Raw genomic sequence first — 47506 nt, forward strand, 5'->3', positions numbered from 1 at the left:
CCTTATTTAGGACGGCACAGACCAAAAAAAGAAAAAGCTGGCTAAATGCCAGCTTTTTTATTGCTTTGGGTTACCTATGATCTTTTTGCTTTTTAAGCTTTTGACCACCCATGATCTTATTGCTGTGCGACCTTCTTTGTCTGGTCCATAAGACCCAGAGCACCAAAGCCAGTAATCACATCTAGGTTTGTTTTCAAGCCCGTTTCGTCACTTCCACCAATGTAATTTTGTGGCATCTGAACTTAGAAGTTTTGCAAATTGTTGTACAGCGAGTTCGCTACGTCTCGATTCAATTCTGCCAAGTAAACTTCACGGTTTGCTCCTAACGCCGCATACTTACCTTTTAGGACTTCAGATTCTGCGCGACCTTTCGCTAATATCGCTTTCGCTTCAAACTCAGCAGAAAGTGCGTTCGCTTTTTGAATCGCTAAGTTAGCCTCTGCGATAGCTAGCTCTTTCTCCTTCTCGACTTCAGCAAGTCGTTTGGTTTTTTCCACTTCAACGATTTCACGCTCTGCAATCTGACGCGCCACTTCCACTTCTTTTTGTTGAGCAATAATTGCGAGTTCTTTACCACGCTGGGCGTCTTGCACCTCACGTGTTCGTTGAATCTCTTTGCGTAACTGCTCGGTCTCTGCCTGTGCTTTCGACGTTTCTTGTTCCTGAATCGCGCGAATACGATCCGCCACTAAACGCTTTTTATCTGCCAATAGCTGATCTAATTGCTTTTCTGGTTGCGGGTCACCAATGGTCACCTGCGTCACTTGAATACCGTATTGTTGTAACGGATTGTCTTGACGAATTGGTTGCCCGGTTTTGTCTACGACTGGCACAGTTTTCCATACCAGTTGATTGGTGCGCTGTAATTGGTTCGGATTAGCTTGATTCGCCCCAACAGGCGCAAGATCCAACTCTTCCACTTCAACCTGACGTCGCTCTGTTAGATAAATCCCCTCTCGTAACTGATCGCCAAGTTTCGATTTGAACTGGTTCAAACCACCTTGGAAAAACTCTTCACCCGTGTATTGGGTTGCGGTAATCACCGTTACGTTACGTGCGTTCTTTACAAGCAGCGCATCGATCAAGTTACTGTTGTTGCGGAACTCTTTATGCATCTTCTTCACCGCTTCAGGGTCATTACTGAGCTTAAAGCGGAATGTTACGGGGATCTGACCAATATAGGTGTCGGCAAATCGAACCTGAATCGCATCAAGACGTTGATAAAAATCTTCGCCCTTGCTGTTACCGAATGACACGGTGATCACTTGGTCATACTTGGTGATTTTGGACAGAAATGGCATACGAAAATGAATGCCAGGTTCAGTAAACACATCCAACTCACCAGTAATATTATTCTGATGCACGTAGCTGTAACCCGCATCGGTCATCAGCACCGAGCTATTAATCGTTAAGCCTATTGCCAACAGCGGTACGCCAAATACGGCTGCTTTTAATCCTTTATGTAGTAACTGACGTCTTTCTTCCACCTTTAAACCCCTTCCTAAACCTCTGCTTTCCATTTTGTTCTCCTTTTTGGATTGTTACTGAGTTAAATCGATAAAAATCAGATTGCTATGCAACTCAGCGACAAGTACTAATGTATCAAAATGTTACATTAAGGAATAATCGACAGATTCATGGAATAAATAAGATTTTTACGAATAATACAAAATCATCAAAAATTTGCGGAGGATATCGATGTTTTACGCAGAGGGATTAAAAGAGAAGAATCACAGGCAATAAAAAAGGCCGCCGAAGCGACCTTTCTAACAATCATATAAAGTGCTTACTTCACACGACCTACGTATTCAGCAGTACGAGTATCTACGCGAATCACTTCACCAATTGAGATGAACAGAGGAACACGAACAACAGCGCCAGTTGATAGCGTCGCTGGTTTACCGCCAGTACCTTGAGTATCACCTTTCAGGCCTGGGTCTGTGTCTACAACTTCTAGCTCAACGAAGTTTGGTGGAGTAACAGTAATTGGGTTACCGTTCCAAAGAGTGATCATACAAGTGTTGTTTTCTACCAACCACTTAGCGTTTTCACCTACCGCTTTTGCATCCGCTGCGATCTGTTCAAACGTTTCACTGTTCATAAAGTGGTAGAATTCGCCGTCTGAATATAGATAATCTAGGTCGATATCCATTACGTCTGCCACTTCACAAGTGTCACCAGACTTGAATGTTTTCTCTAGCACTTTACCAGAAAGAAGTTTACGAATTTTAACACGGTTGAACGCTTGGCCTTTACCTGGTTTAACGTATTCGTTTTCCAGAATTACACAAGGCTCGTTATCAAGCATTAACTTAAGACCGCCTTTAAATTCATTGGTGCTAACTGTAGCCATTTTTTCCTCTTACATTCTTAGAGCTAAATTCAATGCCGCACATAATAACCCGAAAAGTCGAATCTGTTGAGCAAAACTGGCTCAAACAGTTGGCGAATGGGATCTCTGATCCTGCAAAATTGCTCGAAATACTGGAAATTGATCCTTCACCGTGGCAAGACGGGTTTGCCGCGCGCAAGCTGTTTGCACAGCGTGTACCGCAAAGTTTTGTCGATAGGATGGAGAAAGGCAACCCTAAAGACCCTCTTTTACGTCAGGTTTTACCACTGAGCGACGAATTTGAGGTGCATCCGGGTTACTCCAATGATCCATTGGAAGAGCAGGACAATGAAGTCCCTGGCCTGCTACACAAGTATCGCAACCGCGCCCTGATGATTGTCAAAGGTGGCTGCGCGGTAAATTGCCGTTACTGTTTTCGTCGTCACTTCCCTTATCAAGAGAACAAAAGCGGGAAACAAGCCTGGACCAAGTGCTTAGAGTACATGGCACAACAACCAGAGTTGAACGAAGTCATCTTCTCAGGTGGTGATCCATTAATGGCAAAAGACGATGAGATTCATTGGCTTTTAGAGCACATTGCTCATATTCCTCACATCAAACGTCTGCGTATTCATAGCCGTTTACCTGTGGTGATTCCAGCTCGAGTCACTGATGAACTATGCCAACTTCTGCAAGCATCAAGGTTACAAATCATCCTCGTCACTCACATCAACCATGCCAACGAAATCAATGACGAATTTGCTGAACAGATGTTCAAGCTCAAAAGAGCGGGCGTTACGCTTCTAAACCAAGGCGTTCTGCTGAAAGGCGTGAATGATTCGGTAGAAGCTCAAGTGACGTTAAGTGAGGCCTTATTTGACGCGGGTATCTTGCCTTATTACCTCCACGTTCTTGATAAGGTGCAAGGCGCAGCGCACTACTTTATTTCGGACGAAGAAGCGAAAGCTATTATGCGCGGACTCATCACGCGTGTATCGGGTTATCTGGTACCAAAACTCACACGAGAAATTGGTGGCAGGCCAAGTAAAACGCCTTTGGATTTGCATTTAGAATAAGCTCTGACACTCAATTAAATTTGTCGTCTAGATTGATTATTTTTGTTCGCTTTGCACGGTAAGTCTATGCATACTCCGCACTTTTGGAGGTCAAGATGCATACAGCATTCGAACAAATTTTCGATCTTGGCCCATTCAGTTGGCCTGCCCTACTATGCTGCGCCATTAATGGGCTCATGATCGGTATAGAGCGCCAAACTCGTGGTAAACCGGTTGGCATTCGCACAGCAATATTAATTATTTCAGGCACCTACCTGTTTATGTCGATGGCAGTGTCGTTATCGCCAAATACACTTGATCAAGCACGAGTGCTTGGTCAGATCATTACTGGCGTCGGCTTCTTAGGCGCTGGCGTTATGATGACACTTGATGGAAAAATCCATGGCGTAACATCCGCGGCTGTAATATGGGTGCTAGCAGGTTTAGGTTTGATGATAGGTTTGGGTTATTTAACGCAGTCGGTGGTTATTACTCTCCTGACATTAACCGTGTTGTTAGGTGTGGATAAAGCAGAAAACCACATCAAAGCATTACGCCGCGGTGTTCATCAAAGAATTCAACAACGCAAAACTTCATCACGATTAATTAAATAGTTAACGATCCGAGAAACTCGCTTCATCCCATCTGTAATTAAAAAGCCCTCGACGAACATCGAGGGCTTTCTGTATATAAAGATTCTGACTTTCTCAGGGATTACTTAGCAAAGTTGATGAGTGGGAAACACTTGAAGAAACCGTTATCCGCACAGTTCAAAAGACCAATTTGCACGCCATCGATTTGATCGGTCATGTTGAAGAAACCAAACTGGAAATTAGACTTCTTAGAGATACTCGCTAAGCCCACATCCGCCATGGTGTAGCCTTCAGAATAGTTCACCGCGCTCCAGTTCAAGCCTTTTACGTTGTTCGTAATGTTAACAGCACCCAAGTTAACACCCGTCGTCTGACCTTGGTTCCAGTTAACTAAGCCTAAAGACGCGCCTTTCATTTCTTGATTTACTTTTGCTGCGCCAAAAAACAGACCGAAGTTCACACCTGTCGTACGATCCGTTTCTGACATACCAAGCAGTGAAAAGTCGACACCTTTAACCTCATTTACCTGCCCATGCAGCACAGCTAAACGAACACCACCTACTGAAGAATTAGAGGGTGCGTTTGTGTTATCGATAGTAGAGAACATCACAGGTGTACTGTCGGCAAAAGCAACAGGTGATGCGATAGCGGCTGCAACCGCCAATGACGTCATAAGCTTTTTCATTTTCATCTCCATGATGGGAAGCAACAATTTACAACATAGTGTAATGTTCAGATTTTGCTCTGTCCCCGTTCAAAAAGTGTTAGCAATAGGTCAGATTTAACCATCTGACTCAAAAGAAAAAATATTTCTCTTCGATTTTTTGCTTCTGAAATGGCGCTTTTTACGCTCAAAAATCTCATGATAAGCCACTCCAGAACGTCATGTTTCTCAGGTGACACGCATAAAAAAAGTCGAGGCATCTGCCTCGACTTTTAAAGGTTTGGTCGGTTATCTTTCCGCTATAAGGGCTCCCTTAGAGCGATGAGATAAGCTGGCTTACATCATGCCGCCCATACCGCCCATGCCACCCATGCCGCCCATGTCAGGCATCGCTGGCGCGTCTTTTTGCGGTAGGTCAGTAACCATCGCTTCAGTTGTGATCATCAGACCTGCAACCGATGCTGCGAATTGTAGTGCAGAACGAGTAACTTTAGTTGGATCTAGGATACCCATTTCTAGCATGTCGCCGTATTCGCCTGTTGCCGCGTTGTAGCCGTAGCTACCTTCACCCGCTTTCACGTTGTTCGCAACAACTGAGTCTTCCTCACCTGCGTTCTTCGTGATTTGACGGATTGGCGCTTCCATTGCACGTAGTGCAACGCGGATACCAACGTTTTGTTCTTCGTTGTCACCCGTTAGGTGAGCAATCTTAGATGCCGCGCGGATAAGTGCAACACCACCACCAGCAACAACACCTTCTTCAACCGCTGCGCGAGTTGCGGCTAGCGCATCTTCTACACGGTCTTTCTTCTCTTTCATTTCAACTTCAGTCGCAGCACCAACTTTGATTACTGCAACACCGCCAGCCAGTTTAGCTACGCGCTCTTGTAGTTTCTCTTTGTCGTAGTCTGAAGTTGCGTCTTCGATTTGTTGACGAATCTGAGCAACACGGCCAGATATCATCTCTTCTTCACCGATACCATCGATGATAGTCGTGTTTTCTTTCGTGATAGAAACACGCTTCGCTTGACCTAGATCTTCTAGTGCAACTTTTTCTAGCTCTAGACCGATCTCTTCAGAAATCACAGTACCGCCAGTTAGGATAGCGATGTCTTGTAGCATTGCTTTACGACGGTCACCGAAGCCAGGTGCTTTCACAGCTGCAACTTTTACGATGCCACGCATGTTGTTCACAACCAATGTTGCTAGCGCTTCGCCTTCTACATCTTCTGCAATGATAAGCAGTGGACGAGATGCTTTCGCGACAGCTTCTAGCGTTGGAAGAAGCTCACGAATGTTTGAGATCTTCTTGTCTACTAGAAGAATGAATGGGTTTTCTAGATCAACACTGCCTGATTCTTGGTTGTTGATGAAGTAAGGAGACAGGTAACCGCGGTCGAACTGCATACCTTCTACTACGTCTAACTCGTCTTGTAGCGCCTGACCTTCTTCAACCGTGATAACGCCATCACGACCCACACGCTCCATTGCTTCTGCAATGATATTACCTACGCTTGCGTCTGAGTTTGCAGAGATAGTACCAACCTGCGCGATCGCTTTTGTGTCGTTACATTCAACAGAAAGCTCTTTTAGTTGCTCAACTGCCGCGGCAACAGCTTTGTCGATACCACGCTTAAGATCCATTGGGTTCATGCCCGCTGCGACTGCTTTTAGACCTTCGTTAACGATAGATTGTGCTAGTACCGTTGCTGTTGTTGTACCGTCACCCGCTGCGTCGTTTGCTTTAGACGCAACTTCTTTAACCATTTGTGCGCCCATGTTCTGGAATTTATCTTCCAGCTCGATTTCACGCGCTACTGATACACCATCTTTAGTGATAGTCGGTGCACCAAAAGATTTGTCTAGAACGACATTACGTCCTTTAGGACCCAGTGTTACTTTTACTGCGTCAGCCAGAACGTTTACACCTTCCAGCATTTTAACTCGTGCGTCATTACCAAATTTAACGTCTTTAGCAGCCATCTTTGATTTCCTTTCTAAAATTCTTTGTGTGTAATTTCGTAATTGAATCTGAGCAAAAAATTACTCAATGATTGCTATTATTCAACGATCGCCATGATGTCGTTTTCAGACATGACAAGCACTTCTTTACCGTCGATTTTTTCAGTTTTTGTACCGTAACCTTCAGCGAAGATAACGGTATCACCGACTTTAACGTCTAGTGGCAGTACGGTGCCGTTTTCTAGGATGCGGCCTTTACCCACAGCTAGAACAACACCGCGAGTCGATTTTTCTGCAGCAGAACCAGTCAGAACGATGCCACCAGCAGACTTAGATTCAACTTCTTTACGTTCAACGATAACTCGGTCATGTAATGGACGAATGTTCATCGGTCGTCTCTCCTGAAAATTTCCATGTTTATTTGATAATTGTCCTTAGGGACTGTAGCCCCAGACACGTGATCCCTATATAAGGGGTCGAAGCAGCGATCCCAAGGGGGTGGCACAAAATTTTTGTGACTTAGTTAAAATAACGAACAACTAGGCAACGGTTTGCGTTAGAAATGCTCACTCGCTCGGCATCTCGCTTTCTTGTATCCTTGCAGTTTGCTCACCAGATAGTTGTCACACATGCAGGAAAATAACAAGCTGGAACCCCAAGCAACCGATAAGCATGGTTTGTTGACCGCACCCATTCCTGAAACGCTGCGGAAAATGACCGTACCCATGACCATGGGCATGATCGCAATTTTGATGTTTAACTTGGTGGACACGTTTTTTATCTCGTTGCTTGGCACTCAAGCGCTAGCAGCTATCAGCTATACCTTCCCTGTAACCTTTGCGGTTAACTGCATTACGATGGGGATTGGGATGGGACTAGCGACCAATATTGGTCGCTTGCTTGGGCAAGGTCATGCACCACAAGCTGCTCGGTTCACCACTCACGGTTTGTTGTTAGCCGTGTTACTTGTGGCTATCGCGTCTTCTATTGGCTTTACCACCATTGCGCCATTGTTTCGTTTTCTTGGTGCGTCTGATGATCTCATCCCTCTTATTGAGCAATATATGCAGGTCTGGTATCTCACCATTCCTCTGCTAGTGATCCCAATGGCGGGCAACAGTGCTATCCGAGCTACTGGCGACACAAAAACACCAGCAAAAGTCATGATGTTGGCTGGTTTGATTAATGGCATGCTCGATCCATTGTTGATTTTCGGTTATGGCCCTTTTCCGGAACTTGGCATTCAAGGCGCAGCCATAGCAAGTGCCTTTAGCTGGTTAGGTGCTTTGTGTGGCTCATTCTATGTGCTAATTAAACGGGAAAAATTGCTTGCTCAACCCCAATGGGCTTTGCTGAAACAAGACTGGCAACAGACACTAAAAATTGGTACCCCTGCAGCGCTATCAAACGCGATGAATCCGTTGTCCGGTGCCATTCTGATGATGCTGTTATCCAACCACGGTACAGCGGCGGTTGCTGCTTACGGCGCAGCGCAGCGTATTGAGTCTATATTGATTTTAGTATTGATGTCGCTGACCTCTGCCCTCACACCGTTTATGGCACAAAATTTAGGAGCCAAACAACCGCAACGAGCCTTTTCCGGTTTATTTATTAGCATGCGTTTTGCAGTGGTATTCCAAGGGTTTATCTTCTTGATGATGGTGCCACTGAGCATTCCTCTGGCTGCGCTGTTTTCTCAGGAAGATGCGGTGAAAAACCTGCTTTGGCATTATTTACTGGTGGTGCCATTTAGTTATGGCTTCCAAGGCATCGTAATGATGTTAGTCAGTGGTTTGAATGCGATGCACAAGCCATTGCGTGCATTCCAGTGGAGCTTTATGCGGCTGTTCATTTTTACCTTGCCATCGGCGTGGGTCGGGAGCCAAATCTACAGCATTGAAGGCTTGTTTATCGGTATCGCGGTTGGGAATACGTTGGGTGGGCTACTGGGCTACTTGTTTGCGCTGCGCGAGCGAAAATTAACGCTCATAGAGCAGAGCAGCGTGTCTTAACACTCGTCTATCGCTAGTTTCTTTTTGTTGATTCTCAAATACAAAAAAAACCGCGGAAAGCCGCGGTTTTGTTTATCTATTTCAAGCTTGCTTAGAACAACTCTTCAGCAACTTTGTATAGATCGTTGCGTACTGGACGCTTCATGTTTTCGATTGCGTCGATGATATCGTGGTGAACAAGTTGCTCTTTCACGATACCTACACAACGACCACCATGACCTTCGATCAATAGGTGAACAGCGTAGTTACCCATACGAGATGCTAGTACGCGGTCAAATGCAGTTGGACGACCACCACGTTGGATGTGACCAAGTACTGTTGCACGAGTTTCACGACCTGTCGCGGCTTCGATGTCACGTGCTAGTTCATTAGCATCCATCATTAGCTCAGTAAGCGCGATGATCGCGTGTTTCTTACCTTTAGCGATACCATCTTGGATGTTGCTGATCAGCTTGTCTTTGTCTAGACCAGTTTCCGGAGTGATGATGTATTCACAACCGCCCGCAATTGCAGACATCAGAGTCAAATCACCACAGTGACGGCCCATGATTTCTACAATTGAAATGCGTTGGTGAGATGAAGAAGTATCACGTAGACGGTCGATTGCATCGATAACGGTGTTTAGTGCACTTAGGTAGCCCACAGTGTAATCCGTACCTGCGATATCGTTGTCGATTGTGCCCGGAAGACCGATACATGGGTAACCCATTTCAGTCAGTTTCTTCGCACCCATGTACGAACCATCACCACCGATTACCACTAGTGCATCGATACCATGTTTTTTCAGGTTCTCAATCGCTTTTTCACGAACTTCCACTTGTTTAAATTCAGGGAAACGTGCAGAACCTAGGAACGTACCACCTTTGTTGATCACATCTGAAACGCTAGAACGATCTAGCTTCTCGATGCGGCCTTCGTATAGGCCTAGGTAGCCGTCGTACACACCGAATACTTCCAATCCTTCGGATAGTGCTGTACGTACTACGCCGCGTATCGCAGCGTTCATACCAGGTGCGTCACCGCCACTTGTTAAAACACCGATCTTCTTAATCATGCTCACCCTCGATCTTTGGCAATCAATTATTTAATTTTCTTTTAGGCCCCTTGTTACCAAGCAACCTGCATAATCCAGAACTGTGCGTTATGTTACATTTCCTCTACAGGATTACCAATGAAAACGCACTTTTTTATGTAACTTTTCTACTTATGTAAGAGTATTACAGTTTCTCTATGAAACTTTGTTGATTCATATCAGGATCACGAATCTTAATAAGTATTGATGGAAAGATAGTCAATAAGTACCTGTTTGTCGTCGGGCACTGATGGATTTTTCAAGCCGACCAATCTTGTGCTTTCTGCTCTTTCTCTGGTCCGAAAACGACAGACAATGGATCTTGATGGATCAATACGTCCGCATCAGGAAAAAGAGCCAATAAATTATCTTCCACTTTATCAGCGATGTAATGCGCCTCAATTAATCGTAAGTTATCGTCTAGCTCTAAATGCAACTGTATAAAGCGCGTCGGTCCGGACATTCGCGTGCGTAACTGATGCACGCCCAATACCCCTTTTACGCTCAAACAAGCTTGGTTAATTTGCTCAAGTTCTTCATCGGGCAACTTTCTATCAAGTAAGGTTTGAATCGCTTCGCTGACCATTTTGAAAGCGCTATAAAGAATGAAGACACCAATACCAATCGCAAACACAGCATCCGCTTGAGTCACTCCAAAATAACTGAGCCCCAGAGCAACCATGATCGCAGCATTCATATACAAGTCAGTCTGATAATGCAGAGAATCCGCCGCTATTGCTTGGCTCCCCGTCACGCGAACCACATGTTTTTGGAACATCACCAAGCCAAGTGTGACCACAATCGCAAACAGCGATACATACACACCTAACTCCGGTGCGTGTAAAGCATGTGGGCGGAAAAATCGGTCAATCCCGTTAAGAATCAAAAATACTGCCGAGCCCGAAATAAACATTGCTTGGGCTAGGGCCGCTAAGGACTCAGCTTTACCATGTCCAAACGTATGTTCGCGGTCTGCCGGTTGTAAGGCGTAACGAACCACCACAAGATTCACAACCGAAGCCGCGATATCTAACATGGAGTCAATCAATGACGCCAATAAGCTCACTGAGCCGGTTACCCACCACGTGATGACTTTTACTATCAGAAGAAGCGTCGCCACAATGGTTGCAGTCCAAGCGGCGGTCGTAACTAAACGTGCGTATTGCTGTTTCATAATCAAAGAGTTAACTAAAACCATACGTTGAGTATATTGAATGACCATGAAATAACCAGATCAAAAAGAGGCAACCAATGGCTGCCTCTTTATATAACATCAATTCATGACTTAATTATTGCGCGACTTTTCCATGCGCTTGTGCATTCTGTCGCCACACTCTTGCATACGTTCATTTTGTAGCTCAACAAATTTCGCTTTCTGCTCAGGTGTTAATACGCTAAGCATTTGGTGCTTTCTTTCTAGCATTTGCACGCGACGTTCCGTTTGGCGCTCAACCATCTCTTTTGCTAATTCGCTAGCTTGAGCTTCATCAAAGTTATCCGCCAGCAAAAGCGATTGTACTTTTGCGTGATGCGCTTGACGCTCAGCCATACGTGCTTCTTTGCCATCAGCGAATTTTGCTTTCATTTCTGCTTTGTTTGCTTCACGCATTTCTTTTAGCTGATCTTTTTGTGCATCAGTCAGGTCTAGTTGACGCATGACACCTCGGTCCATACCCATGCCGCATTCGTCACGAGGACCTTTATGATGGTTTTTACCACCGTAAGCGAATGCGCTTGCGGCGCCAAGAGTAAGAGGTAGAACAACAGCAGCTAACACAAGTTTTTTTGCAGACTTCATAATACGATTCCTTACACAGGTGAGTGGTTCTTCTGAGCTGTTCTCACAGCGCTTGAGTATAGAATACGACCCGCTAGGTAAAGCGACGTATAGGGAGCGTAAAGAATCGTAAAGAGTGATTTTTCTCCTCTTCGTTGCGCATCATTCCAATGTAATATTAGGCTATCGGTAACTTACTATAGGTGCCCCCATGGCAAACATTCTTTTAATCGATGACGATATCGAGCTAACTAGCTTATTAAAAGAAGTACTCAGTTTCGAAGGGTTTGACGTCAGCGAAGCAAATGACGGTGAAGCCGGCTTAGCCGCGATCAATGATAAGATTGATTTGATTTTGTTGGATGTCATGATGCCAAAACTCAATGGCATGGAAACGCTGAAACGCTTACGTGAAAATTGGGAAACTCCCGTCTTGATGCTGACCGCTAAAGGGGAAGAAATTGATCGCGTGATCGGCTTGGAACTGGGCGCGGATGATTATTTACCAAAACCTTTTAGTGACCGAGAGCTGTTAGCGCGAATCCGCGCGATTTTACGCCGCACTAGCAGCACACAAAAAAATACCAAAAACAGCGATTGCATTGAGTATCAAGAAATCCGCCTCTATCCCGGTAAGCAAGAAGCGTATTGTGAGCAACAGTTACTCGATCTCACAGCAACCGAGTTTGCGCTACTCACCCACTTCGTACAAAACCCAGGACAAGTGCTGACCAAAGAGACACTGAGCTTAGATGTGCTTGGTAAACGACTCGCTGCTTTTGATCGCGCTATCGATATGCATGTCTCGAACTTACGTAAAAAATTACCAGATCAAAGCAATGGCAAGCCGCGAATTAAAACCCTGCGTGGTCGTGGCTACATGCTGCTTGAGGAGGATTAATGCGCCTATCACGCATCAAACTGCCAAACATCAATAGCCTGTATGGACGCATCTTTGCCATTTTTTGGTTCACCATGTTATTAGTATTGATAGCCGTGCTATCACTGCCACATTTGGACCCACGCAAAGCTCGCGATATTCCAGAAGAACACTACAAACGTATGGTAGAAACGCGTGACTCAATCCAACAAAAATACAGCCAGCAAACTGATTTAGGCCGCATACTTTTTCGTATCGAGGGCAACCGCCACGGCAAGCACGACCCTCGCCCGAGGGTGTTTTTTTCTGACTACAGCGGTAATGTTCTTACGACAGAAAAACGCAGCAATTTTCAATTGCGTGCCATGCAAAACTTTGTCACCAGTATCGAAGATTACAATAATCCAAAGCAGAAGCTGTATGGTCGATACATGATTGCGGGCCCAATTCCTATCACTTTGGCAGGTTCCGATATCTTGATGTACGTGGGCTTCAAGTGGAATGAGCCACCACCTCTACTCCTGCGTCTGTTTGATCACCCATTCCAGCTCTTGCTTGCGGTCATGCTGGTTAGTACACCATTGCTGTTATGGCTTGCTTGGGCTTTGAGTCAGCCTGCACGTCGTCTTGAAGCCGCTGCTCAACGTGTGGCGAAAGGTGAATTTGTCACAGACCCAAATTTAGAAAAAGGCACGGCGGAGTTTCGTCAAGCAGGTAGCAGCTTCAACCAGATGGTCGAAGCGGTTAATCAGATGATTTCAGGACAACAACGTTTGCTATCCGATATCTCTCACGAGCTGCGCTCACCTTTAACTCGTCTGCGCATGGCAAGCGCATTAGCGACGCGTAAACAAGGCGAAAGCCCAGAACTGACTCGTATCGATACCGAAGCGCAGCGCTTGGAACAGATGATCAGCGAACTACTAGAGCTTTCTCGCATGCAGGCGAACAGTCATATGACTCGCGAAACACAGCCACTAGAAAGTTTATGGGAAGAAATCATTAAAGATGCGCAGTTTGAAGCAGAGCAAATGGGCAAACAGCTACACTATTCAGAATTACCTAAGCGCAATATTTCCGGTAACCCTAAACTGCTGATGAGTGCGGTGGAAAATATCGTTCGTAACGCCATTTACTACGGAAAAGACGAGGTACAAATCGACATCAAAGCCGATGACGATACGCTTCGTATCACGGTTGACGATAATGGAGAAGGTGTACCAGAAGAGGAACTGGCCGCGATTTTTCGCCCGTTCTATCGCGTTTCCACGGCACGCGATCGCCACTCTGGCGGCACAGGTCTCGGCCTAACCATTACCGAAAGTGCCATTCGCCAGCACAGTGGCACGATCGCAGCCAGCCGAAGTCCTTTAGGCGGATTGCGCATGAGTATCACCTTACCGATCAATTGTTAGTCTCAATTTGATGAACTAACAATAATTCGCACCATATTTCTAGAGTGAGTGATTCACAGCCCCACCCTCACTTTAGAAATTGGTGAGGCTTCTTAGAATACCCTTACAAAGATCAAAGTTGATAATAATTATCGTTAGCATTAAAGTAAATTTTCCAATTAAGGAGGATTTACTATGTCACATACATTTCCCGCTCTGCCTTACCCGTACGATTCACTAGAGCCGTACATCGACGCGAAAACCATGGAAGTGCATTACAGCAAACACCACAAGACGTACTTTGATAAGTTTGTAAATGCCGTTGAAGGGAGCGAGCTCGAAACTCAGTCATTAGACGAGATCTTTGACAATATCTCTAAGCTCAGTCCAGCAGTACGTAATAATGGTGGCGGCTATTACAACCACATCATTTATTGGAATTGCATGTCACCAAACGGTGGCGGAGAGCCTCAAGGCGCGCTTGCTCAAGCAATTAACGATAAATTTGGTAGCTTTGCGCAATTTAAAGAGGCGTTTGCCCAAGCTGCCATCAATACCTTTGGGTCTGGCTTTGCATGGCTGATCGTAAAAGATGGTGAGATTCACATTACGTCCACCAGCAATCAAGATAACCCTCTGATGGACGTAGTGGATGTACGCGGTGAACCAATCCTCGCATTAGACGTGTGGGAGCACGCGTATTACATCTGTTACCAAAACCGTCGCCCAGAATATATTGATGCGTGGTGGAACGTCGTCAACTGGCGAGCAGTTGAAGAAAACTATGCTCACGCTCTCTTATAAAGAACATCGCTACTTACGGTATTAACATCCGCGCTAATGCCTGCTTTCATACCCAGGTCAATCTTGCTGAATCTCGCATATCTCGGTGACTTGGGTATATACTGCCCCTCTCTTTGACCAACTCTATTTCAATACCATGTTTGATATCGCTTTATACGAACCAGAAATCGCGCCGAACACCGGCAACATCATTCGACTATGCGCCAACTGCGGTGCAAACCTTCACTTAATTGAACCTCTGGGTTTCGATCTTGAAGAGAAAAAAGTCCGCCGCGCTGGTTTGGATTACCATGATTTAGCTCGCGTAACGCGTCATAAAAACTATCAAGCGTTCTTAGAATATTTAGAGAAAGAGAAGCAAGGTAACTACCGATTGTTTGCCTGCACCACCAAAACCACAGGCCACCACGTTGATGCACAATACCAAACGGGTGATGTTTTGATGTTTGGTCCAGAAACTCGTGGTTTGCCTGCTGAAATCATCGATAGCTTGCCAATGGAGCAGCGTATTCGCATTCCAATGATGCCAGATGCGCGCAGCCTAAACCTTTCGAATGCCGTTGCGATCATTGCTTTTGAAGCATGGCGTCAAATGGGCTTTGAAGGCGCATTGTAAGCAGCACGAATTCCAAATACAGAAAAGGGCGCTTGGTGCGCCCTTTTGTTTTCTTTACTGACTAACTCAATCAGTTGAGCTTGTTGCGATCATCATCGTCTTTACGCTCGTATTCCCCTTCGAAGGTATTGCCATTATCTGACTGGGAATCAAATGGGTCACGACGGAACGGGTCTTGCTCAAATGGCCCCTGGTTAGAGAAACCACCTTGGAAGCCACCGCCATGCATGGTTTTCACCACCATTTTGCTCATCAAGTATTTAGCTATCGCGGCGCGTGGCGCAGGAAGCAACACCAACATACCAAGGGCATCGGTCATAAAGCCAGGGGTTAACAGTAGCACGCCAGCCACAGCGAGCATTACGCCTTCAAAAATTTGCTGGGCTGGAATTTCACCTTGTTCAAGACGCCCCTGTACTGACATCAGTGTTTGGATACCTTGGCTACGAACCAACGATGCACCGACAAATGCCGTGATTAAGACTAGTGCAATGGTCGGCCATAAACCTAAAAAGCCGCCCACCTGAATAAATAAGCCGATTTCAATGATCGGAACAAAAATAAACGCTAATAATAAGATAGGAAACACACGCCCTCCTTTGTTTAATTCAGTGTAATGGTAAAAGCAGACTAAGCTCAAACGAATCGTTGTAAAAAAGCGTGTTCATACTGGTCTCCTTCTTTTTTAGACAAAGTAGCGGGAGCGCGTTTCATTCAATTACATACCGATTTTTTCGTGCTTTTAAAGTGCTAATTTCGAACTCTAAAAACTCATGTTTGTCGAGGAAAATCGAGTACCCATAAAGGGTTATTAATAACCCGTTCATACTTTGCAAATTATTGACTCATGAAAAACGAAAAAGGTGATCTAGTTACTATTTTTATGCGCTAGGTGCAGTATCATGTGCCACATAAGTCAGGACGGATTTTCCAGCCAAAAATTCTGATGAATGGATTCTAGATTGCAGAAATGGCTAATAAATAACTTTATTATCAGAATTATCATCTAAGGATCCTGCTATGGCTACCCTATCTGATGCTCCAAAAACAGCAAACCCAGCCACTCGTATTGAAGAAGATCTATTAGGTCAACGTCATGTCCCTGCATATGCGTACTACGGTATTCATACGCTACGTGCAATCGAGAACTTCAACATCTCTAATATGACCATCTCTGACGTACCAGAATTTGTACGCGGCATGGTAATGACCAAAAAAGCAGCAGCGTTAGCAAACAAAGAACTTGGCGCTATTCCAAAAGACGTTGCAAACTACATCATCGAAGCGTGTGATTTGATCCTAGAAACTGGCAAGTGCATGGATCAGTTCCCATCAGACGTATTCCAAGGCGGTGCAGGCACTTCAGTTAACATGAACACGAACGAAGTGATCGCAAACGTTGCGCTTGAGTTGATGGGTAAAGAGAAAGGCCAATACGAATTTGTTAACCCAAATGACCATGTAAACAAGAGCCAATCAACCAACTGTGCGTACCCAACAGGTTTCCGTATTGCGGTATACAACAGCGTACACAAGCTAATGGAAGCAATTGAGTACCTAAAAGGCGCATTCGAACTTAAAGCCGTTGAGTTTAAAGATGTACTGAAAATGGGCCGTACTCAGCTTCAAGACGCAGTACCAATGACAGTCGGTCAAGAGTTCCATGCGTGGGCGGTAACACTAAACGAAGAGATTCGTGCTCTAGATTACACATCTAAACTCCTCCTAGAAATCAACCTAGGCGCAACCGCAATCGGTACTGGTCTAAATACACCAACTGGCTACCAAGCGCTTGCAGTAAAACACCTAGCGGAAGTAACAGGCCTTGACGTTGTTGCAGCAGAAGACCTTATCGAAGCAACGTCTGACTGTGGTGCATACGTAATGACTCACGGCGCGCTAAAACGCCTAGCAGTGAAATTATCGAAGATCTGTAACGACCTTCGTCTACTTTCTTCTGGTCCTCGTGCGGGTCTAAATGAATTGAACCTACCTGAAATGCAAGCAGGCTCTTCAATCATGCCAGCTAAAGTAAACCCAGTTATCCCAGAAGTAGTAAACCAAGTTTGCTTCAAAGTTCTCGGTAACGACAACACGGTTTCTTTCGCAGCAGAAGGCGGTCAGCTACAGCTAAACGTAATGGAACCAGTTATCGCACAAAGCGTGTTTGAGTCTATCTCTCTACTACACAACGCGTGTGTGAACTTACGTGATAAATGTATCGACGGCATCACAGTGAACAAAGAAGTTTGCGAAAACTACGTTTACAACTCTATCGGTATCGTCACTTACCTAAACCCATACATCGGCCACCACGAAGGTGACATCGTAGGTAAGATTTGTGCAGAAACTGGTAAGAGTGTTCGTGAAGTCGTGCTAGAGCGCGGTCTGCTTACAGCAGAGGAGCTTGATGAAATCTTGTCAGTAGAAAACTTCATGCATCCTACTTACAAAGCAAAACGTTACGAGTAATAACGAATCCGAAGGGGGCCACTCAGGCCCCTTTTTTAGGCTCTCATACGGTTAACCTCATTTTTTATATGCTTTTATTGCCGCTAAACCACTAGGTTCTCATTCTCTGAGCATTTACTCCTATTCCTGAGTGTTCAAAAAATCAGAATCAAATAAAAAACTAAAGAGGTATCAATATGGTCATGGTCGAACTCTTCGTGGTTCTGCTCTTCATCTATTTGGGGGCAAGAATCGGTGGTATCGGCATTGGTTTTGCCGGTGGTGCTGGGGTCATTGCGTTGTCTTTGATCTTGGGCGTACCAACAAGCCAAGCTTACATTCCCGTTGACGTAATTTTGATCATCATGTCTGTAATCACCGCTATCGCAGCAATGCAAGTCGCTGGTGGTTTAGACTGGATGGTGCAAGTTGCTGAAAACTTTTTGCGCAAGCATCCTGAGCGCATCACCTTTTATGCGCCTATCGTAACTTACCTAATGACATTAATGGCGGGTACTGGCCACACGGCATTCTCTACTTTGCCAGTGATTGCAGAAGTAGCGAAAGGCCAAGGCGTGCGCCCTTCTCGTCCACTGTCTATCGCGGTCGTAGCATCGCAAATCGCTATCACCGCATCACCAATCTCAGCGGCTGTTGTAGCGTTCGCGGCAATGCTGCACCCATTTGGCGTTGACTACCTAACACTACTAGCAATCTGTATTCCAACGACGTTCATCGCGTGCATGATCGGTGCGTTCGTGGCGAATTTCATGGGCTGTGAGCTAAAAGACGATGCTGAATACCAAGAGCGTCTAGAAAAAGGCTTAATCAAGCTAAATACAGAAGCAAAACGCGAAATCCTACCAACAGCGAAGAAAGCAACCTTCATCTTCCTAGGCGCAATCGCATTTGTCGTGTGTTACGCAGCAGCAATTTCTGGCTCAGTTGGCCTTATCGAGAACCCTGCTCTAGGCCGTAACGAAGCTATCATGACGGTAATGCTAGCAGCTGCGGCAGCTATCGTAATGAGCTGTAAAATCGATGCTGGCAAAATCCCAGCCGCAGCAACATTCCGCTCTGGTATGACAGCGTGTGTGTGTGTTCTTGGTGTGGCATGGCTAGGTTCTACGTTCGTTAACGCGCACGTTGACGGCATCAAAGAAGTTGCGGGTGCGCTACTAGCAGACTACCCATGGATGCTAGCACTCGTTCTATTCTTCGCTTCAATGCTGCTTTACTCACAAGGTGCAACCACTGTTGCGCTGATGCCAGCAGCACTAGCAATCGGTGTGGCACCACTTACCGCAGTTGCATCTTTCGCAGCAGTAAGTGCGCTATTCGTGCTGCCAACTTACCCAACGCTTCTAGCAGCGGTTGAGATGGACGACACGGGTTCAACTCGTATCGGTAAGTACGTATTCAACCACCCATTCTTTGTACCTGGTGTGGTAACCATCGCTTCTGCGGTAGCACTTGGCTTCGCATTCGGTGGTCTACTGATCTAGTAGAAACAGAGTCTTACTCGGGGAGCTTCGGCTCCCTTTTTTATTCCCTGTTGTCTTGATTTATGCTCAATAAATCTTCATTTTCATGAAACTTATTGACTCGCCTCCGGGTCTGATTGAGTTACACTAACGGCAATTATCTAAGATGAATTGACTCTTTTATGCGCGCATTACTTTCCGTTTTACTCTTAGGGCTCATTACCTTTTCCACTCCGTCTTTAGCTTTATTTGGCAAAGACCAGTTTAACAGTAGCCAGAACAACAGTTTTGGTAGCAGCAGCGACAGCTTTGTTCCGGTTGATCAGGCGTTTCCATTTAACTTCTACCAGCAAGATGACAAATTGATGCTCGATTGGCAGGTACGTGACGGGTACTACCTATATCAAGAGCGCTTGTCTGTAGCTGGTGAGAAAGTATCGCTAGGCGAACTGCAAATGGAAGACGGCACACCGCATAAAGATGAATTCTTTGGTGACGTGCATATCTATACTCAACCTCTCTTCGTTAATGTACCAATGCATGATTGGCAAGACGGTGCTCGCGTAGTCGTGCAATACCAAGGTTGTGCGAAAGCAGGCTTCTGTTACCCGCCAGAAACTCGCGTGATTCCTATCAGCGCGTTTACTTCGTCGAACTCAGATTCAACAACGGCGACAACTGCATCAAAAGCAGAACTGGCACCAACAGCAACGCCACCAGCGGTGCAATCATCTAGTTCTGCCGACACACCATCAGCTCCAGTAACACAGCAAGATAGCCTTGCAGCCAACCTTGCTGATAACTGGTGGACACCACTTCTGTTCTTGGCGCTTGGTGTGGGCTTGGCGTTTACACCTTGTGTGCTACCGATGTACCCAATTCTGACCAGCATAGTGCTTGGCAGTGGCAAACTAAGCCAACGCCGCGCGCTAGGCTTGTCATTCGTCTACGTGCAAGGCATGGCACTGACTTACACCCTACTCGGCCTTGTGGTGGCATCTGCAGGTATGCAGTTCCAAGCGGCAATGCAACACCCTTATGTGCTGATTGGCTTGAGCGTACTGTTCATCGCACTCGCTTTGTCTATGTTTGGTCTGTACTCATTACAGCTACCAAGCAACGTTCAAACGTGGTTAAACAACCTCAGCAACAAACAGCAAGGCGGCAGCAGTGCAGGCGTATTCGCCATGGGGGCGATTTCTGGACTGGTGTGCTCACCATGTACCACGGCACCTCTGTCTGGTGCGCTACTTTACGTGGCACAAAGCGGCGATTTGCTTACCGGTGGTATCGCGTTATACGCGCTGGCGATGGGCATGGGTATTCCGCTGATTCTTGTTGCGGTCTTCGGCAACAAACTGCTACCAAAAGCAGGTGGTTGGATGGACCGAGTGAAAACACTCTTCGGCTTTATTCTGCTTGCCGCACCTATCTTCTTACTAGAACGCATCATGCCAGAAATGTGGTCAACGATTCTGTGGTCAGCACTGGGTATTGCTGCTTTTGGTTGGCTATACCACATCAAAAACAGTCTAGAGTTTGGTGGCTGGAAACAAAGTGCCGTGGGCATAATCGCCGTCTTAGGTTTGCTAGCCTCAGCACAACCTATCTTAAATTACTGGTTTGGCAACAGCACAACACAAACTCAGCAAGCCACTGTTAGCTTTACTCGCATTGCTAACGTGGCGGAGCTTGAAGAACAACTGGCACTTGCGAAAGCGGCAGGTAAACCCGTCATGCTCGATTTCTACGCCGATTGGTGTGTAGCATGTAAAGAGTTTGAAAAGTACACCTTCCATGACCCAAGCGTCGAAGCAAAACTGCAAGACTTCGTTCTTCTGCAAGCGAACGTGACCAAAAACCAAGTGCAAGACATCGAACTACTGAAGCACATGAATGTACTTGGTTTACCAACAATTGAGTTTTGGGATGCCAGTGGCGAACACGTTTCAAACGCTCGTTTGACGGGCTTTATGCAAGCTGAGCCTTTCTTAGAGCATATCAAGCAGTTCTGATAACCAGATATTCAAACGCCAGTGATGTCCACTGGCGTTTTTTATTGCTCAGATTTGAATAAGAACATTGCGTTTATATGCAATTTTCCTAATAAAAGTCGATTTGGTTCAGACTTTTAGCGAATAAATATTGTCCACTCTCTCAAAGCTGGACAATAATAAATTTAACGAAATAGTCAAAAGTGTTTAACGTCATGGATTCGACCTACACCATCATTATTGCAGATGATCACCCACTCTTCCGGAATGCCTTGTTTCAATCTATCCACATGGCTATTAGTGGTGCAAATTTGCTGGAAGCGGACTCACTCGACGCACTTCTGGCTTTGTTAGAACGAGAGGAAGAGCCAGATTTAGTGCTATTGGACCTCAAAATGCCAGGAGCAAATGGTATGTCTGGCTTGATTCATTTGCGAGCAGAGCATCCAGATTTACCTATCGTCGTCGTTTCAGCGAGTGAAGAGCCGGCGATCGTGACGCAGGTGAAAAGCCATGGTGCATTTGGTTTTATTCCCAAGTCCAGCGACATGCGCGAATTAGTGAACGCGCTCAATCAAGTGCTGAATGGCGACCCATACTTCCCTGAAGGGTTGATCACCAATAACGCGGCATGTAATGACTTAGCGGAAAAGATTGCTGCGCTAACACCGCAGCAATATAAAGTGTTGGGAATGTTGTCCGATGGCTTGCTGAACAAGCAAATCGCTTACGAATTGAATGTTTCAGAAGCCACCATAAAAGCGCACATGACAGCGATTTTCCGTAAGCTCGGTGTAAAGAACCGCACGCAAGCCGTGATTATGCTGACGGAAATGAGCGACTAGATTGACGTCTTATCGTCAGACTTACTTTTTTCGTTTGGCAATCGGATACCGACTTTAGTGACCTGCTGATCAACAACATCAGCGACGATCCAATGCAAACCTTGCCACTCGAAATGGTCTCCCAATACTGGCGTGCTACCTAATTGCTCTTCGACAAGGTTTCTCAAACTTTTATCCAGCGGTTCATCCCCCAGATTCAAACCATACATCACGGCAATATCGGCAAGCTTCACTTCAATATCGAGGAAGAAGTCACCGAAGAATCGCGCTAGCGACGCTTTCTCTGGGGCTTCACTAAACAGTAAGCTCAGTGCATCTAAATCCTTTTCTTGTGCTAATACACACAAGGTATCATCTTCCTCAAGACGCGTACTGCCGGATGGGTGCAATAGCTCTTTACTGCGAAATACAGCGGCGATACGCGTTCCTTCCGGCATCGAAAGACTACGTAATGGCTCACCAATGCACCATTTATCTGCTTTAAGTCTATAGATAAACAGCTCCCACTCACTGGTCGGGTAAATCTCTACACCCGTACGCGAAATTGGCTCAGGCTTAGAAGGTAGCTCGACCTTTGCAAGAGACATCGCCTTAGTCAACGTGCCCCCTTGTACTATCAAAGACACCATTACTACAAAGAATGCCAAATTGAAGTACAGTTGAGCATCTGGCAACCCTGCCATCATTGGAAATACCGCGAGGATGATAGGTACAGCGCCACGCAATCCTACCCAAGAGACAAACCACTTTTCACGTGGCGTGAAACTCTTGAATGGCAGTAAACCAATCCAAACTGAGATTGGTCGGGCAAACAAAATCATCCCGAAGGCAAGCGCAAGACCTGGCAACGCAATAGAGAGTAAATTAGATGGTGTAACCAACAAGCCAAGCACCAAGAACATACCAATTTGAGCTAGCCACGTCATACCATCTAAAACATGAAGAATAGAGTGGCGGCTGCGTGTTGGACGGTTACCTAATAAAAGACCAACGAGGTAAATCGACAAAATACCACTGCCACCCAAAGTGTTAGATAAAGCAAAAATAAGCAAGCCACCACTGACCGTTAAAATAGAATACAGCCCATCTGGTAATTGATTGCGATTGATAACTTTCCATAAGATCCAGCCACCAGCGAAGCCAAGTAACGCGCCGATACCAAACTGCTTAAGAAAACTGAACGCCAAAAAGCCCGCACTTAAGTCAGCGCCAGGGTTCGCTAAAATAGCAATCAGAGTTACGGTCAGAAACACCGCCATTGGGTCATTGGTGCCGGATTCAATTTCCAGCGTTGAACCAACACGTTCGTTCAGGCTACGACCTTTGAGTAGAGAGAAGACCGCGGCAGCATCGGTGGAACCAACAATCGCACCAACCAATATGCCTTGCAATAAATCTAAGTCGAATAACCACGTTGCCATCAGCCCGGTCAAAATGGTGGTGATCGCAACGCCAAATGTCGCCAAAGAGACCGAGGGCCATAACGCAACCCTAAAGCTGGCGACCCGCGTTCTCATCCCACCATCAAGCAAAATGATGGCTAATGCGAGGTTACTAACCAAATAAGCGATCGAAAAGTTATCGAATAAGATGCCGCCTAAGCCGTCTTCCCCCGCCAGCATTCCAACGGCTAAAAATACCAAAAGAATTGGGATTCCCAACTTAGAAGACACTGGGCTTAAAAGAACGCTAAGTGCGATTAACAACGCACCTATTAGAAAAAAACTGTTAATGGTGTCTGCGTCCATTCTCACCCTCCCTTAATGAAAAACGATAATAATTGTGATGAGCAAGGCTACTTCGTTAATGAGGTAATGCCCTAATCTGCCTCCCCTTTACACCGTCTCAAAATGCGAGGTTGTACGAGAATGACTCAGTTATATTACTTTATTGTGCGTTAAAACGGTGATTTGATGCGAAAACTTTATGTAAATAAATTACTTGAGAGCTTTCTTATCTACGCCTTCTCTCTTTAAGAGCCACAAGATCACCACCAATATTTACACAGCATCTCCAAGTTCAATGAAGAAAAGATTAATGGCCCGTCTTAATCATGCTTGTTTATCCAATCAACCTTTAGACCTTTGGCTAACTTAACAGTTTATTAACATAACATTTTACCCCTTTGTTCGCTGCAAAAGCCCATAGCATGGGGATTCTTCATTTTTAACACCCCGACTAAAGTTGAAAAGAGTTATTGCCAACACCTTGCTAATGTACATATTGAAACATTTCATTAACAACAATACCAATCGTAAGGAGACGGCAATGGCATTTGAAAGCGAAGAAAGAGCCAAAGCCTATTGGGACAAAAACGTGAAGCTCATGATCGGCCTAATGGTCATCTGGTTCGTCGTGTCTTTCGGCTGCGGCATTTTATTTGTCGACGTACTAAATCAATTTCAACTAGGCGGCTACAAACTCGGTTTCTGGTTTGCTCAACAAGGCTCCATCTATGCCTTCCTAGGAATTATTTTCTATTACGCATGGAAGATGCGCCAAATTGACCGTGAATTCGGCGTGGACGAATAAGGAGTCACTCAGATGGATTTGAAAACTATTACCTACCTGGTCGTTGGCGCCACGTTCATCCTGTACATCGGGATTGCTATTTGGGCTCGCGCCGGATCAACCAAAGAGTTTTATGTTGCTGGTGGCGGTGTAAACCCGATTGCAAACGGTATGGCAACCGCAGCCGATTGGATGTCCGCAGCGTCGTTTATCTCAATGGCAGGCTTAATTGCCTTCATGGGCTATGGCGGCTCAGTATTTCTAATGGGTTGGACTGGTGGCTACGTTCTGCTTGCGCTGTTGCTAGCGCCTTACCTACGCAAATTTGGTAAGTTTACGGTGCCAGAGTTTGTTGGTGAACGCTTTTACTCCAACACAGCACGTATCGTAGCGGTTGTTTGTCTTATCATCGCATCAGTGACTTATGTTATCGGTCAGATGAAAGGCGTGGGCGTTGCGTTTGGTCGCTTCTTAGAAGTGGATTACTCCACCGGCCTATTAATTGGTATGTGTATCGTTTTCATGTACGCGGTTCTTGGCGGCATGAAAGGCATCACTTACACGCAGATTGCTCAATATTGCGTACTCATTCTTGCTTACACTATCCCTGCAATCTTTATCTCTCTGCAACTCACTGGTAACCCAATCCCACAAATTGGTCTGGGGAGTACCATGGCTGGTACCGATGTCTATCTACTCGATCGGCTTGACCAAGTTGTGACCGAACTCGGATTCAGTGAATACACGACCCAAGTACGTGGCGACACACTTAATATGTTTGTCTACACCATGTCACTGATGATTGGTACTGCCGGTCTACCACACGTAATTATCCGTTTCTTTACCGTGCCGAAGGTTCGCGACGCACGTACATCAGCAGGCTGGGCTCTGATCTTCATCGCAATCCTTTACACTACTGCACCAGCGGTATCAGCGATGGCTCGCCTCAACCTAATGAATACGGTAAATCCAGCTCCGGGTCAGCACCTAGCGTATGACGAGCGTCCTGCGTGGTTCAAAAACTGGGAAACAACTGGACTACTCGGTTTTGACGATAAAAATGGCGATGGCAATATCCAATACACTTCAGATGCGTCCACCAACGAACTGCGCGTTGATAACGACATCATGGTATTGGCTAACCCAGAGATCGCTAAACTACCAAACTGGGTGATCGCACTTGTGGCAGCAGGTGGTCTTGCAGCTGCACTATCTACCGCAGCAGGTTTACTACTCGCCATTTCTTCAGCTATTTCCCATGACTTAATCAAAGGGGTTATCAATCCGAACATATCCGAGAAAAAAGAGCTACTTGCTAGTCGAATATCAATGGCAGTAGCGATAGCAGCCGCAGGCTATCTCGGTTTAAATCCGCCTGGATTTGCCGCAGGTACGGTAGCACTCGCCTTTGGTCTTGCCGCTTCATCCATCTTCCCTGCATTGATGATGGGCATCTTCAGCAAGAGCATCAACAAAGAAGGCGCAATCGCCGGTATGATTGCAGGTATCAGTATTACGCTGTTCTACGTATTCCAACACAAAGGCATCCTTTTCGTTGCTGATTGGAAATATCTAGAAAGCTGGGGAACAAACTGGTTCCTGGGTATTGAGCCAAACGCGTTTGGTGCTATTGGCGCACTATTTAACTTCATCGTCGCATTCGCTGTCTCCAAAGTAACAGCAGAAACGCCACAAGAAGTAAAAGACCTAGTCGAACACGTTCGCGTGCCAGTAGGTGCTGGTAGTGCAGTGGATCACTAAAAACTAATCAAAACCACAAAAGCCCCGCTTGGAACCAGCCGTCCGGGGCTTTTTTATTCTCACTTTTCAGTTACCATATTCGCAGTATGTCGTTGCAAGGAAGCCAAGATGTTCAAAAACAAGCACTTTATTCTCGCTCTACTGATTGCGCCAGTTCTCTCTTTGATCGCTTACTTCGGTACCGATATGGCCCTCAGCGAGAAACCCCACGCGGCGCAAGAAGGGGAAACTTACAAACTCGCGAGTAAGTCTAATTGTCGTTACACCAGTGGTCTGTGTGATATGGAAAATGGCGATTTTAAAGTGAAATTTCGCTCTGAAAAACTCACTAAAAATAACTTAGAATTGTCACTCAACGCCGCTTACCCACTTGAAGGGGTTAAAGTTTCTATTGTGAGTGACAAAGAGAAAAACGCTCAACCGATTGATATGAAGCCCGCCGATCAAGCAGGCCAAAGCTGGTACATCACCTTACCAAAGCCTGCATCTGCAGAAAGCTGGTTAAGAGTCGTCATTCAATCAGGCGGCACACTATATTATGGTGAAACACAAACCGCATTTGTGAAGTACGAAACCTTATTTACTGAATAACGCTGACAAGCTAATTCACCGGTCTTCAAACGACAGTGACTTAGTTTCACTCAGCATAAATGAATTCCTACTCAGCCGACGCCTTTGCGTCGGCTTTTGTTTCCGTAAGTCTTTCTTCAACAACCTCTTACTCTAAAAAGGGTTGCCAACCCACAAGTTAATTGATAATAATTATCATTACATTCAATGAGAGGTGGTTATGGACAACAAACGGGACATCTTTAACGCATTTTTTAAAGCCCAAGATAGATTCCTTCTCGCCGCACCACATGGCTTTGAGCCAGACGTGATTCATGACTATATTCATTGGGGAATGGTGTTGTCTTCCTGTTATGAACACGATGCCGATGAAGAAAATCTATTGTTGTGTGAGCTGTTTTTACGTCAGGTTTATTTCCATTTACTAGACGCAATTCAAGACTCAACTCGCAGTCGTATCTTCCGTCGTGTCTGTCTCGATTCTATCCATACGCCATTATTCTGCCTCAAACGCTATTACTACCAGTTTGAACAAGGCGACGTGAAATTTCTCGCACTACAACAACAATTACGCCTGATTCAAATCTCACTCGATTAACCAAAAGGATCCCTACCATGAGCACCGAATTCCGCATAGAAACTGACAGTATGGGCGAAGTTACTGTCCCTGCAGATGCTCTCTACCAAGCCCAGACTCAACGCGCCGTCGATAACTTCTCATTCAGTCAACATAAAATGCCATCTGGTTTTATCAAAGCGTTAGCACACATCAAGCAGACTGCGGCACTCACCAACGCACAGCTAGGGCTGCTTGAGGGAGATATTGCCAACGCGATTGCTGACGCAGCTCAAGCAATTATCGAAGGCAATCATATTGAGCAATTCCCAATTGACGTGTTCCAAACGGGATCAGGCACTAGCTCAAATATGAATGCGAATGAAGTAATTGCAACACTGGCCTCCCAGCATCTAGGCGGCACTGTCAGCCCTAATGATCACGTCAACATGGGGCAAAGCAGCAACGATGTGGTACCAACGGCCATTCAAGTTAGCGCAGCATTAGCCATCGAAAAACAGCTCTTCCCGGCCCTGTCACACCTAAGCCAAACACTAGAGTCTAAGCAACAAGCATTGAAAGATGTTGTAAAAACCGGTCGCACCCACTTAATGGATGCGATGCCAATTACCTTTGCTCAAGAACTTGGCGGTTGGCAGTTCCAAATCGAGCATGCAAAACAAGCGATTGAACAAACACTTCCTGCTGTAAAAGCCTTAGCCCAAGGTGGTACGGCGGTTGGAACGGGGATCAATGCCGATCCACGCTTTGCAGACTTATTCGCTAGCAACCTAACCCAGTCAACTCGTATTCAGTTCACGGCCAGTGATAACTTCTTTTTCAATTTAAGCAGTCAAGATGCGATCGTCGCTCTGTCGGGACAGCTCAAAACAGCAGCAGTTGCGATCATGAAGATCGCAAACGATCTTCGTTGGATGAATTCAGGCCCATTGGCTGGTTTAGGTGAGATAGAATTACAAGGCTTGCAACCGGGTTCTTCCATCATGCCTGGCAAAGTAAATCCTGTGATCCCAGAAGCCGCAGCTATGGCATCAGCGCAAGTCATTGGTAATGACACCACCATTACCGTCGCAGGCCAAGCGGGCAACTTCCAGCTTAACGTCATGCTGCCAGTTATTGCTCATAACGTATTGGAGAGCATCGAGTTACTCTCTAACAGCACAACCGCTTTAGCTGACAAAGCCATTGCGACGTTTGAAGTTCGCCAAGATAACTTGGATGTAGCACTCGCCAAAAACCCAATTTTGGTCACGGCTCTCAACCCGGTCATTGGTTACCTAAAAGCGGCAGAAGTCGCGACAAAAGCCTACAAACAGGGACGCGCGATTATTGATGTCGCGGAAGAAGAAACTGATTTGGATAGAGCCACACTAGAGCGATTGCTTAATCCAGCCAAACTGACCCAAGGCGGCGTCGCAGAATAAGCGGCAAACTCAGCCTATCAACTAAGATTACAAACATCGAGACCTCCATTCGGAGGTCTCTTTTTATAGCTATTTTTCAAACACTCCAATCCTAAGCGACTCGATTGAGCACCGAACGCAGCTTAAGCGGCTTAACTGGCTTAGCAATAAAGCTGAACCCATTTGCTTTGATGCCATCAAGCATATCATCGGTACGATCTGCACTGATGATGACGCCTTCAAAGCTGTGGCCTAATCTCAGGCGGCATTGCTGTAGCACTTCTAAACCAGTACGACCATCATCAAGTCGGTAATCGGAGAAAATTACATCCGGAATCCAACCATCCTCAAGCGCTTGTAGACTTTCAACTAAATCAATCGCAACTCGTGTATCGCAGCCCCATCGGGAAAGTAAGTTTTCCATGCCGACTAGAATGTCAGGCTCATTATCGACACATAGGATTCTCAGATGACCAAGTTCAGATTGCTTACTCATTGCCACGTGAACTGGATGAGGCTGAACATGATCAGCTTTATCTAGGGTGATGGAAAAAACACTGCCTTTTCCAACCCAAGAGCGCATCGAAATTTCATGCCCAAGTACCTGAGCAATTCCTTTCGAAATCGCCAAACCAAGTCCGAGGCCTTGGTCGGAACGAACTTGAGTTCCGCGATTAAACTCTTCAAAAATCTCTTGCTGCTTCTCTTCTTCAATCCCCACTCCATTATCCCATACATCAATACGCACTCGCCCTTTCACGCGGCGAACACCGAGTGCGACTTTGCCATTCGGGTTATAACGAAACGCATTGGTCAGGAAGTTTTGCACCACACGGCGCAGCAGTTTGGGATCCGACTTAACCATGAGTGAGGACGGAATCATGGTGAACTCTATACCTTGCTGTTTGGCTAACGCACTAAACTCAGCATTCAAATTCGATAACACATCATTTAACGCAAAGCCATGCACGTTGACTTCCAACTTGCCCGATTCCAAACGCGAGATATCCAGCAAATCTCCAATTAAGTCTTCGGCAGCCTCTAAAGCACTTTCAATGTGTGCTGACAGCTTTTTGGCTTCGCTGTCTTTGGCGACTTCCGATAGTGAAGATGCGAATAGACGCGCCGCGTTGAGCGGTTGCATCAAGTCATGGCTTACTGCCGCCAAGAACCGTGATTTGGACTTCGATTCCAAATCCGAGCGCTGCGTCGCTTCCACCAGCTGCTTGTTAAGTTGTTCTAATTCTCGAGTCCGCAGACGTACTCTTTCTTCCAATGTCTCGTTGGCGTCTTTCAGTGCTTGCTCTGCATCACGGAATACGGTGATGTCGGTAAAGCTCATCACAAAGCCACCACCTGGCATTGGGTTACCTTGCACCTCTATCACGCGACCATCGGGACGAACCCGAGAAGAGGTGTGCCGAGTCCCTTGCTCAAGGTGATAAACACGGCGACGGACGTGGTCATCAGGGTCACCAGGGCCACACAACCCCTGCTCTGCATTGTGCCGAATCACATCCGCAATCGGTCGACCTACTTGAATCAGGCCTGGCGGAAATTCAAAGAGTTCTAAATAGCGTTGGTTCCACGCTACCAAGCGTAGTTGCTTATCGACGACCGCAATACCTTGTCCAATATGCTCAATCGCGCCTTGGAGTAAACCCCGACTAAAATCGTACAGTTCAGAGGCTTCATCGACGATAGTCGCCACCTCTTCAAGCTGCATGTTTCTTCCTTGCAGAGCGGAAGTAAGTACTAACTTAGCAGAAGATGCACCAAATACCCCTGCTAGCACACGCTCCGTATGCCGAATCAGAGAAGATGGCGCTTGTTGATTCGGCATCAACTCTTCTCGTTGCTGGCTCCAGTAGGCTTGAAACGCCGCTTTAACTCGCGTTCGTCCTACAAATCTGGACGCTAGCATTTCCAGTTCTGCAACCGTAACGCGGCTCTGGTACAGACTCATATTTTCGCTTTCAGGCAACGGTGTACCAACGAATGATGCCGATTGTAAGCGCTCACTTAGGCTTGGTCGGGTAGCCATAGAAACCACAACAAAACACACTGCATTAGCGACCACGCTGAGGATCATCCCCCAATCTGAAATCGCGATATCAAAACTAGCCAATACCTCTGGTGGTGTAATCAACCAGATCAGGAAGTTATTACTGGCGTCTCCGGCAAGCATGTCTGTTTGGCTCATTAACGTAATCAACCAGGTAGCAAAACCCACCGCGAGGCCAACATACACACCTTTCTTATTCCCTTGACGCCAATACATACCGCCAACCAGCGCAGGAGCGAATTGCGTGATAGCCGCGAACGAGAGAAAGCCGATAGCAGAAAGTGAATGAATGGTGTCCAACGCTTGATAGAAACACCACGCGCCAATCAACAAAACTAAAATCAAACCACGGCGGATCCGCAGTAATAATTCAGAAAAATGGTGGTGGTTACGCTGCGTCAGTCGCATGCGACGCAATAGCAATGGCATAACCAAGTCATTCGAGACCATGATCGCTAAGGCAATCGTCGATACGATAACCATGCCGCTTGCCGCTGAAGTACCGCCTAGAAACGCAAGCAAGGCGATTTCACTCGCCCCGACCGACATCGGCACACTGATGACATAAGTATCAGGCGAAGCGCCACTCAAGAGGCCTTGCCCTACCCACGCAATAGGTAAAACAAAAATCCCCATTAAGATCAGATAAATGGGGAACAACCAACGAGCCACGTGCAAATCTTGAGCACGTTCATTTTCCACCACCATCGTATGGAATTGTCGCGGAAGGCAAACGATCGCCAGCATGGTCAGTACAGTATGAATCAATATAGTCGGGATATTTGGTGACTGATACGTCTGCGCGGCAACATCAAGTAAGCTCAAACTCTCGGTGTTCATCGCCAACCAAACAATGAAGACACCGACCACTAAAAAAGCCAGCAGTTTGATAATGGATTCGAAGGCAATTGCCATCATCATCCCACGATGGTGTTCCGTGTTATCAATGTGGCGGGTACCGAATAGCATCGTAAAAATCGCCAATGCGACCACAACAAACCACGACACGCTATCGTTTTGATAACCAAAATCAGTAGCCAGCTCTGGTGCAATAATTTCAAGCCCCATAGTGATACCACGCAGCTGTAAAGCGATGTACGGCAAAATTCCCGCAACCGCTATGAGCGTAACAACCACGGCCAAACCTTGGGATTTACCGTAGCGTGCTCCGATAAAGTCAGCAATCGACGTGATGTGTTCCCGTTTAGCAATCAAAATAAGCCGAGCTAAAACGCGCCATCCGATGGTAAACACTAAAATGGGAGCAATATAGATGGGCAAGAAAGACCAAGGATTACTGCTGGCCTGCCCGACCGTGCCGTAGAAGGTCCATGATGTACAGTACACCGCAATGGAAAGGCTATAAATCCAAGGCCGCCAGCGCGCTAGCCACCTTTTCTGAATGTCGCCGTACCACGCGATGATAAATAAAGCTCCCAAATACGCTAAAGAAACGGGAACCACCAGCCATCCTTGCATCCGATATCCTTTCTTGCCTTTCTTGCTACTTTTAAAGCAAGAGAATAAAAAAACCTCTCCATGAGGGAGAGGTTTCATTTAACACTGCTTTGATAACGGAGACAAAGCTTAGTTTTTAACCTTTGTTACATAAGTCTAATTCTGTGTTTCAAGTGGCTTGTCTGATACATCAACCACCTGATGTGGGTCTTGCGAATCAAGCTTGATGAACAGAGCCAATAACCCCATCGCGGCCATGCCCCAGAACACAAGCGGTCCCCAGTGCTCATAACCCCAGCCACTCAATACGGTCATTAACGCGATAAATGCGCCCAACGGAATCGCGTTATACAACGCTTGCAACGCTACGATCTTATTTTCTTCGGAGTTTTGGATATATTGGATCGCGGCAATGTGTGCGGTAGCGAAAGTCACACCATGCAATAGTTGAACAATCACCAAAGCAATAATTGATGTTGTCGACGCCGTAATACCCCAACGCATCATTACACCAACGGCAGCAGCAATAAACAGCGCGCGTATTGACCAACCTACGAATAAACGCTTACTCAGTGCAAACACTGCCACTTCTGCGGCCACCCCCAAGCTCCATAAGTAGCCAATGACATCTTCCGAGTGACCAGCGGCCTTCCAGTGAATCGCACTAAAGCCGTAGTAAGCCGCATGACTGCCCTGAATTAGTGACACCAACACTAAGAATTTTAGTATCGGCTTGTCGGTCAAAAGAGCGGTCAGCTTTGGACGTTCTGCGCTTTGCCCACCGTGCGTTACAGGCATTGGGTTAGTCGGTCGCATAGCAAACAGCAACGAGATAAACACGCCGAACATCGCAGTGTACAAGATCATATCGGAGCCAAATTCAGCCACCAGGTAGCCCACTGCCGTCGAGCCTGCGATAAAGGCGATCGAACCCCATAGCCGCGTGCGGCCATAATCGAGCATTTTCAGGCGAGCGTAGTAATTTGCCATCGCGTCCGACAACGGAATAATCGGTCCACAACAAAGATTGAACAACACTGTCGCTAGTGCCATTAACCAAAAGCTACCACCCGTAAAAAAGTGAAATCCAACAAAAAGGAGGGCAGCGAAACTCAACCAACGTAAAGCAGGCATAAGGTGTTCGACTTTGTGTACTCGTGGGGTGATCACGATATTGGCAACACAACGTGTCGCAAGGCCTAACCCGACCAGCAAACCGATATCTGTCGAAGATACGCCCTGATCCTTAAACCAAAGTGACCAAAATGGCAGATACACGCCATACGCAAAGAAGAATCCGAGAAAGTACTGGGAAATCCAGCCATACGGAGAAGGTTTCAACATTACTAATATCCTAAAACGGGAACACCAACGTTCGAGCCGGGAATTATGGATCGCCATGCGTATTATAAAAAGGGAAGAATAAGAAACTTATCGTTTCCTCGATGGAATACTAACTTTGCGACATTTGGCATCTTCAAGCGAAAACATCGTAATTTAGACCAAAGTCGTCTGGCTTCCGGTAAGAAATTTGTCAGACTTAGAGAGTGTTCCTTCCATCATTATTGGGTGTTCTCATGCCTGACAAATTTAACATGCAATCTCCACCGTTCGATCGCTTAACTGAAGCACAACAAACGCGACTGCGATCGTCTCTGGACGTCGCCTACTATCGAGCTCGAGATGTTATTTTATCCTGCGGACAGAAGAACCCCCACTTACATATTCTGATCAAAGGCGCGGTAGAAGAGCGCTCCAACGATCAACAGGAAGTGTTCGCACATTATGCCAACGACGATATGTTCGATGTACGCTCGTTACTTGAAGACAAGGTACGTCATCACTACATCGCGCTTGAGGACACGCTCTCTTACCTACTGCCGAAAGAAATTTTCCTTGCCCTTTACAACGAAAATGGCCAGTTTGCAGCCTATTTCGATAACAATTTATCGAAACGGCAAGAGCTCATCGAAGCGGCCCATCAACAGCAAAACTTAGCGGAGTTTATTCTCACTAAAGTTGACCGCAGCATTTATCACCCACCGATGATCCTTGAACCAAATACACCAATTAACGAGGTAACACGTTCCTTAAAAGAAAATGGGATTGACGCTGCATTGGTTCAACTCCATGGCGATGATCCACGATTGGAAAAATGGCCATCAGCCCACCCGTACGCAATAGTGACTCGTACTAATATGCTGCATTCTGTGATGATAGATGGTTGCGCGCTCGACACACCAGTGGGTGAGATCGCGAGCTTTCCTGTTTATCACGTTGATGATGGTGACTTTCTATTCAACGCCATGATCACAATGACCAGAAATAGAATGAAACGCCTCATGGTATGTGAAGGCAACCGAGCCGTCGGCATGCTGGATATGACCCAAATTCTCAGCGCGTTCTCAACCCACTCTCACGTGTTAACGCTCAGTATTGCTCGAGCAAGCAGCGTGGAAGAGCTCGCTTTGGCCTCAAACCGCCAACGTCAATTGGTCGAGAGCTTATTGAAAAACGGCATCCGCACTCGCTTCATCATGGAGCTTATCTCAGCCGTAAACGAACAAATTATCGAGAAAGCGTTCGAGTTAGTGATACCACCAGCCTTGCACGACCATTGTTGCTTGATCGTACTCGGCTCTGAAGGCCGAGGAGAGCAAATTCTCAAAACCGATCAAGACAATGCCCTGATTATTCAAGATGGTTTGGAATGGCCTCATTGCGAACAAGTGATGCGATCCTTCACACACACCCTACAACAGCTCGGTTATCCACTTTGCCCTGGTAAAGTGATGGTTAACAACCCGAAATGGGTCAAAACACAGCAAGAATGGATAAGTACCCTAAACCACTGGATAGCTAAAGCCGAACCAGAACAAATCATGGACTTAGCTATTTTCAGTGACGCCCATGCTGTTGCTGGGAATTGCGAGCTGCTGGCTCCAATTGCGGCGCATCTTCGTGACACAATGAAAGATCGCATGTTGATATTGTCTGACTTTACTCGCCCTGCCTTGCAGTTTTCGGTGCCCCTAACTCTATTTGGCAACGTAAAAAGTGCTAAAGACGGATTGGACATTAAACGCGGCGGTATTTTCCCAATTGTACACGGCATTCGCACCTTGTCTTTGGAATATGCCATTGAGGAGAAGAACACGTTTGAGCGCATTGAAGCTCTGAGAAATAAGCGCATCTTAGAATCCGAAACGGCAGATAATCTCAACGAAGCACTGAAATTGTTCTTTAAACTTCGCCTTAATCAGCAACTCAAAAAGCAAGAAGCGTTGAATAACATTGATATTAAACAACTGGATAGAACTGAGCGTGATTTGCTTCGCCACAGCTTACATGTGGTGAAGAAATTTAAGCAATTTTTAGGCTTCCATTATCAAATTCGTGATTAACCCTGATTTTCATAAATCACAGAGGCGTAGGCAATGAACTGGTTACAACGCAAATACTGGCACTACAAACTGAAAGGTTCGCCTTATCAGTCGCTGTTTTGCACGCCAGATAAAACAGAATACGTCTCTCTTGACTGCGAAACCACCAGCCTTGACCCAAATCGCGCCGAGCTGGTGACTATTGCAGCCACCAAGATCATCGACAACCGCATCATCACCAGTCAACCATTTGAAGTCCGCTTACGCGCGCCGCAATCGCTCGACTCAGGCTCGGTCAAGATCCATCGAATTCGCCACCAAGACTTAGTCGATGGCATCAGTGAAAAAGAGGCGCTGCTCGAGCTGCTCGACTTTATCGGCAACCGACCACTTGTGGGCTATCACATTCGTTACGATAAAAAGATCTTAGACCTTGCTTGTCTGCGGCAACTTGGCTTCCCACTTCCTAACCCACTGATCGAAGTCAGTCAGATTTACCACGATAAGTTGGAACGACATTTGCCGAATGCCTATTTCGACTTAAGTCTGGATGCCATTTGTAAACACCTCGAACTTCCTATCCAAGACAAACACGACGCCTTGCAAGACGCGATTTCTGCCGCTTTGGTCTTTGTCCGCTTAACGAAAGGCGATTTACCCAACCTAACCGCGCCGTATACATAAAAATCAGTTGACCTAGCTCCCAGAAATGCTTTTGTTTCAGCGATTTCCCGGCGCTTCCATCACTCTCATCCTAAAGTCTAATTGTGGAAATACGCGCGGTGACTGACAGTTATAAGCACAACGTCGTCATTACCACGACCAAGTTATTTAGAACCAAAAAACAGCCCTACAAAAATATATTCAAAATCTTATCTAGATTGGTGTAAGGCCGAGAAATAAGGCACAAGGAGAGAAGCCATGAGCGAAGCCCACGTTTATCCGGTAAAAGAAAATATTAAAACTCATACACACGCGGATAATGATACTTACTTAGCCATGTATCAGCAGTCGGTAACCGATCCAGAGGGCTTCTGGAACGAACACGGCAAAATCGTTGATTGGATCAAACCTTTCACCAAAGTAAAAAGCACTTCTTTCGACACTGGCCATGTTGATATTCGCTGGTTTGAAGATGGCACACTGAACGTCTCGGCTAACTGTATTGACCGTCATCTTGCAGAACACGGGGACGACGTCGCCATCATTTGGGAAGGCGATGATCCAGCCGACGACAAAACACTCACTTTCAACGAACTGCACAAAGAAGTGTGTAAATTCTCCAACGCATTGAAAGAGCAAGGCGTACGCAAGGGAGACGTGGTGTGTCTATACATGCCAATGGTGCCAGAAGCCGCTGTGGCTATGCTCGCTTGTACCCGTATTGGTGCGGTTCACACCGTAGTATTTGGCGGTTTCTCACCAGAAGCACTATCCGGCCGTATCATCGACTCTGACGCTAAAGTCGTGATCACCGCAGACGAAGGCGTACGTGGCGGACGCGCTGTTCCACTGAAAAAGAACGTGGATGAAGCACTAACCAACCCAGACGTAAAAACCATCAATAAAGTCGTCGTGCTTAAACGTACAGGTGGTGATGTTGAATGGCATGAACACCGTGATGTTTGGTGGCACGAAGCAACAGCCAACGTTTCTGACGTTTGCCCACCAGAAGAGATGAAAGCCGAAGACCCGCTGTTCATCCTCTACACATCTGGCTCGACAGGTAAACCTAAAGGCGTACTACATACTACAGGCGGTTACCTCGTCTACGCGGCAATGACCTTTAAATATGTCTTCGATTATCAACCAGGTGAAACCTTCTGGTGTACCGCGGATGTGGGCTGGATTACAGGCCATACTTACCTAATTTATGGTCCACTAGCGAACGGGGCCAAAACCATTCTGTTTGAAGGTGTTCCAAACTACCCAAGCACGGCTCGTATGAGTGAAGTGGTTGATAAGCACCAAGTGAACATTCTCTACACTGCGCCAACCGCTATTCGTGCACTAATGGCAAAAGGTAACGAAGCGGTAGCAGGGACATCTCGTTCAAGCTTACGTGTGATGGGTTCAGTAGGTGAGCCTATCAACCCTGAAGCGTGGGAGTGGTACTACAAAACGATTGGTAACGAAAGCTCGCCTATCGTTGATACTTGGTGGCAAACAGAGACCGGCGGTATCTTAATTGCACCACTACCAGGTGCAACAGACTTAAAACCAGGCTCAGCAACTCGACCATTCTTCGGAGTCCAACCTGCACTGGTTGATAACATGGGCAACATCATTGAAGAAACCGCAGCAGAAGGTAACTTGGTGATCCTTGATTCATGGCCAGGTCAGATGCGTACTGTTTATGGCGACCACGAGCGCTTTGAACAGACCTACTTCTCAACCTTCAAGGGAATGTACTTTACTAGTGATGGGGCTCGTCGTGACGAAGACGGTTACTACTGGATCACGGGCCGTGTTGATGACGTACTAAACGTGTCGGGTCACCGCATGGGTACCGCTGAAATAGAATCGGCTCTTGTCGCACATCATAAAATTGCTGAGGCCGCTATTGTGGGCATTCCGCATGATATCAAAGGCCAAGCTATCTACGCTTACATTACCTTGAACGATGGTGAATTCCCGTCAGCAGAGCTACACAAAGAAGTGAAAGATTGGGTGCGTAAAGAAATTGGTCCAATTGCAACACCAGATGTACTGCACTGGACGGATTCCTTACCGAAGACTCGTTCTGGTAAGATCATGCGTCGAATCCTGCGTAAAATTGCAACGGGTGATACTAGCAACCTCGGAGACACATCAACGCTTGCCGATCCGAGCGTTGTAGATAAACTTATCGCAGAGAAAGCAGAATTGGCATAAATTCAACCAACTGTTTTAAAAGCACTTTAAAAACCGCCATCACTCATGGCGGTTTTTTGCTTTAGTGCACAAATTGGCCACACAAAAAATATGGCAATTATGTTGTTTTTGTTAACTTGGTTACAGAAACGAGAGTGGCTATTAGGAGATTAGACCAGTAAATTGCTGCTAATTGCTATGAATTAGCTATAATCTTGGTCGATTTTTTAAAATTTGCTCGGTTTTAACAAAAAAATCGTGCTGAACTATCGTATATTTGGGAATATAAACGTTCCACTCACGATAAGGGAAGATAGCAACACAATGTCTGCAAAGTCACGGATTCTTGTTCTAAACGGACCAAATCTTAATCTATTGGGTCTGCGCGAACCGACACACTATGGTCACAGTACCTTAGCTCAAGTTGTGGATACTCTTACAGAGCAAGCCCATAACGCTGGGGTAGAACTGAAACACCTACAATCAAATCGTGAGTACGAACTGATTGAAGCCATTCACGCTGCCTATGGCAAGATTGACTTCATCATCATCAATCCAGCGGCTTTCACTCATACTAGTGTGGCGCTGCGAGATGCATTACTTGGCGTCGCCATCCCATTTATTGAGGTGCACTTATCAAATGTGCACGCACGTGAACCATTCCGTCATCACTCTTATCTGTCAGATAAAGCAGAGGGTGTGATTTGCGGTTTAGGCGCACAAGGTTATGAATTTGCTCTGTCTGCAGCGATCAATAAGCTACAGGCAAAGTAACCCTAACACTCTGCAACCCTACGAGGGTTGTCTTAATCACAAGATAAAAGAGAAAGAAAAGATGGATATTCGTAAAATCAAGAAGCTAATTGAGTTAGTTGAAGAGTCTGGCATTGCTGAGCTAGAGATCTCTGAAGGTGAAGAGTCAGTGCGCATCAGCCGTCATGGCACTGCAGCCCCTCAAGCACCAATTCAATACGCAGCAGCTCCAGCGGCGGCACCTGCTCCAGTAGCAGCGGCACCAGTAGCGGAAGCGCCAGCAGCAGAAGCTCCAGCAGCAACACCTGCAGGTCACCAAGTTCTTTCTCCAATGGTTGGTACTTTCTACCGCTCTCCAAGCCCAGACTCTAAAGCATTCGTAGAAGTGGGTCAGAAAGTAAATGCTGGCGATACTCTATGTATTGTTGAAGCAATGAAAATGATGAACCAAATCGAAGCGGACAAATCTGGCGTTGTTACAGCAATCCTAGCTGAAGACGGCCAACCAGTTGAATTCGACCAACCTCTTGTTGTAATCGAATAAGCGGGGCTTGCCTTATGCTAGACAAAGTAGTCATCGCGAACCGAGGTGAAATTGCACTTCGTATTCTTCGCGCTTGTAAAGAATTAGGTATTAAGACCGTCGCTGTTCACTCGACAGCTGACCGCGATCTTAAGCACGTACTACTCGCAGACGAAACCGTATGTATCGGCCCTGCTCGTGGTATCGACAGCTACCTAAACATTCCACGCATCATTTCTGCAGCAGAAGTGACTGGCGCTGTGGCTATCCACCCAGGTTACGGCTTCCTGTCTGAGAACGCAGACTTCGCAGAGCAAGTTGAGCGCAGTGGTTTCATCTTCGTTGGTCCAAAGGCAGACACTATCCGCCTAATGGGCGATAAAGTATCTGCTATCAATGCAATGAAGAAAGCAGGCGTTCCTTGTGTACCGGGTTCTGACGGCCCTCTAGACAATGACGAAGAGAAAAACAAAGCATTTGCTAAGCGCATTGGTTACCCAGTAATCATCAAAGCATCTGGCGGCGGCGGCGGTCGTGGTATGCGTGTTGTTCGCGCAGAGAAAGACCTTATCCAAGCCATTGCAATGACACGTGCTGAAGCAAAAGCGGCGTTCAACAATGACATGGTTTACATGGAGAAATTCCTAGAAAACCCTCGTCACGTTGAAGTTCAGGTTATTGCTGACGGTCAAGGCGGCGCAATCCACCTTGGTGAGCGTGACTGTTCAATGCAACGTCGTCACCAAAAAGTAGTGGAAGAAGCTCCAGCACCTGGTATCACAGAAGAAATGCGTAAGTACATCGGTGAACGCTGTACTCGTGCATGTATCGAGATCGGTTACCGCGGCGCAGGTACGTTTGAATTCCTATACGAGAACGGTGAGTTCTACTTCATCGAAATGAACACTCGTATTCAGGTAGAGCACCCAGTAACAGAGATGGTTACTGGCATCGACCTAATCAAAGAACAGCTTCGTGTTGCAGCGGGTCAGCCTCTGTCATTCACTCAAGATGATATTAAGATCCGTGGCCATGCGATTGAGTGTCGTATCAACGCAGAAGATCCTGAGCGCTTCCTACCATCTCCGGGTAAGATCGAGCGTTTCCACGCTCCTGGCGGTATGGGTGTACGTTGGGAATCTCATATCTACACAGGCTACACAGTACCACCTCATTACGATTCAATGATTGGTAAACTGATCACTTACGGTGAGAACCGTGATGTAGCGATTGCACGTATGAAAAACGCACTGGGTGAGATGATCATCGAAGGCATCAAAACTAACGTGCCACTGCAATTCTCCATTATGAATGACGAAAACTTCCAACACGGTGGTGCAAACATCCACTACCTAGAGAAGAAGCTTGGCTTACAATAAGCCTAAGCAAACGTCTTAAAAAATGCCCACTCCCGTGGGCATTTTTGTTTTATATGTACGCAAAGGGCTCAACATATAAATCGGCTTATTTGGGTATATACTCAAACAAATCGTAGAGTTCTGGTAAACTCTGCGCCACTTCATTCACTTTAAGAGCAAAAACCAATGCCTTGGATTCAAATCAAACTCAACGCGACCAATGAAAACGCTGAGCAAATCGGCAATATGCTAATGGAAGAGACTGGCGCGCTGTCTGTTACATTCTTAGACGCGCAGGATACACCTGTATTCGAACCTCTACCTGGCGAAACTCGCTTATGGGGCGATACTGATATTCTGGCACTGTATGATGCAGAAGCAGACACTAACTTCATCATCGACCAAATTAAAGCGAGCAATATGCTGGCTGACAATTTTGCTTACAAAGTAGAACAGCTTGAAGATAAAGACTGGGAACGCGAATGGATGGAAAACTTCCACCCAATGAAATTTGGTGAACGCTTATGGATTTGTCCAAGCTGGCGCGACATCCCAGATCCTGACGCTGTTAATGTTATGTTGGATCCAGGCCTTGCATTCGGTACGGGTACTCACCCTACAACAGCACTTTGTCTTGAGTGGCTAGAAAGCATGGACTTAAGCGGTAAGACCGTTATCGACTTCGGTTGTGGCTCAGGTATTCTTGCGATCGCAGCGATCAAACTGGGCGCTGAAAAAGTGATAGGGATCGACATTGATCCTCAAGCCCTGCTTGCTTCAAAAGACAATGCTGAGCGTAATGGCGTTGCAGACAAACTAGAAGTTTACTTACCGCAAAATCAACCAGAAGGTCTCGTCGCTGACGTCGTTGTGGCCAACATCCTTGCGGGACCTTTACGTGAACTTGCACCTATCATCAAAGGACTAGTTAAGCCAAATGGCGACCTCGCTATGTCCGGCGTATTAGACACTCAAGCTGAAGATGTTGCGAACTATTACCGTGACGAGCTTCACATTGACCCGATTGTTGAGCAAAGTGAATGGTGTCGCATCTCTGGTCGTAAGCAAGGCTAGACAAGGTTTTCAGAGCTAATTGTTTGAAATTCATACAATTTACAAAAACAATTTGTAAATGCTCAAATATTAGTCTTTTCACGCAGTGAAAAAATGCGTAAAATGCGCGCCCTTGCTGGTACAGAACTGTGATGACGTTTTGAAAATCGGAAACTATCAACTTAAGAACAATCTAATCGTAGCCCCTATGGCTGGTGTAACGGATAGACCGTTTCGCGAGTTGTGTCTTCGCTATGGTGCGGGAATGGCCGTCAGTGAAATGATGTCTGCTAACCCAAAACTATGGGGAACGTCAAAGTCGAAACAGCGCATGGTACACGAGGGCGAATCGGGCATTCGCTCTGTACAGATTGCGGGTTCCGATCCACAGCTTATGGCGGACGCAGCTCAATTCAGTGTTGAGAACGGTGCACAAATCATCGACATCAACATGGGCTGCCCGGCAAAAAAAGTGAATAAGAAGCTAGCGGGCTCTGCTCTGCTTCAATACCCAAACATTATCGAAGAGATTTTGAAAGCGGTCGTGAATGCAGTGGACGTTCCTGTAACGTTAAAGACTCGAACTGGCTGGGATACAGACAACAAGAACTGTGTCCAGATCGCTAAATTAGCCGAAAACTGCGGCATACAAGCCCTTGCTCTGCATGGCAGAACGAAAGCATGTATGTACAAAGGTGAGGCCGAATATGACAGCATTAAAGCGGTAAAAGAGGCGATTTCAATTCCGGTTATCGCGAACGGTGATATCGATAGCCCGGAGAAAGCCAAATTTGTACTGGAGTACACCGGTGCGGACGCTTTAATGATTGGACGCCCTGCCCAGGGTCGTCCTTGGATTTTCCAGGAAATCCATCACTATTTGGAAAACGGCACCACAATGGAGGAACTTCCAACTGAGGAAGTGAAAACCATTATGCTTGGTCATGTAAATGCTCTGCATGAATTTTATGGGGAGTTCTTAGGTCCACGTATCGCGCGCAAGCACGTTGGGTGGTACCTGAAAGAGCATGAACAGGCAAGTGAGTTTCGCCGTACCTTCAACGCTATCGACGCAGCTCCGCTGCAAATTGAGGCGTTAGAAGGTTATTTTGATAACGTTGCATCATAATTAAGAGAAGAGCTAGACCGAATATGTTCGAACAAAATCTGACTTCAGAAGCATTAACAGTAACTACAGTAACGTCACAAGACCAGATTACTCAGAAGCCTTTACGTGACTCTGTTAAAGCGTCTCTTAAAAACTACCTTGCTCAACTAAACGGCCAGGAAGTAACAGAACTATACGAATTAGTTCTAGCTGAAGTTGAACAGCCACTATTAGATACTATCATGCAGTACACTCGCGGTAACCAAACTCGCGCAGCAACTATGATGGGTATCAACCGCGGTACTCTTCGCAAGAAACTTAAGAAATACGGCATGAACTAAGACCGGCTTTCAAAAAGTATTTGGAACAAGCCGTTACCTTTTTAGATAACGGCTTTTCTTTATCTACTAAAACACTACGAATAACGCTCACTTTGTTCAGCATTACCAACTGGCTTTAATATAACTACCGCTGAGCCAAACAATAACAAAGCCACGACAGCGACCCATTCACTACCTACAGAATAAGCAAAGCCCGCCAAGGCAGACCAAATCGCGACACCAAAGTGCATCATACTCATTCCAGAAGACATCAGCACACCTCGATGTTCATCAGATAAGCTTGCTATATGTGCTTGTAACGCCGGAGAGCCTACCCCTCCAGCAAGAGACCAGAGCACTAGAGCTGGAAGATAAGCGGTCACCGTACTCATCTCATTTGAGAACACCCATGCACTGCAAGGTATGCACACCATTAAAGCCACTCGCATAACGGCTCGAGAGCTACCAAGCCAGCGAGAAGCTCTCGCCACGCACATATTTCCAACCACACTCACGATCCCTAGAGCAGCATAAATAGCGCCCACCCAACCGAGCGCCAACTCGCTGGTATCTCGAATATGGAGGCCTATCAGGTTAAATACACCAATACCTCCCCCTAGGCCTAAACACATCGCTAGAATCGCTCTCAACGCGCCTGGAAGATGAATGACGTCTGCGATAGGTGGCAGAGTATCTGACTTCTTGGACTCATTATGCTTGTTGTTCATGAACACTACGCTCATGGCACCGACAAAAAGAGCCGCAACGCCCAAAATAATAAAAGCGGCACGCCATGATAAAAGCTGGGTCAACAATGCTCCGATCGCCGGGCTAGTTATCATACCTAGCGTTAATCCCGCCTGAACCATCACAATTTGACGCATCGCTCTATTACCCTTCGCGTCTCCCGCTAACGCGAATGCAATTGGTAACATGCCTGCACTTGCAATACCAGTGATCACACGAGTTGCAATAGCAAGTTCAAAATCATGAACTATGCCCGTCGTAATAGGCACAACCCCAAATACAAAGCAAGCAGGCACCATGATACGAATACGCCCAGCTCGGTCTGATAAACGGCCCAAGTAAGGAGCGAAAATTGCTATGGCTAAACTATATGCCGTAATAAATAAGGTCACCTGACTCGGTTGAACACTTAAATCATTTCCGATAGGTTCAAGAATAGATCCAAGCATCAACTCATCAGCACCAACAAGAAAAGCAACGAGAAATAGGATCATGGACTGCATCATAGCTCCACCTCCTGTTCTGTTTCCGATTCAGCACAAGTGAGCAACGAAATATCTAAAACTCTATCAGGCCAAGATTGCAAAAATGCCTTCTCATGAGATACCACAATCACGCTACCGGAAAAGCGCTGGAGAGCCTCTTTAAGCGCATTTTTACTGCTGCTATCCAAGTGTGTTGTTGGTTCGTCCAACAGCAAAACATTGCATTTCTGAACCGATAAACAACACAACTTCACCCGAGTTTGCTCACCACCGCTCAATGTATCTAAGTGGCGCTGCGTCTTATCCCCCGTAATCCCAAAGCGAGCTAATAGCTTGCGTGACTCTTTGCTTGAGATTGTTGGCGCACAAGAGCACAGCTCCTGTTCAGGCGTGTTCTGAGGATGGCGCCAAGACAAATCTTGAGAAAAATAACCAATCATTGCACCTTTTGCCAATACCACCTCACCAGAGAGTGGCTCGATCTTCCCCATCAGGGTTTTAAGTAAGGTCGACTTACCCACGCCGTTAAAGCCAGCAACAACCAACTTTTCCCCGCGCGCTAACGTGATATCAAATACTGGAAGCAGAGGCTGCTGATAACCGATCATCAACGCTTTTGCCTCAACCACATTCGGTTGCTCAATGGGCTGGTAAGCAAAGTCAAACGTCGATACTTTCTCTACATGATTCAGTTGAATACGTTCGATTTTATCCAGTCTCTTCTTACGCCCTTTAGCAAGACTGGCGTTAACTCCTGCACCATTTTGGGCAATAAATTTCTCTAACTTTCGAATTTCACTTTGCTGAGCCTTATATTGCTTTTCTAATAAAGCACCGTCGTGCTGCTTTTGCTGCATTGCTTTGACATAAGTACCGCTGTATTTTCGAACCGTTTGATAATCAATATCACAAACACTGGTCGCTACTTGATTAAGGAAATCAATATCATGAGAAACCAGTAAAACGGTGCCAATGTAATCATTGAGAAACGCGACTAGCCATTCAATGTGCGGAGCATCAAGATAGTTTGTCGGCTCATCAAGAATTAACACATCGGGGTTGCGAAGTAACAACTTGCCTAAAAGGACTTTGTGTCTTTGACCACCACTTAGCGAGACAAGCGGTGTATCTAAGCCAAATTGATAAATACCAAGACCTACAGCAACTCGTTCAATTTTGGTATTAATTGCATAGAAGTCTTCATCTTCTAAATATGCCTGTAGCCGAGCGACTTGGCTTAAAAGAGATGTAGAGTGAGACTCGGTCATCGCCTGATACAAAGTCCAAAGCTTCTGCTCGGCAGCGTATAAGTTCTCAAAAGCACTCTTTAAGCATTCATAAACCGTCAGCGCATTATCCATCTTAAAATGTTGCTCTAAATACCCCACCTCAAGGTTTGGTAACCAGTCAATGCAGCCCTTATCTGCAGATAATTCACCAATAAGCAATTTTAATAAGGTGCTTTTTCCAACACCATTCGCTCCGGTGATACCTATTTTCTCTCCCACGTTAATACGAAAGGTTACGTTGTTGTATAACGTCTTATCAGCTATCTGATAAGACAAATTTTTAACTTGTAAAATACTCATGTTTTCAACCAAATAAAAAAGGGCCGGTGATCAATACCGGCCCTTATTTCAATACTGGGTAATGCTTTGTAGCTGCTTAACAGATACAAAAAGGCCGATGATGAAATATCACCGGCCATCTCTTCTCTTTTATCAGGTGTACAAGCTCCTGCGTATAACTTCAGCGAAGCTACCCACACATAAAACACCTGATGAAGATTAATTTAAGACTCCGAGCAACACTTCATCGCGTTTTTTGCATGGAGTTCAGCCTTCTTACAAAGCTTTTAAACAAGAGATATAACATGATTTACTGTCGAAAAAATATTCGATGTGAAGCGTACACCTTTAGAATAAAAAGTACCAGATAATTATTAAAACTATCGTGACTTACACGAAGGTCCACAGAAAGAAGACTTTTCCTCAGTCAATGTGCCAGGTGAACTGCTTACTCAGCAAACACAGCTATGAAAGCACCTATACCGCTCACGTTATACGTACGTAGTGGTGGCTTTGAAGGTTGGAGAGGGTTAGAGGGAAGAAGTAGCGAATATACTTTAAGACACTGGCTTAAATAGGTCGACAAAACAAAATCCATGTTTGGAAAGTTTTAAATGCGCTGAGTTTATATTAATAAGCGCCTATGGCTAAATCAAAACATCTAAAGCAGAGAAATCTCCCCCGAAAATAACATAACCTAGTGAATAAATTTTCCAGGTAATAATAAAGGAAGCTTTGGTAAGTAAGCACAAGGGCTGAGAACTAGCGCTCGATACTAGGACCCGGTTCAGTAGAAACCACACAAAACTGAGTTCCACTTCACTCATATAGGGCTTAGAAAGCATCGCCAGAGGGAAGCCGGCCTCTCGATGCAAGGTTTCAATACGAAAGTGGGTTTAAGGTAAGTCGGGGAACCAAAACGAAAAAAGCCCCAGTCTTTCGACTGGGGCTTAATATAAGTGGCGGAGTGGACGGGACTCGAACCCGCGACCCCCGGCGTGACAGGCCGGTATTCTAACCAACTGAACTACCACTCCGCAGTGGTATCACTCACTTTAATAAGCAAGTGTCCGCT

At 46.0% G+C, this 47506-nt stretch carries 38 protein-coding genes, 1 tRNA gene and 1 pseudogene; 25 read left to right on the plus strand and 15 right to left on the minus strand.

The window, feature by feature from the left end:
* Window positions 1-116: 116 nt before the first annotated feature.
* A pseudogene (locus tag IJ23_RS21100) lies at window positions 117-1520 on the minus strand (SPFH domain-containing protein).
* Window positions 1521-1786: 266 nt separating this feature from the next.
* Window positions 1787-2353, minus strand: coding sequence for an elongation factor P (gene efp / locus IJ23_RS21105; protein WP_005381500.1), 567 nt, complete (start codon window positions 2351-2353; stop codon window positions 1787-1789).
* Window positions 2354-2385: 32 nt separating this feature from the next.
* Between efp and epmB the strand changes: the two genes are divergently transcribed.
* Together epmB and IJ23_RS21115 are read left to right on the plus strand one after the other, a co-directional pair.
* A complete protein-coding gene (gene epmB / locus IJ23_RS21110; RefSeq protein ID WP_033907283.1) occupies window positions 2386-3408 on the plus strand; it encodes an EF-P beta-lysylation protein EpmB in 1023 nt (340 codons plus the stop codon).
* 95 nt (window positions 3409-3503) lie between these two features.
* Window positions 3504-4001: an MgtC/SapB family protein gene (locus IJ23_RS21115; RefSeq protein ID WP_005381504.1), complete on the plus strand. Its 498-nt coding sequence runs from the start codon at window positions 3504-3506 to the stop codon at window positions 3999-4001.
* A gap of 100 nt (window positions 4002-4101) precedes the next feature.
* Here IJ23_RS21115 and IJ23_RS21120 read toward each other — a convergent pair whose 3' ends face one another.
* The 3 genes from IJ23_RS21120 to IJ23_RS21130 form a co-directional block, all read right to left on the minus strand.
* Window positions 4102-4665 (minus strand): VC2662 family protein, encoded by a 564-nt coding sequence (locus IJ23_RS21120; RefSeq protein WP_005381507.1) that lies wholly within the window; start codon window positions 4663-4665, stop codon window positions 4102-4104.
* Between the two features lie 315 nt (window positions 4666-4980).
* The gene (groL, locus tag IJ23_RS21125) at window positions 4981-6627 is read right to left on the minus strand and encodes a chaperonin GroEL (RefSeq protein WP_005381509.1); all 1647 of its coding nucleotides are present in this window, start codon (window positions 6625-6627) and stop codon (window positions 4981-4983) included.
* A gap of 77 nt (window positions 6628-6704) precedes the next feature.
* On the minus strand, window positions 6705-6995 hold the full coding sequence (locus IJ23_RS21130) for a co-chaperone GroES (protein ID WP_005381516.1): 291 nt from the start codon (window positions 6993-6995) through the stop codon (window positions 6705-6707).
* Between the two features lie 240 nt (window positions 6996-7235).
* On the opposite strand from IJ23_RS21130, the gene IJ23_RS21135 reads away from it, so the two are divergent.
* On the plus strand, window positions 7236-8618 hold the full coding sequence (locus tag IJ23_RS21135) for an MATE family efflux transporter (RefSeq protein ID WP_033907284.1): 1383 nt from the start codon (window positions 7236-7238) through the stop codon (window positions 8616-8618).
* A gap of 91 nt (window positions 8619-8709) precedes the next feature.
* Here IJ23_RS21135 and pfkA read toward each other — a convergent pair whose 3' ends face one another.
* From pfkA to IJ23_RS21150, 3 genes are all read right to left on the minus strand, one after another.
* Window positions 8710-9672 (minus strand): 6-phosphofructokinase, encoded by a 963-nt coding sequence (pfkA, locus tag IJ23_RS21140; RefSeq protein ID WP_005381521.1) that lies wholly within the window; start codon window positions 9670-9672, stop codon window positions 8710-8712.
* A 277-nt stretch (window positions 9673-9949) separates the two neighbouring features.
* Window positions 9950-10864: a CDF family cation-efflux transporter FieF gene (gene fieF, locus IJ23_RS21145; RefSeq protein ID WP_025998696.1), complete on the minus strand. Its 915-nt coding sequence runs from the start codon at window positions 10862-10864 to the stop codon at window positions 9950-9952.
* Between the two features lie 111 nt (window positions 10865-10975).
* On the minus strand, window positions 10976-11488 hold the full coding sequence (locus IJ23_RS21150; RefSeq protein ID WP_005386388.1) for a CpxP family protein: 513 nt from the start codon (window positions 11486-11488) through the stop codon (window positions 10976-10978).
* Between the two features lie 190 nt (window positions 11489-11678).
* Here IJ23_RS21150 and IJ23_RS21155 point away from each other — a divergent pair, with 190 nt between their 5' ends.
* From IJ23_RS21155 to trmL, 4 genes are all read left to right on the plus strand, one after another.
* Entirely contained in the window at window positions 11679-12368 is a 690-nt protein-coding gene (locus IJ23_RS21155) for a response regulator (protein WP_005382384.1), read from the plus strand.
* Complete coding sequence (gene cpxA, locus IJ23_RS21160) at window positions 12368-13762, plus strand: envelope stress sensor histidine kinase CpxA (RefSeq protein WP_005382383.1); 1395 nt, start codon at window positions 12368-12370, stop codon at window positions 13760-13762. Before IJ23_RS21155 ends, cpxA begins: the two co-directional genes overlap by 1 nt.
* Before the next feature lie 174 nt (window positions 13763-13936).
* Window positions 13937-14545 carry a superoxide dismutase gene (locus IJ23_RS21165; RefSeq protein ID WP_033907285.1) on the plus strand — a complete coding sequence of 203 codons (609 nt, stop codon included), beginning with the start codon at window positions 13937-13939 and terminating at the stop codon, window positions 14543-14545.
* Window positions 14546-14681: 136 nt separating this feature from the next.
* Window positions 14682-15161: a tRNA (uridine(34)/cytosine(34)/5-carboxymethylaminomethyluridine(34)-2'-O)-methyltransferase TrmL gene (gene trmL / locus IJ23_RS21170; protein WP_025768811.1), complete on the plus strand. Its 480-nt coding sequence runs from the start codon at window positions 14682-14684 to the stop codon at window positions 15159-15161.
* Between the two features lie 70 nt (window positions 15162-15231).
* On the opposite strand, the gene IJ23_RS21175 is transcribed toward trmL, so the two are convergent.
* Complete coding sequence (locus IJ23_RS21175) at window positions 15232-15750, minus strand: FxsA family protein (RefSeq protein WP_033907286.1); 519 nt, start codon at window positions 15748-15750, stop codon at window positions 15232-15234.
* A 431-nt stretch (window positions 15751-16181) separates the two neighbouring features.
* Between IJ23_RS21175 and aspA the strand changes: the two genes are divergently transcribed.
* The 4 genes from aspA (at window position 16182) to IJ23_RS21195 (ending at window position 21935) form a co-directional block, all read left to right on the plus strand.
* Complete coding sequence (aspA, locus tag IJ23_RS21180) at window positions 16182-17633, plus strand: aspartate ammonia-lyase (RefSeq protein ID WP_033907287.1); 1452 nt, start codon at window positions 16182-16184, stop codon at window positions 17631-17633.
* Window positions 17634-17809: 176 nt separating this feature from the next.
* Window positions 17810-19117 carry an anaerobic C4-dicarboxylate transporter gene (locus IJ23_RS21185; protein ID WP_005382378.1) on the plus strand — a complete coding sequence of 436 codons (1308 nt, stop codon included), beginning with the start codon at window positions 17810-17812 and terminating at the stop codon, window positions 19115-19117.
* A gap of 161 nt (window positions 19118-19278) precedes the next feature.
* Entirely contained in the window at window positions 19279-21111 is a 1833-nt protein-coding gene (locus IJ23_RS21190; RefSeq protein WP_033907288.1) for a protein-disulfide reductase DsbD, read from the plus strand.
* 194 nt (window positions 21112-21305) lie between these two features.
* A complete protein-coding gene (locus IJ23_RS21195) occupies window positions 21306-21935 on the plus strand; it encodes a response regulator (protein ID WP_005382375.1) in 630 nt (209 codons plus the stop codon).
* On the opposite strand, the gene IJ23_RS21200 is transcribed toward IJ23_RS21195, so the two are convergent.
* Window positions 21932-23683: a potassium/proton antiporter gene (locus IJ23_RS21200; protein ID WP_005382374.1), complete on the minus strand. Its 1752-nt coding sequence runs from the start codon at window positions 23681-23683 to the stop codon at window positions 21932-21934. The genes IJ23_RS21195 and IJ23_RS21200 overlap by 4 nt on opposite strands.
* 520 nt (window positions 23684-24203) lie before the next feature.
* Between IJ23_RS21200 and IJ23_RS21205 the strand changes: the two genes are divergently transcribed.
* The 5 genes from IJ23_RS21205 (at window position 24204) to IJ23_RS21225 (ending at window position 28778) form a co-directional block, all read left to right on the plus strand.
* On the plus strand, window positions 24204-24467 hold the full coding sequence (locus IJ23_RS21205) for a DUF4212 domain-containing protein (RefSeq protein WP_005382373.1): 264 nt from the start codon (window positions 24204-24206) through the stop codon (window positions 24465-24467).
* A 12-nt stretch (window positions 24468-24479) separates the two neighbouring features.
* Window positions 24480-26207, plus strand: a complete 1728-nt coding sequence (locus IJ23_RS21210; RefSeq protein ID WP_005382372.1) for a sodium:solute symporter family protein — start codon at window positions 24480-24482, stop codon at window positions 26205-26207.
* Between the two features lie 108 nt (window positions 26208-26315).
* Window positions 26316-26798, plus strand: a complete 483-nt coding sequence (locus IJ23_RS21215) for a hypothetical protein (RefSeq protein WP_005382371.1) — start codon at window positions 26316-26318, stop codon at window positions 26796-26798.
* A gap of 199 nt (window positions 26799-26997) precedes the next feature.
* A complete protein-coding gene (locus IJ23_RS21220) occupies window positions 26998-27375 on the plus strand; it encodes a hypothetical protein (protein ID WP_005382370.1) in 378 nt (125 codons plus the stop codon).
* Window positions 27376-27392: 17 nt separating this feature from the next.
* Complete coding sequence (locus IJ23_RS21225; protein ID WP_033907289.1) at window positions 27393-28778, plus strand: class II fumarate hydratase; 1386 nt, start codon at window positions 27393-27395, stop codon at window positions 28776-28778.
* Window positions 28779-28869: 91 nt separating this feature from the next.
* Here the strand turns inward: IJ23_RS21225 and IJ23_RS21230 are convergent, their stop codons facing one another.
* The gene (locus tag IJ23_RS21230) at window positions 28870-32301 is read right to left on the minus strand and encodes a hybrid sensor histidine kinase/response regulator (RefSeq protein ID WP_033907290.1); all 3432 of its coding nucleotides are present in this window, start codon (window positions 32299-32301) and stop codon (window positions 28870-28872) included.
* 135 nt (window positions 32302-32436) lie between these two features.
* Window positions 32437-33624 (minus strand): 3-phenylpropionate MFS transporter, encoded by a 1188-nt coding sequence (locus tag IJ23_RS21235; protein ID WP_005382367.1) that lies wholly within the window; start codon window positions 33622-33624, stop codon window positions 32437-32439.
* 233 nt (window positions 33625-33857) lie between these two features.
* Between IJ23_RS21235 and IJ23_RS21240 the strand changes: the two genes are divergently transcribed.
* From IJ23_RS21240 to fis, 9 genes are all read left to right on the plus strand, one after another.
* Window positions 33858-35684, plus strand: coding sequence for a DUF294 nucleotidyltransferase-like domain-containing protein (locus IJ23_RS21240; RefSeq protein ID WP_033907293.1), 1827 nt, complete (start codon window positions 33858-33860; stop codon window positions 35682-35684).
* Between the two features lie 33 nt (window positions 35685-35717).
* Window positions 35718-36347, plus strand: coding sequence for a 3'-5' exonuclease (locus tag IJ23_RS21245; RefSeq protein ID WP_005382363.1), 630 nt, complete (start codon window positions 35718-35720; stop codon window positions 36345-36347).
* Between the two features lie 237 nt (window positions 36348-36584).
* Window positions 36585-38537 (plus strand): acetate--CoA ligase, encoded by a 1953-nt coding sequence (acs, locus tag IJ23_RS21250; protein WP_005386359.1) that lies wholly within the window; start codon window positions 36585-36587, stop codon window positions 38535-38537.
* A 303-nt stretch (window positions 38538-38840) separates the two neighbouring features.
* Complete coding sequence (gene aroQ / locus IJ23_RS21255) at window positions 38841-39290, plus strand: type II 3-dehydroquinate dehydratase (RefSeq protein ID WP_033907294.1); 450 nt, start codon at window positions 38841-38843, stop codon at window positions 39288-39290.
* 61 nt (window positions 39291-39351) lie between these two features.
* Complete coding sequence (gene accB, locus IJ23_RS21260) at window positions 39352-39813, plus strand: acetyl-CoA carboxylase biotin carboxyl carrier protein (RefSeq protein WP_033907295.1); 462 nt, start codon at window positions 39352-39354, stop codon at window positions 39811-39813.
* 14 nt (window positions 39814-39827) lie between these two features.
* Window positions 39828-41171, plus strand: a complete 1344-nt coding sequence (gene accC, locus IJ23_RS21265; RefSeq protein ID WP_005382509.1) for an acetyl-CoA carboxylase biotin carboxylase subunit — start codon at window positions 39828-39830, stop codon at window positions 41169-41171.
* 165 nt (window positions 41172-41336) lie between these two features.
* The gene (gene prmA, locus IJ23_RS21270; protein WP_033907297.1) at window positions 41337-42224 is read left to right on the plus strand and encodes a 50S ribosomal protein L11 methyltransferase; all 888 of its coding nucleotides are present in this window, start codon (window positions 41337-41339) and stop codon (window positions 42222-42224) included.
* A 139-nt stretch (window positions 42225-42363) separates the two neighbouring features.
* Window positions 42364-43332 carry a tRNA dihydrouridine synthase DusB gene (gene dusB, locus IJ23_RS21275; RefSeq protein WP_005382505.1) on the plus strand — a complete coding sequence of 323 codons (969 nt, stop codon included), beginning with the start codon at window positions 42364-42366 and terminating at the stop codon, window positions 43330-43332.
* A 23-nt stretch (window positions 43333-43355) separates the two neighbouring features.
* Complete coding sequence (gene fis / locus IJ23_RS21280; protein WP_000462885.1) at window positions 43356-43652, plus strand: DNA-binding transcriptional regulator Fis; 297 nt, start codon at window positions 43356-43358, stop codon at window positions 43650-43652.
* A gap of 74 nt (window positions 43653-43726) precedes the next feature.
* Here the strand turns inward: fis and IJ23_RS21285 are convergent, their stop codons facing one another.
* The 3 genes from IJ23_RS21285 to IJ23_RS21295 form a co-directional block, all read right to left on the minus strand.
* Window positions 43727-44884, minus strand: a complete 1158-nt coding sequence (locus IJ23_RS21285; RefSeq protein ID WP_033907298.1) for an MFS transporter — start codon at window positions 44882-44884, stop codon at window positions 43727-43729.
* Window positions 44881-46452, minus strand: coding sequence for an ABC-F family ATP-binding cassette domain-containing protein (locus IJ23_RS21290; RefSeq protein ID WP_025768822.1), 1572 nt, complete (start codon window positions 46450-46452; stop codon window positions 44881-44883). Before IJ23_RS21290 ends, IJ23_RS21285 begins: the two co-directional genes overlap by 4 nt.
* Before the next feature lie 939 nt (window positions 46453-47391).
* Window positions 47392-47468 (minus strand) — tRNA-Asp (locus IJ23_RS21295).
* Window positions 47469-47506: the final 38 nt, after the last annotated feature.

The sequence above is a fragment of the Vibrio sp. OY15 genome (assembly GCF_000742455.1).
Taxonomy (GTDB): domain Bacteria; phylum Pseudomonadota; class Gammaproteobacteria; order Enterobacterales; family Vibrionaceae; genus Vibrio; species Vibrio alginolyticus.

Bases quoted from the DNA above. Each gene is read 5' to 3' on its own strand.
- IJ23_RS21130 (WP_005381516.1), bottom strand. From the start codon at position 6,995: ATGAACATTCGTCCATTACATGACCGAGTTATCGTTGAACGTAAAGAA.
- acs (WP_005386359.1), top strand. From the start codon at position 36,585: ATGAGCGAAGCCCACGTTTATCCGGTAAAAGAAAATATTAAAACTCAT.
- accB (WP_033907295.1), top strand. From the start codon at position 39,352: ATGGATATTCGTAAAATCAAGAAGCTAATTGAGTTAGTTGAAGAGTCT.
- IJ23_RS21185 (WP_005382378.1), top strand. From the start codon at position 17,810: ATGGTCATGGTCGAACTCTTCGTGGTTCTGCTCTTCATCTATTTGGGG.
- IJ23_RS21240 (WP_033907293.1), top strand. From the start codon at position 33,858: ATGCCTGACAAATTTAACATGCAATCTCCACCGTTCGATCGCTTAACT.
- accC (WP_005382509.1), top strand. From the start codon at position 39,828: ATGCTAGACAAAGTAGTCATCGCGAACCGAGGTGAAATTGCACTTCGT.
- cpxA (WP_005382383.1), top strand. From the start codon at position 12,368: ATGCGCCTATCACGCATCAAACTGCCAAACATCAATAGCCTGTATGGA.
- aroQ (WP_033907294.1), top strand. From the start codon at position 38,841: ATGTCTGCAAAGTCACGGATTCTTGTTCTAAACGGACCAAATCTTAAT.
- IJ23_RS21155 (WP_005382384.1), top strand. From the start codon at position 11,679: ATGGCAAACATTCTTTTAATCGATGACGATATCGAGCTAACTAGCTTA.
- groL (WP_005381509.1), bottom strand. From the start codon at position 6,627: ATGGCTGCTAAAGACGTTAAATTTGGTAATGACGCACGAGTTAAAATG.
- fis (WP_000462885.1), top strand. From the start codon at position 43,356: ATGTTCGAACAAAATCTGACTTCAGAAGCATTAACAGTAACTACAGTA.
- IJ23_RS21165 (WP_033907285.1), top strand. From the start codon at position 13,937: ATGTCACATACATTTCCCGCTCTGCCTTACCCGTACGATTCACTAGAG.
- IJ23_RS21190 (WP_033907288.1), top strand. From the start codon at position 19,279: ATGCGCGCATTACTTTCCGTTTTACTCTTAGGGCTCATTACCTTTTCC.
- IJ23_RS21230 (WP_033907290.1), bottom strand. From the start codon at position 32,301: ATGCAAGGATGGCTGGTGGTTCCCGTTTCTTTAGCGTATTTGGGAGCT.
- IJ23_RS21215 (WP_005382371.1), top strand. From the start codon at position 26,316: ATGTTCAAAAACAAGCACTTTATTCTCGCTCTACTGATTGCGCCAGTT.
- aspA (WP_033907287.1), top strand. From the start codon at position 16,182: ATGGCTACCCTATCTGATGCTCCAAAAACAGCAAACCCAGCCACTCGT.
- IJ23_RS21225 (WP_033907289.1), top strand. From the start codon at position 27,393: ATGAGCACCGAATTCCGCATAGAAACTGACAGTATGGGCGAAGTTACT.
- prmA (WP_033907297.1), top strand. From the start codon at position 41,337: ATGCCTTGGATTCAAATCAAACTCAACGCGACCAATGAAAACGCTGAG.
- IJ23_RS21285 (WP_033907298.1), bottom strand. From the start codon at position 44,884: ATGATGCAGTCCATGATCCTATTTCTCGTTGCTTTTCTTGTTGGTGCT.
- IJ23_RS21220 (WP_005382370.1), top strand. From the start codon at position 26,998: ATGGACAACAAACGGGACATCTTTAACGCATTTTTTAAAGCCCAAGAT.
- IJ23_RS21200 (WP_005382374.1), bottom strand. From the start codon at position 23,683: ATGGACGCAGACACCATTAACAGTTTTTTTCTAATAGGTGCGTTGTTA.
- efp (WP_005381500.1), bottom strand. From the start codon at position 2,353: ATGGCTACAGTTAGCACCAATGAATTTAAAGGCGGTCTTAAGTTAATG.
- IJ23_RS21210 (WP_005382372.1), top strand. From the start codon at position 24,480: ATGGATTTGAAAACTATTACCTACCTGGTCGTTGGCGCCACGTTCATC.
- IJ23_RS21205 (WP_005382373.1), top strand. From the start codon at position 24,204: ATGGCATTTGAAAGCGAAGAAAGAGCCAAAGCCTATTGGGACAAAAAC.
- IJ23_RS21115 (WP_005381504.1), top strand. From the start codon at position 3,504: ATGCATACAGCATTCGAACAAATTTTCGATCTTGGCCCATTCAGTTGG.
- IJ23_RS21135 (WP_033907284.1), top strand. From the start codon at position 7,236: ATGCAGGAAAATAACAAGCTGGAACCCCAAGCAACCGATAAGCATGGT.
- IJ23_RS21150 (WP_005386388.1), bottom strand. From the start codon at position 11,488: ATGAAGTCTGCAAAAAAACTTGTGTTAGCTGCTGTTGTTCTACCTCTT.
- IJ23_RS21120 (WP_005381507.1), bottom strand. From the start codon at position 4,665: ATGAAAAAGCTTATGACGTCATTGGCGGTTGCAGCCGCTATCGCATCA.
- pfkA (WP_005381521.1), bottom strand. From the start codon at position 9,672: ATGATTAAGAAGATCGGTGTTTTAACAAGTGGCGGTGACGCACCTGGT.
- epmB (WP_033907283.1), top strand. From the start codon at position 2,386: ATGCCGCACATAATAACCCGAAAAGTCGAATCTGTTGAGCAAAACTGG.
- IJ23_RS21235 (WP_005382367.1), bottom strand. From the start codon at position 33,624: ATGTTGAAACCTTCTCCGTATGGCTGGATTTCCCAGTACTTTCTCGGA.
- IJ23_RS21290 (WP_025768822.1), bottom strand. From the start codon at position 46,452: ATGAGTATTTTACAAGTTAAAAATTTGTCTTATCAGATAGCTGATAAG.
- fieF (WP_025998696.1), bottom strand. From the start codon at position 10,864: ATGAAACAGCAATACGCACGTTTAGTTACGACCGCCGCTTGGACTGCA.
- trmL (WP_025768811.1), top strand. From the start codon at position 14,682: ATGTTTGATATCGCTTTATACGAACCAGAAATCGCGCCGAACACCGGC.
- IJ23_RS21245 (WP_005382363.1), top strand. From the start codon at position 35,718: ATGAACTGGTTACAACGCAAATACTGGCACTACAAACTGAAAGGTTCG.
- IJ23_RS21195 (WP_005382375.1), top strand. From the start codon at position 21,306: ATGGATTCGACCTACACCATCATTATTGCAGATGATCACCCACTCTTC.